Consider the following 57671-nt stretch of genomic DNA (forward strand, 5'->3'; position numbering starts at 1 on the left):
CAGCGCTTTTTCATACAAACTCAGATTGTTATAAGCCCGACCCATGCTGCTGATCATGTCGTAATCCCTGTCCGCTGGAGGAATCTTCATCAGAGTGTCTACGATCTGCTGGTGTTCATTATCTTCATGCCACTGCATGATCTGTGCGTGTAGCTCTTGTTCCATCGTTGCCGTATGCCTCCCAAGTGTGGAAATAGGATTTTCTCTATTTTACCAGAGGGAAGGCTGGGAATGGAAATGATTACCGTTATTGCGAAGTCTGCCTCGAGCGCAGAAGAGAACGCACCATTTAATTTGCTGCATTTTCGTAGACTTCGTCTGAAACAGGTTCCAGCCATTCCGGCGTGCCTGCCGTGATTGCAATGTGTTCAAACCAACTGTCTTTTGCGGCGCCATGCCAGTGTTTTACACCATCATGAGTAACAATAACATCGCCAGCTTTTAGGAATTGAGCAGGTTTCCCTTCTTCTTGGTACCAACCTTCGCCACCCGTTACTAACAAAAATTGAAATCCATCACGATGGATATGCCAGTTATTTCGGCAGCCCGGTTCAAAGGTCACATTCCCGACACCAACACTCACTTTAGGATCAGCAATCAATGATTTGAGATAACTTTGACCCACAAAAAATTGTGCATAGGCTTCATTTTTTTCTCCCACTGGAAAAATAACACCATTTTTTACTTCTTCATGTTTTGCCATGTTGATTTCCTCCAATATTTTAAACGATTTATTTAACTATTTAGTATGCTTAATCGTATGAAAGAGACGTAGATAAGTCACGATAAGCATTAATCTGCTTCTGAAGGTCATTCAACTTTTGCTCGATAGCAGTTACTGCATCTTCACCGGCAACCCAGCGTACTGGAGGCTGCTTCTCACTAGCAATGGTCAGTAGAGCATTAGCAAGTTTGGAGGGATCACCAGCTTGTTTACCGTTCATCTTTTCCCAAGCGGTACGCGTTTCTGCTGTACGATTCGCATAGTCTTCAATGCTCAACTCAGCCCAATTGGTTGACTCCGGCTCCAACAATTCGGTTCGGAAGAAGCCTGGCTCCACGATCGTGGTGTGAATTCCGAATGGAGCAACGTCCAAATGGAGAGACTCCATCCAGCCCTCAAGCCCAAACTTTGAAGCGGAATAGGCAACGCAAAAGTCTTGACCAACGAAGCCAGCGAGCGAAGAAATTGAAATAATATGACCGGAACGAGCTTTGCGCATGACAGGGAGTACAGCTCGGGTGACATTCATTGGCCCAATGAGGTTGGTGTCGATCTGTTTTTGGATTTGTAGCGGTGTTAGCTCTTCAAAGAAACCTGCATAGAAGCTCGCTGCATTATTGACCAGAACATCAATTGTTCCGAAATGGTCAACGGCTGCTTTGACTGCTGCTTCAGACTCCTGAAGACTGGTAATGTCTAGTTTCACAACTAACAGATTGTCAGTATTGCCGATTGCATTAGTTACTTTATCCGTATTGCGACCAGTAGCGATTACTTTATGACCTGCTGCCAAGGCTGCTTTTGCAATATCAACCCCCATGCCGCGGCCTGCTCCTGTAATAAACCAAACTTTTTGTTTAAACATATTGTTATCCTCCTGTAGTCAAGAAAATACATAGAAGTGCGATATCGCTCATTTGTGTATAATATAATCTAGCTACTGGCTGTCTGCAATGATCAAACAAACTCGATTTGCGCCTTATTGCACAAGGCCATAAAATTTGTGCGATACTTCTAAGAAAAGCAGGGTGATTACTAAAGTGGCAATCGTAGATAGAAGAATTCTAAAGTCTCAAGAAGCAATTAAACATGCTTTTATTAACCTAATGTCAGAGAAAAATTTCGACGAAATCACGATGCAGGATATTTCTGACAGTGCGAATGTCGGTCGCAGAACCATCTATCATCATTATTTGGACAAATATGACCTGCTGGATAAACTAATTGAAGAACATATCCATGAACTTAGGAAATTATGCGAATTAGCATCAGATATGGATTTTATAAAAAGCAATTTACTTTGGTTCGAATATTTTGAAAGTCACTATTCATTTTTTTCGGCAATGTTATCGAGTAAAGGTGCACCTTTTTTTCGGAGTCGTTTCCTGAATTTCGTCATTGAGGAGCTAGAAAAAGAAGTGAATATAACGGAAGGAAATAATACAGGTTTAAGTAAAGAAGTCATTTTAAAATTCTTCGGTACGGCTTTAGTCGGGATTGTTGAGTCTTATTTTAAAAAAGAAATACTTGATTCACCTCAAAGCATAGCAGAACAAGTAGGCATTCTTTTAGACAGGAATCTATAGGAGTTGATATTGCTCTCTTTTAGGATAGAACAGCACTACCTCGATGCGCTAATATCAGCAGACGAGCCTTTTTTCCTACGGATGAAGCGCCGATCGATGACAAAAGCGATGAGCAAGGACAGGACACCGAGCATAACTGGTACGCCAAACGCTTCAAAAGAAAAGGAGCTCCCTTCCAGCTTCAAGTGATCAGTGGCGCGATATTCGAGCCGCTTGGCGGCAAATTTCGCCGTCTGGATATCCTCCTGCCCTGCCAAATCCTCGAATGCGGGATCCATTGCAAACCGATCCGCCGCGTCGTGGTGCAGGAACAGCAGTTTCGCGCTGCTGCCGCTGCTTTTCCATTGGTTGATGTCTATGGCTGCTGCAGACTCGGCGTCGGCACCGACGATAATCATCTTCGCCAGCTTCAGCACGTTTGTTATCTGATAACGCGCGACTAGGGTCAGGCCGTGCTTCGTTAAGATCGGTTCGTTCGCGCTGGAGACGGTCAACGTCGTCGTCGTACCGGAAGCGGCGTATGTATCGAATGCAGCGGACAAATCCAGTTCATCGGCGCCGTTATATAGCAGCACGCCCGCCTTTACTTTGTTCCATTGATAAGCGTTGTTCAGTACGTACGTAATATGGCTCAACCCAGCAACGAACGGTTTCATCTGGGGGGGTGTCACGTAATCGTATGAGGGATAGTTCATCTCTTTCGCCACTTTTTTCGCCGCGGCCTCGCCCAACTGCTGGGAGATGACGTATAGCGTAGCATCAATCCCGGATGTGAGACCGGCAGAAGATACGATCTTGCCTTGCGGAACGTAGCGCTGACCTTTCACCCACTGGATTTCCGGATATTTTTTAATGAGCCGGCTGATGTCTCCCCAGTGCGTTGCGGCCGATTTCCCATTCAGCAAGCCGCTATCCGCCAAGTTTCAGCCCCGTTGCAAATGGAGATCAATGTTGTCTTGGAGCCCGAGTGCTTCCGAATCCATTCACGGACTGGCGCATATTTTTTCTCATCCAAAATCGGCATAAACGGAATGACGATAATGTCCGGGCTTTTGCCGAGCATCGCATCCATTTCGTCAAACGAGTAATGCGGGACAACATCAAGTCCGCTGGTTAGTGATTTAATTCCGTGATCGGGGGCAACACCGTATACATTGTAAGCTTCAGTCATCGCAAACATCTTGTACGGGACGAGAAAATCGAACACTTCCGTCACTTCGTTCGCCAGCAGCACAGCCACTGTCGGTTTGTTTACGTCATAGTTCGGTACCTTCACATCTGGTTGAAGCTGAAAATCATACTGGTATCCGTATCCGTCAATATCTAACAATGGGTAACAGGAAAGATGCAGCCCGATCGATAAGATCGGGCTGCTTTTGTATCAATTATTCGATAGAAGCTTATTAAGCTTGGGAATTGTATCGTTCTCGTTAGCCGGTATATTAATCGTGACTGTAAGGTGGGGAGAATCAGATACTAGAAAAGATATTTGATCAAATATAAGGAGCCCGGCTGACGGATGATGATTCATTTTCTTTCCTTCAGGTCCATTCAGGACATCGTGCTGGGGCCACCATGCCCTGAATTCCGCGCTAACTTGATTCAAATCCCCAATGAGTTCTAGCCACCAAGGATCACCGGCGAATTTACCGTAGTTGGCGCGAAAATTAGCTAAACGATGCCGGGCATGCGTTTCCCAGTTTCCTTGAAGCAATTCGCGTACGTATTGCGAAGTGAACGTCCGCCAAACCGTATTTCGTTCGCGCCTCGACATAGCCCCATAATCCCCATAAATCAAATTTGCAGCCTTGTTCCATGCAACAATATTTAGTCGCTGATCGGTAACATAGGCGGGGCTCGTCCCTTGCAGCTCAAGGAAGTTCTGAAGTGTCAAACTAATGGTGTTTTCGGCTGGCGTCAGATCGGCCGGCTGCTGCTGGAGGGCTAGCAAAAATAAATGCTTGCGCTCATTCGAATCCAGCTGGAGAGCCCGGGCAATGTTTTCTAGCACTTGAGCCGATACCTGAATATTTCGCGCTTGCTCCAGCCATGTGTACCAGTCCACACTGACGCCTGAGAGCTGCGCAACTTCTCCGCGTCTAAGTCCCGGCGTGCGCCGACGGCCTTCATTAGGCAATCCAGCTTGCTCGGGTGAAATGCGTGCGCGACGTGTCCTCAAAAACTGCGCCAACTCATCAAGCCGCGTGTTGTTTGATCGTTCCATAAGTTGCTCTTACGCTCCTTTTCAGACTCATATCGTAGGAGGTTTACTCCTATGATAAACGCTCATCTTATTCTAGTATAAAATTCATTATACACTTGAGAGAGACGAAACGACGAATACTTCATATTGAAACGGAAGGAGACTTACTTTGGAAAAAACAATGCAAATACCGTCCAGCAGTATCGGCAAGCCTCCCAAAGGGATGTTGCTTCTCGGACTTTCGCTCGGATACTTTATGGTGCTCTTGGATATGACGGTGGTGAGCGTCGCGCTGCCTGCGATTCACACCGAGTTGGGTGGGGGAATATCGGGCCTTCAATGGGTGGTCAACGCCTATACGATCGTGTTTGCCGGTTTATTGCTATCTATGGGGGCCTTTGCTGACAAGCTTGGGGCCAAACGTGTCTATACAGGCGGTCTGGCCCTTTTTCTCGCAGCATCGGCCATTTCGGCAACGGCTTCGACATTAGGCGAGCTTATCGCCCTACGTGCGATACTCGGTATAGGAGGCTCAGCTCTAATGCCAGCCTCGCTCACCCTGCTTGCTCATGCCTACCCTGGAACGGTAGAACGTGCCCGGGCTCTTGGCATTTGGGCAGCGGTTACAGGAGCGGCGATGGCGGCAGGACCTGTTGTCGGCGGGCTATTGGTGGACTCGCTGGGTTGGCGCAGCATTTTCCTTCTCAACGTGCCGCTTGCAGGCATTAGCTTAATCATGACTTTCCTGTACGTCCGTGAAACGGAGCGTAAGTCGCCGAAAAGCTTTGACTTTGGGGGGCAAATCACGGCCGTTGTCGCCCTAGCTGCATTATCGTTTGGACTGATGGAGGGGGAGACGTACGGATGGAACTCTCCTGTTATTTTCGCGGCATTTCTTCTAGCTCTGTTGGGCGCTATCCTATTTTTGATTGTTGAAGCGAAAGGCAAGGCACCGTTGCTTCCGCTGCGGCTATTTAGGAATACGACGGTATCGGCCGGAATGCTGGCTGGGATGGCGATTAACATCGGCCTGTCGGGAATTCTATTTGTGCTGCCATTATTTTTTCAACAAATGCGCGGATTACCGGCCCACATCGTGGGACTCGTGTTCCTTCCAATGATGATTCCACTGGCCTTTAATCCAATTCTAACGGGTCGCCTTGTTGGCAGAATTGGAGCGCGGATACCGATGACTCTTGGCTTTAGCCTTAGTGCAGTAGGTACACTGCTGCAAGTCAAGACGGATGTGAACACGAGCTATGTTATTACGATGATTGGATTACTGCTGATCGGTTTCGGAGTGTCCTTTACGATTCCCTCGCTGATGGCAGCCGTAATCTCTTCCGTCCCGAAGGAACAGACCGGCGCAGTTTCAGGCGCTCTCAATTCAAGCCGCCAACTTGGCTCGACGTTGGGGGTTGCCATCCTCGGCTCGATTCTGAGCGGCAGCAAATCGTTTATTGACGGAATGCATATGTCGCATATCGTTACCTTTGTTATTTTGTTCGGCGGCAGTTTGCTATCATTCGCATTTATCGGTAGAAAAAAATAACGAAGTATATTTAGTGTGTTCTTCCCCTGGTAAAAAACCAACCGCCAGCCACGAAAATAAAGAAAAGCACCAGATTAAATCCGACGCCGGCGAGCAGCGAGCTGTTGAATAACAAGGCTTCGAAAAAAGAAACAACATGAACGCGCAGCGAAGGAATCGCCGTTCCGGTCGGGATCGCGACAATGAACAGCGCCCACAATAGCCAACCGGCAAGGTGGTAGTAACCGGAGATCAGCATGCTTAGGAGCGCCATCGCCATCAAATAAAAAGCGGTTTGGTAGAGAAAAGAACCTGCCATGCCAAATTCATTCCAGTGAAACGCTTCAATAAGATTAACAGTGTTCTTGTGGAGCACAGTCACTTCAAGCATAGGCCATAAAGTATTGAATATAGCGAGGGCTGCTGCCCAGGCGATATGGACGAATTGAAGCCCCCAAAAATATTGTGCTCTGCTTGCACCTAAATGTACGATGCGTTTGTAATAGCTAAGAGGAAGTACGATTGCGAAAATGAGCAAAATGAGCAACAGCAGGTTGCCATCTGAAAGTACTGTGTTTTGACTGCTGTCTGTAAAGAGACCAACAATGAATTCCGCCAACCTGCCTAGGAGGATGAAAATAATGACCGCCCAGATGTAAATCCTCAACTGCAAATAGGTCGCCTTTAGATGAACGGCCAATGTACCCAATTTAGTGACCTCCTTCGATCAAATACGAAAAAAACTTTTGAAGCGTCAAATTTTCAATCGTAATGTTTAGTTGGCGCGCTTGCATCCTGTCCCCATCGTTCAACTTCTCGAAAATGGCGGCAAGCTTCCCGTGGCCGTAGGATTCCGTATGCAATACTCGCTTCCCTTCCGTAAACGAAGCCACGGCATCCGAATGTCCACGAATCAAATGAGCTGCCATACGTATCTGATTCATCTCGTCATGAAGCAGGAGGGAGCCCTCATCAATGATATAAATTCGCTCTGCGATTGGGGCGATTTCGTCAATCAAATGCGTAGAAAGTAAAATTGTACGGGGGTGATTGGCGTAATCCTCCAACAACTCCTTGTAAAACCTTTCCCGCATCAAGACATCAAGTCCAAGCACAGGCTCGTCGAATAATGTCAACGCAGCCCGGCTGGCCAGACCGATGATGTTTCCTACGAGCGATTCCGTGCCTCTTGAGAGCTGCTTAATTTTTTTGTTTGGATCGAGCCCAAACGTCTGAATCAGCTTATGAGCAAACGTCCAGTCCCAATTGGCATGAAAATTCGCAGCGAACTGCAATACCTCGATCAATCGCGCTCCTCCGAATAGTTTGTTTGTCTCCCCTACGAAACAGAAATCTTCCGGAAGTACTCCTTTGTCCAATTTTTTTCCTCTTACCTCAATGGTACCGTCGTCCGCAAAGATTCCGCCTGCAATTAGGTTAAGCAAGGTTGTTTTGCCAGCGCCGTTTCGCCCGATCAAGCCGTAAATAACGTTTTCCTCGAGTTGCATATCCAGATCCCGCAATGCGTAAGTTCGACCGTATTTTTTGTTTAATTTGTCGCAACTCAGTACGATGCTCATAGTTAATTTAGTCCTTCCTTAATTGCTTAATCATGTTAATGATATCTTCGGTTGTCAGCTCAAGTTTATCGGCTTCATTAAGTAGATTGGACAGCAGTTCCTTGTAGAAACGATCTCTTCGCTGATTCTTAATCTTCTGTTTGGCATCCGTCGAGACATACATGCCAAGCCCTCTTTTTTTATACAAAATAGCTTCGTTTACGAGCAGACTGATCCCCTTCACTACGGTCGCAGGATTAATTTGAAACAATTGAGAAAATTGAGCCACGGAAAGAATCTGTTCGTCCTCCCGGTAAGTTCCGTTCAGAATATCATTTTCAATTATATTAGCTACTTGTTGAAAAATTGGCTGCTTTTCGTCGAACGTGACGTTCATTGCCTCACCACTCAGCATCATAGTTTGTTACCCATCTAGCAGCAAACCATAACTTATGTGTAAACACTTGTCAATAACAAATCGCTCGAAGAGAATATGAGGGATGTTTTTGACATCGGTTCCGGTTATTGACAGTTTGTTGCCTATGAATTACAGTATACTACATAACTAACATACTGACATACTAAAAATTATAATTGGCCAAAAGGGGAGATAAAATGTATGAAATCATTAATCGAATTCATAGACGTAACGAAAGAATACAAAATAGGCGAAGTGCCGATCAAGGCGCTGAATGGTGTTGACTTTTCCATCAACGAGGGCGAATTCGTCGTTGTTCTGGGGGCAAGCGGTGCCGGCAAAAGCACGATCTTGAATATACTTGGCGGCATGGACACAGCTACGTCGGGTAAAGTGACTGTTGGCAATCAGGAAATTACTAGCTTGGGCGAGAAGAAGCTAACGGGATATCGCGCCGAGAAGGTAGGCTTTGTCTTTCAATTCTATAACTTAATCCCCAATCTGAACGCTTTGGAAAACGTTGAATTCGCCACGGAAGTATGCAAAAACCATCTGGATGCCAAAGAGATATTAAATAAAGTCGGGTTAAAGAACCAGATGAAGAACTTCCCGTCCCAGCTCTCCGGAGGAGAACAGCAGCGAGTCGCCATAGCTCGCGCTGTTGCCAAAAACCCTTCGCTATTACTCTGCGATGAGCCCACCGGCGCGTTGGATTATGTAACCGGCAAGTCCGTCTTGAAGCTTCTTCAGGATTTGAACAGAGAAACGAAAAAGTGCATTGTGCTGGTCACGCATAACTCTGCGATTGCGCCGATGGCAGATAAAATCATTCGGGTGAAAAGCGGGAAAATCGAAAGCGTAACGGTCAATGAGCACAAGCAAAGCGTTGAAGGGATTGAGTGGTGATGAAATTATTCAAGAAATTGTTAAGGGATATCAAGCAATCGATCGGCCAATTTCTTGCCTTTGTGTTGGTTATCGCTGTAGGCGCTTTTTTCTACACGGGGCTGGTTACGTTAAGCGATAATCTTAGCGCTTATACGAAAGACTATTTTCAAACGTATCATTTAAGCGACTTGAACGTCTATTATGATCAAATTTCTAAGCAGGACGTGGCGGAGCTCAGCAAAATCGAAGGGATTAACAAAGTCGAAGGACGGTACACCTTCGATGCGACGCAATCTTTTGACAATACGAAAGCGACCTTAAAGATCCATTCGATTCCTGCCAACAATACCATGAATAAGCCTATGATGATCGAGGGCAGCATTCCGTCTCGCAAGGATCAAATCTTGCTGGACTCCCATTACGCCAGGGTACATCAGTACAAAGTCGGGGAGCAAATAAAGTTAAGCGTCAATGAGAAGGATATGGCGTTCACCATTAGTGGCTTGGGCGAGAATGTGGAATATGCCAAAAAGAACGAAACCCAAGACCATAAGACGTCCGGATTCGCCTATGTGGCTGAGGCGGGAGCTGCTCAAGTCGCCGGCATCCTTTACTTTAATGAAGTTTTGATCGATGCGGATGAAGGGTACGATGTAGACCGATTAGGTCAAAACGTTGAAGCGCAATCCAAGAAACTATCCTATGTAAGCCAAATAAGCAAAGAACGGACATTCAATTATTCGCAGATCCAACAAACGATCCATAACAATAAGTTGATGAGCAAGGTTATTCCGTTGGTTCTCTTTATCATCGAAGCGATCATTCTCTTCCTTACCATGTCTCGGATCATCGATTCGCAAAGGAATCAAGTAGGCATTATGAAGGCATTAGGAGTTAAGAACAGCAGTATCATGCTCCATTATATGGGATTCCCGGTTCTGGTGAGTATCATAGGCTCCATTCTTGGTTGCGTCGTTGCGGTGAACCTATTCATTCCAATGATCGAGACGTCGAATGCCAGATCCTACTCGCTGCCGAACATTACCTTCTCCTTATCCTCTTTCTCGGTCATTTCGCCCATTTTGTTCTCGAGCGCATTCGGCATGCTGGCTTGTTACTTGAGCGGCATAGGCATTCTACGAGAACGCGCAGCGCAGGCAATGCGGCCTAAACCGCCGAAGAAGATGAAGAAGCTGCTCATCGAGCAGTTTCCAGGGGTCTGGAGACGCATTTCCTATAGCAACAAGCTCATTTTGAGAAACATCTTTCTTAATAAACAAAAGGCATTAGCGAGCTCCGTTGGCGTTGTGGTGAGCACTGTGCTATTGATCACTGCTTTTGGGACACAAACGTCCTTGCAAAGGGTAGCTGATCAGATCGAAAAGGTGAATACCTATGATCTGAAGGTTGAATATACGAGGGAAGACGAGCTTACGAAGCTGCCGCTGCCCTCCGGGATTGAAAGCAGTTATCATCTGGCTACCTTTCCTGTGGAATTCGTCAAAGGGGATGATAAAGAGAACGCCACATTGATTGTTACGGAGAAGGACAACGATCTCATTCATTTTTTTGGCGAGAACGACAACCCGGTCGTATTGGAGGACAACGGTGTGCTGGTACCCAAATCGTATGCAGACCACTATCAGATTGCGGTAGGGGATACGATCCGAATCCAATTCGCCAATCCGTCGTTTGCGAACAAAACGGTCGATATGAAGGTTGCGCAAATATCCAATCAGTATTCGAATCCGTCGTTCTATGGCACGATAGCGTATCTTGAGAGCTTTGGCATCGACTACAAACCAACCTCGCTTCTAGTGAAAGCAAGTAGCGCCGCAGGCCTTACTAACGTCCGCCAGTTCTTCGAACAAGACAAACAGCTGATAATCAAGGACAAGAATGATTTGAAAGAATCCGCACAATATATTCTGAAGCAAAATAGTTTTATCTTCATCATGTTTATTATTTGTGCCGTCATTCTTTCGTTTGGCGCCATCTACACGATATCCTCCATCAATATTTATGAAAGGAATCGCGAGTTGGCCACGCTTAAGGTATTGGGCTATCAAAAAAGCAAAATAAACCGGCTTATCTTCTTTGAGAACATGATACTCACCGCCTTTGCGGTCATTGTAGCGCTGCCGATCAGCGGCTACCTGTATGCCATTATTATAAAGGCGTTGTCGAGTACACATCAGCAAATACCAGATCAATTAAGTCTGTTTGTTATACTGGTATCTGTCATTCTTGCATTCTTGCTCACCACTCTCTCTAGCTTGATGCTTCGAAGAAAGGTGTCCCGAATCAACATGATTGAATCGTTAAAAAGCATAGAATAAATGGGGAAGGACGGGGCGGCAGCAGCCCCGTCCTTTGTGCTGTATAGGATGTTTTGTTTGGAGTTGTTTCCTTCAGAAATTCTTTAGTTTTATCCCCATAGATTCTTTATTATTTTCCTTTAATATAACTTTACTGACGTTAGGAGGTTGATTATACAGTGGAGAATAATTGGTTTCCTTCGCTGGTAGAATGGAGGTGGTAGTTATGAAAAGTAGTTATTGGCAAAGGCTGCATAACCATGAAAAGCGTATGTTTTTCTGGTGCAATCATGTAATAAGCCATACCTTTCTTGATCGTACTTTTGGTCTTCTTACTCATATGGGTGGCGCGATGTTTACAATCATTGGTTCGTTATCTATTGCGCTTCTTACGTCTGGCTTATGGAGATCTGCAGGCTGGCAGAGTTTCGCGGCCTTATCGGCCAGCCATGTAGTTGCAGCTCTAATTAAGAAAAAAGTTCAGAGAATTAGACCCTATTTGGCCTTGCCTCATACGAAAGTAGGTAGAAATCCATTGAAGGATCATTCTTTTCCTTCGGGGCATACGACGGCTATATTCGCAGTCATTACGCCATTCCTTTTTATTTCAGGATGGCTTTCATTAACTGTAATCCCGGTGGCATTAATGGTAGGCTTATCACGTATTTATCTGGGACTTCACTATCCTTCAGACTGTATAGCCGGATGCTTGCTTGGAACAGGAAGTGCATTATTCATCGTTATTTTGAGCAGGTAAGGCGATAGTAGAGTGCAGCTCTAGTAAAGGGGATGGCATACTAAGCCTACGCATCTTATGGAAATGGATGCGGATGCGGATTGAGTTGCCGGGCCGTGAGCGGCTTTTTCGCATATCCAAGCTCCGCCGGCACCCGAAGCACTCTCTTCAGTCCCGTCAAACGTTGCAAATGATGTCCGAACGTCATCGGCAGCATTCCCGGAATCAGAACTTTTACGCAATGCAGCCCGTTTCGCAATGTTTCCAGCGATGATTGATCCACTGCAATCACATCGAGGTTCAAGCGGCGAAACACCTCGATCGTGTCCTTCAGATCATCGGTCAGATCCGCATGATTTGCCTTACGCTTGAACTCCTCGTCAAACGTTCTGAGCGGACGCTGTCCGTCCAGCAAAAATTGCAGCCGTTCCTCTGCTTGCGGCAAACCGTACAGCATGGCATGATCCTCCATTTGCCATACGAGAAAAGGATCGTCGAGCATTTGCATAAAATGTTCCCGATCCGCCTCAAATTTCTCTTGCAGGAAGATCAGCCTGCCGGCCAGTTCGTGAATGGCGCTTTTCGCGGCCCGTACCGGATCCAAATGAGCTCCCGCCGCACAGATAAGATTCATCTTCCCGGGGCTAACGCTTTTCGCGAGCGCCCAAATGCTCGGAATCCCATTCTCCATTGTCATGTTAAATAAATGTATATCGTATCCGGCAACGGCGCGCAGCCTATCGACCATCAGCCCCAGTTCCTGATCGTTAGCGGAATAGGGGTCCAGGCGCGGGATAGGCAGCTGCGCGTACCAAGTCATCAGGAACGAGTCACGTTCCGCCACTTCCAAAATTCCGTACAAGATGGCTTCCTCCAAGCTTCCGCCTAACGCACACCCGTTGGAGCCTTCCTGGACAAAACCGCTACCGAATCCCGAACTGTAATAAGCGAGACTTTCCGGAACAAGGATCGGACACTTCTTCACTAGCGAATAGCCCCATATCCAATCAATCGGGAGGTTGCGATCAAACGGTTCGAATGTGAAATCAGGCTGCGCGTACTGTTTCTTCGAATATAACCCAACCTTGGTGGGGTCGAGCGCATGATCCGCAACACGGTTGTAGCTGTCGTAGATTACAGACCGTTTGCCGCGTGGGGTTATACCGCAGTGTCGCTCCAATCCTTCCAAGATTGCGGTCAATTCGCTTTCCGCATAAGAAAAGCTGCGGCCTCCCGTTATCTCATCTCCCATCAGAAACGACGGCAGATTGACCCCTACCCCGGCAAACGGCGACACGAGGTCAAGCATCTTGGCATTCAATACGCCGGTCCGGGAATCCATATAATCTTTGGCCAAATGTTGTTTCAGGTCGTCTATCGGACGGCAGCGGTAACTGTCGGCGCTTATCTTCGGTCTCGGCTTGAGCGAAATGTTGGCTGCCTCCGATGAATCGTCGGGCAAGCGGCCGCACACCGAACAAAGCGGGTCAGGCAGAATGAAGTGGAGTGAGCTATTCAAAGTTTTCAGGTTAACGATATACATATGTTCTTCCGTATGAGCTCGGCTGCCCCGCAGCACTCGCTGCGTCTCGGCAATCAGCAAGTGAGCTGTATGCCAAAGTCCTGCTGGCGAGGATCTTACGGCATTTTGCGTATCCGCAGGCGACGCCGTGAAACGCCGGTTATCTGCACACTCGGTGCATCCGGGCACACCTGGACGAACCAAAGGCCCGACTATGCCTTCATCCATTGAAATAAAGCCCCGCAGCCACGGGATACCAGTCTTCTGCAGCGCTTCTTCAGCCTCGGAGTATCCGGAAGAAGGCCATTCATCGTGCAGCACCACAACCAATTTCGCCGCTTTCGGTATGTCTGAAGTGAAATCTGTCTGTCGAACGACCTGATAACTATTCAATAGCTTTCTGCATACGATGTCGGCCAATAAACCTTCTCCGACAACTGATAGGATAGCATTCACGCAGATCACCTCTTCTCGCAGCGATGTGCTCCGCTCATTTCGGCGGTGAAATCTTTATGTTCGCTGCGGTCAATTTTCTCGTCATATTCTCCTTTATTTAAGATGCTTTCATTATATATTAGTGATGACTAATATATGTACGCATTGGACAAAGTGCTTACAATTTTCAAGACATGAGGGACAAATAGCTGGACATAAAATTACTTGTGAAGTTGGGGCAGATCGGGAATAACGGGGAGGTACTAATATGACAAATTTGAACCATTCGATGCGACCTAAGATGAACGAACAATTGCCGGAAGGGGTTCTCAAAGAGTATGCTTCTCAAATTGAATTTTTGGATAGTTTCGGTCATTCGGGTGCTTATCGGTTTCAGTCCTATCGTCAGGCCAAAGTATTGACGGTCGGCTCTGGTCCATTTTTGATCTCGGTCATTTCTGCGCTGCTTGTATCGGGAATACCCAAGCTTCACGTGCTAGTCTCTGGCTCAGAGCCGACTGATCGGCAACGAATGCTAGAACTGGCGGCACATACCCGTAAAACGGACCCCGAGGTGGCAATAGAGGAAGTTACCCTGCAGAAGGAAGGGCTTAGTAGTTGGCGGGAGGCTGTGAGGCCGTTTGATTCCATTTTGTTTGTGTCACAGGAGGGTGATATCGAGGAACTGCGGGTTCTTCACGCGGTTTGTAGAGAAGAGAAGAAGGTGTTTCTTCCCGCTGTGTGTTTACAGCAGGTGGGTCTGGCGGGTCCGCTAGTGCATCCGGACTTTGAGGGATGCTGGGAGTCAGTGTGGCGCAGGCTTCACGAATCTGCGATTTATAAAGCCCCTCAGCAGCTCAGCTTTTCTTCCACAGCGGGAGAACTGTTAGCGAATGTGATCGTATTTGAATTATTAAAAATGATTACGGGAGCGGACGATGTGGAACAAAGCAATCAATTCTTCCTGCTAAACCTGGAGACATTGGAAGGAAAATGGCATTCGTTCATCCCTCATCCGCTTGTGACCGGGCATACCGCAGCTGAATGGATTCACGATTTCGACCAGCAGCTCGAACGGAGATCAAGCAAAAGTGAGAACGGATTGCTTGCTTACTTCAGCCGGTTGACATCGGCTGAATCAGGGATTTTCCATCTGTGGGAGGAAGGAGACTTAAAGCAGCTGCCGCTCTCTCAGTGTCGTGTTCAGGCAGTCGATCCGCTATCGGAAGGGCCGGCTGTGCTTCTGCCAGACATTGTTTGCACAGATTTGATGCATGAGGGAGCGAGGCGGGAAGCGGGGCTGGTCGGGATTGAAGCGTATGTATCTCGAATGGCCAGTCTGCTCGCTTCGAAGCTTCCATCCTATCAGGAATCAGAGAACCGGATAGACCCGCAGGAATTTATCGGTGTTGGAGCGGGAGAAACGGTTGCAGAAGGCATTGGCCGAGGATTGAAAAAGAGTTTGGCGGAGGTACTGGGCAAGCGACAGGCATGTCAATTGCCTTCGGTCATTCGAGTACAGTTGTCTGCAATAGAAGATAAACACTGCCAGTTTTATTTGCAGGCTCTCACGACAATGAAGGGAGAACCAATGATTGGTTTGGGTGAGGAAGTATCGGGATTCCCTGTGATGTGGGTCGGTACAAGTGATTGTTGGTATGGCGGTGTAGGCTTGAATGTGACCTTGGCGCTGCGGGATGCTTTGCAACAGGCTTTGTTGGAGGCACAAAACCAACAGGCTTGTCTCTCATTGCAAGTGTTGGCGGTATCGTCCGTGCATCTAGCTGAACAGTTGCCGCTAATCTTTGAGATTCCTTCACGTGAAGTGACGTTACAACCGGATGTTTTGCAGTCCGCCTTGCAGGTCTTGGAACGGAACCATAAGAGGCTCTTGGTCTTGGATCTGGCTGTAGAACCGTTTATGAAAGAGGAAATGGCAGGAGTGTTTGGCGTGTTGCTGCGAGAGAAGGAATCCCGGTGAGAGCGGGCACTCAACAAAGAGTGCCCCGCCAGCATTGAAACCAAGAAAAAACCAACCCGTATTCGAAGCTATTTCAGCGATAGGGACCGTTTTTTCTCATTGTGTTGGATTAAGCAATTACCATACGAAAGCGGATGTGATGATAACCAAAAGAATAAAAAGAACCAAAATAGCTGCTGCACTGTTACCATAACCTGCACAACTTCCACCATAACCTACTGCTCCCATGTTTACTCATTCCCTTCTGGTGTTTTGTCACTACGGTATAAACTATGTTCGTTACATAGTAATTGATTGGACGTTTGACTAGATTGAGTGTTGGAATAGCCCGTATTCATAAATAAAATTCGGCTTGTGAATTTGAAAAAACGGCCGTTTATTTTACGCGGCCGTTTTTTCTTGTTGTTCATTGTGTTGGATTAAGCAATTACCATACGAAAGCGGATGTGATGATAACCAAAAGAATAAAAAGAACCAAAATAGCTGCTGCACTGTTACCATAACCTGCACAACTTCCACCATAACCTACTGCTCCCATGTTTACTCATTCCCTTCTGGTGTTTTGTCACTACGCTATAAACTATGTTCGTTAAACAGTAATTGATTGGACGAATGACCAGATTGAGTGTAGGAATAGGCGGCATTCGCAAAGAAATTATGAAGCAGTACATTCGATTGACATTTAGTTACATTTAATCTAAAATAAAAAAATGCAAGTAAGTACTTGCATGTAGAGGAGGAGATTCATGAGCGCCAATCCAACTACGGGCGAAAAAATATTGCTGGCAACCATCAACCTCATGGCCGACAAAGGATATGACAGTACAACGACCAAAGAAATCGCATTAGCAGCCGGAGTGAACGAAGTCACCATATTTCGGCATTTTGGAACCAAAGAGAAGCTGCTTGAGGCGGCTTTCAACCGGTTTCACTATGGCAATGAGATGACAAAGCTTTTTAACGAAGGTTTTACAGGAAATCTGCATGAGGATCTTCTTACACTTAGCAGAACGTACCATAACATTATGAATAGGAATAGAAAACTAATTTCGATCTCACTAAAAGGAAGCAGTACTCTTCCTGAGTCTGTTCTTCAAGAGGCATCCAACAACCCTAAGCATTTGAAAAATCTGCTCGCACAATATTTAACTACCATGTCATCACAAGGCAAAGTTATCACTTCAAATCCTGAAATTCAAGCATTATCGTTCATGTGGATGAATTTTGGAGCTTTTATCAGCAGCCTAAATGCGAAAGAAGCGGTTTCGGAAGAGACGCTGAACGAATTTATTGACGAAAGCGTACGTTTATTTACTAAGGCGCTAAGTCCCTAATCATAGTTATGGTTCTCTTTGACAGCTCCGATCGGGGCTTTTCTTAAACAATTAATGTAAGTGTTCACTTGCATTCATTTCGAAGATGAAAGGTGAGATGTTGAATGATTAGTTCGTCTTTTCCATACGAAAAGAAGCGTCAGCGGGTGTTTGGTCTAGATATGGCCTATGTGGAGGTAGGAAGCGGCGATCCGATTGTCTTCCTGCATGGCAACCCTACTTCTTCTTATCTCTGGCGGAACATTCTTCCTTATGCGCAGAATCTCGGTCGCTGCATTGTTCCTGATCTTATTGGCATGGGAGATTCCGAGAAACTTCCCCATAGTGGACCCGATTCTTACACCTTTGTCGAGAATCGTCGCTATCTTGATGCCCTGTTGGATCTGCTTAGCGTTCACCAACGAGTTACCTTTGTTGTGCACGATTGGGGGTCGGCACTGGGATTTGATTGGGCGTATCGCCATCCGGAGGCCGTGAAAGCAATCGCCTACATGGAGGGAATCATACAACCTCGCAGCTGGAGCGAGATCCCTGAATCGGGACGGAAAATTTTCCAGGCATTGCGATCCCAGGAAGGTGAACAGATGGTTTTAGAACAAAACTCTTTCATTGAGACTAACCTTCCAATTGGCATTCTGCGTAAGTTGACGGAGGAAGAGATGGCAGAATATCGTCGGCCATTCTCGCAGCCCGGCGAAGGACGACGTCCTACACTAACCTGGCCGCGACAACTTCCGTTTGATGGCGATCCAGCGGATGTGACTGACATTGTCACCACTTACGGCGAGTGGTTGGTACAGTGCTCGATTCCAAAGCTATTCGTCAAATGTGATCCAGGCACGATGCCGTCCACACAGGTAGATTTCTGCCGTACCTGGCCAGCGCAAACCGAGATCACCGTTCGTGGACGTCATTATCCCCAAGAAGACTCGCCTGATGAGATTGGGGTAGCCCTTGCAGCCTGGTTGAAGAAAATAACAGTATAGCGTTAAAGTTAGTGCATTCACCTTCTTGGGTGAGTTCTTTTTTGGTTTTGGTGCCAGGGTTTTGAAAAAGTTGCTTTGTCAAAGTTTCAGAAAATTTAATTTTCCCTCTAGATTAATTAAGAAATATCTGCTAAGATAAAAAACGAAATAACTTGTATGACATGTCATAACTAAACGGTGTATGAATTGCGTATCAAAACTATCGAAAAGCAAAATATCGTAGACGAGGTCTATGATCAGATGAAAACGAATATTGTATCTGGTTCCTGGAAGCCAGGGGACAAGATTCCTTCAGAGAATCAGCTGTGTCAAATGTTTAATGTGAGTCGAGTGAGCGTGAGAAGTGCGATTCAAAAGTTAAGAGCTATTGGCATAATTCAAACACGCCAAGGCCAAGGATCTTTTGTATCCCAATCGATCAACGATAATATGGTCGACAATTTCATTCCCAAAATGAATTTGAGCGAGAAAGAGATTCTCGATATGTCGGAATTTCGTGAGACGATTGAATTCAAATGCATTGAGCTCGCTGTGCAAAGAGCGGATGAAGAAGATATGCTTCAGATTGAGAACGCTCTCAACAAAATGATTGCAAACAAAGATGATTACAAGAAGTACTCAGAGGCCGACTTTGAGTTTCATCTTGCCATTGCGAAGGCTTCCAAGAATGATATTCTCTTTATGGTGATGAAAAACACCAAGGATGTATTTTATCATTACTTGGAGGAATTGAACCGAGTCTTGGGAGTTAATGAAGATAGTCTGCAAGGACATATTGAGCAATTTCAGGCGCTGCGCAATAAAGATAGTGCAAGAGTCAAAGCCAACATTAAACAGGGTATGGATGAGAATATGCTTAAAATCCGGGAAAGAATGGGCCGTTAAAAGCACTTTTTTCTCGATGTAACATGTATGACATGTTACAAGATGTCCGTCCATTGCTTAATTCTGAATACATAACGATGAAGAGAATGCCGCATTACTATTGTGTTTGTTGGATGCAGGACTAAAACCTATTGTTCTGCATTAGCAATATATGTAATTTTTATTCCAAAACGGAGGGTTGAAGAAATGAAAAGTAAACGTATGATTTGGACTAGCTCTATCTTGGCGCTAACGCTTGGTATTACCGCGTGTAGTGGACAAAAATCAGAAACACCATCAGCTGGAGCCAGCACCACAGACAAAGGGAAAGGTGTAATAACGCTCAAAATCATGTCAGCTACACAAACAGAAACACCAGGGGGACCAGCTGAAAAGTCGATTGCAGATAAATATATGGAACAGCACCCCAATGTCAAAATTGAGTTTGTTGGTGTTCCAATGAATGAAATGTACAAAAAAATATCGGTGCTTGCTGCAGCAGCAGATCTTCCCGATGCTTTTACGAGCACACCTGAGTTTATGCGGACTGCTTACGGAATGAACATTACGGAAGACCTCACGAAGCTGTTTGGGGCGGACTATTTAAAAGAGTTCTATCCCAATATGATTCAAGAATCAAGCATTGATGGCAAATTGCAGCTGCTTCCTTGGACAGCGACTCCTCAAGCTTTGATTTACCGCGGGGATTGGTTTGAGAAAGAAGGACTTAAAGCACCGGAAACATGGGATGATTTCCTTGAGGCGGCTAAAAAGCTTACGAAGGATACGAAGGGCAGCGGAAAGACGGATCAATGGGGGTTTGCGCTCATTGGTACACGTAACACCTCTGGAGGGACTCGTTTCTTGCCTGTACTGCGTTCCTTTGGAGCGGAAGAAATCCGTAAAGATGCAAGCGGCAAATGGATCACCGATCTAGATACGCCTAAAGCCAAAGAAGCACTGCAATTCTACGTAGATCTAAACAATAAGTACCATGTTGTTCCACCAGGAGTAACGGAAACAGGCTTTCCCGAAGCAGCGAGTTTGATGGCGACAGGTAAAGCAGCGATGATCATTAGCGGCCCGAACGCGATCGGTACGATTTTGTCTCAAAACCCAGATCTGAAAGGGAAACTCTATAGTGCTCCTATTCCGAAAAAGGAAGAGCATAAAGCAACATTTGGTTTGCTTGGCTATTCCGTATCCGCTCAAAGCAAAAATAAGGAAGCGGTTGCAGATTATTTGAAATTTCTAGTTAGTCAAGAAAATGCCTTGAAAATGAATGATGTAACGGGAACCTTGCCTACGAAGATCGAAGCGGGTAAGAGCCAGCAAATGTCTACACCGGATAAGGCAGGCTTTGTGAAGGCATTAGAGTTTGCCTATTCAACTCCTACATTTTCTGCCTATTCACAATTTTATGATATTGTAGCCGAGGAATATCAAACCCTGTTAGCTACCGATTCTAAAATGACTGTGGATTCAGTAGCTAAAAAGGCGGCAGACCGTGCAAATGATCTGATCGGCAAGGAAGGTAAGTAAGCAGTACCAGAATCAGCTAGAGGGGGGCTCCCCCCCTTCTATTTCTAGGGAGGACAACGTGAAGCATACCGTATCGAAAGAGCAGTGGGCTGCTTATGGATTTGTATCTCCAGCGGCTATCATTTTGCTGTTGTTGGTCACTTATCCATTGATCTATGGCGCATATATCAGTTTTTTTAACACGAATCTTGTGAACAAATGGGATTTTGTCGGCATTCATCAATATATCGATATTTTCTCTAATTGGGAATTTGTCGGGAAAATCTTTTTAACACTCAAGTATACGTTTTTTACCGTTGTTGGACATTTTGTCCTCGGTATCATTCTTGCTTTGGTCTTAAATATGGACCTGCGAGGGCGCACTTTTTTCAGAGCGATTCTGATTCTCCCTTGGCTTCTTCCAGAAGTCGTTGTAGGTTTGCTTTGGAAATGGTTGTTCAACCCGATGTACGGTTTGTTCAATTATATTTTGATGGATCTTCATCTCATTTCTGATCCGGTTTCTTGGTTGGGAGACACTTACTTTGCTTTTATCGCGGTTACGATTGTTTGCATCTGGAAAGGCTATCCAATGGTCATGCTTCTGGTGCTGGCAGGTCTTCAATCCATTTCGCAGGATACCTATGAAGCGGCCAAAATCGATGGATGCAATCGAATGCAATCTTTCCGCTATGTGACTGTTCCAGGGCTAATGCCAGTGCTGTTAGTAACATTGATTCTGGACACAGTGTGGTGGTTCAAACATTTCACGATGATATGGATTTTGACAGAAGGCGGTCCAGGAGACGCTACGAATGTAGTCAGTATCGATATCTTTAAGCAAGCGTTCCAATATTTTGATTTTGGTAAAGCAGCAGCGATGGCTGTCATCGTTTTCTTCGTATGCTTCTTGATTGGATATGTTTATAGGAGGGTGTTCAGCAGTGCCAACGAGTAGAGGGAAAAAATTGTTGTTCAACTCTTCCATGTACGCCATTTTGATCATTGCTTCACTGCTTGTTTTGATTCCTGTCTTATGGATGCTGTCTACCGCGTTAAAACCAGCACAGGAAGTTATGGTGACTCCACCTCAGTGGATTCCGGAGCATATTTCATTCGAAGCATTCTCAAGAATCTGGAAGGATTATCCTTTCGGCACGTACTTTATGAACAGCACGTATATCGTGCTTGTCTCAACCGGTGTTTCTTTAGTGTTCTCCGCCTTGGCGGGATATGGGGCATCACGGTTCAACTTTCGGGGGAAAGGGTCATTTCTAACATTTTTGCTCATTACTCAGATGTTCCCATCGATTATGTTGTTGATTCCTTTCTATAAAGTACTGCAGAAGTTAGGTTTGATTGACTCGCACTTGGGCTTAATTGTCGTGTACATTTCTTTTTCTATCCCATTTTGTACGTGGATGATGTTAGGATTTTTCCAAGGGATACCCAAAGAACTGGATGAAGCAGCGAAAATTGACGGCTGCGGCAAGATTCGTACGTTTGTGCAAATTATTTTGCCATTGTCTTTACCGGGATTGGCTGCAACGGCTATTTATTCGCTTATCGTCGGATGGAATGAGTATATGTTTGCCTTCATTCTCACGACCTCTGATAACATGAAGACCTTGCCGGTAGGAATCGGGCAGTTGAACGGATTTTATAAAATTGTTTGGAATGATTTAATGGCAGCATCGATTGTTTCCAGTTTGCCTTTGATAATTTTGTTCCTATTCTTGCAAAAGTATTTTATTAGCAGTCTGACAGCAGGAGCTGTAAAACAATAGAGATAGATATACGGATAAGGGAGAGAATTATATGATTATGATCCGCGATGTTAAAGCAATACTGACCGCTCCAGAGGGGATTAATTTGGTTGTGGTGAAAATTGAAACCTCAGAGCCCGGCTTGTATGGCCTCGGCTGCGCAACATTTACACAGCGTTATTTGACCGTAGCTTCAGCTATAGAAGACCACTTGAAGCCGTTCTTGATTGGCAAGGATGTGCAGCGAATTGAAGATATATGGCAAACGGCCATGGTCAGCGGCTACTGGAGAAATGGACCGGAATTCAATAATGCCTTGTCCGGAGTAGATATGGCCTTGTGGGATATAAAAGGGAAAATCGCGGGGCTGCCGGTGTATCAGCTGCTTGGCGGGAAGTGCCGAGAAGGGGCTGCCATATATAAACATGCCGATGGCGGCAACAAAGAGGAAGTAGAGAAAAACGTGCGCGCCTGCTTGGAAGAAGGCTATCGTTATGTCCGCTGCCAAATGGGCTTGTATGGTGGACGTGATCACAAAATCGTGAAGCCGGATAACGCGTTGGACGGTGTTTACTATGATCCAAAGGTATATATGAGAGGCATTGTTGACATGTTCGAACATCTGCGCAGCACAATAGGCTGGGAAGCAGAGCTGATTCATGATATTCATGAACGATTGACACCGATCGATGCGGTAGGTTTTGCCAAACAGCTTGAGAAATTCCAGTTGTTCTATCTGGAGGATGCACTGCCTCCGGAGCAAATCGAATGGTTTAAACTCATTCGCCAACACACGACAACGCCTATCGCGATGGGGGAATTGTTTAATAATCCGAACGAATGGATGCCATTGATCTCAGGACGCTTGATTGATTATATTCGTATCCATGTAAGTCAAATTGGCGGAATCACACCAGCCAAAAAGATGATTTCACTTTGCGAGGCTTATGGCATTCGCACAGCATGGCACGGTCCTGGCGATGTTTCTCCAGTCGGGCATGCGGCTAATGTTCATTTGGATGTCAGCAGCATCAATTTCGGCATTCAGGAATGGAACGGTTTTAAAGACGAAATTCACGAGGTTTTCTCGGGTATACCTGTTGCCAGAAACGGATACGTGTACCCGAATGAGAAACCAGGCCTAGGTATTGACATCGATGAGAAAATGGCTGCCAAGTTTCCTTGTGAGAACGTTGTTCCGGCTTGGACGCTGGCTCGTCTGCCAGATGGCACTTCCGCCCGTCCTTAATCGCGAAAGATTATTGTTCAGAAACAACCCATCTTCAATAAAAACTGCTAGTGCCTTCGCGATGAGGCTTAGCAGTTTTTTGTTGTATTTGGATATGACGTATAGGGTGGATTGCAACGCAGCCGTCCGTTCCTCTCTGTCGAACCTTTATTTTGTTTTGCCATATTGGCGTAACATAGCGATTGTATGATTGTTCGTAAAGCGTTATTGATGCAATTTTAACAATTAATGAGTTCATGGGAGGAACGAACATTGAAAAACAAAACGATATTAGTTACCGGAGGAACAGGGTCTTGGGGAAGAGAGCTTGTAAAGAGGCTATTGGAAAAAGAACCTAAGGAAATTCGTGTGTTTTCCCGGAATGAGGCCCTTCAAGTAGAAATGAAACAGGAATTTCATCATCATCCAAAATTAACTTTTATCATTGGAGATATTCGCGATAAAGATGAGATTATGCAGGCTTGTCAGCATGTGGATTATATTTATCACTTAGCTGCTTTAAAGCATGTGCCAATCTGTGAAGAGCAGCCGGACAGTGCGATGAAAACGAATGTAATGGGGACCCAACATGTCATTCAAGCGGCTATTAAAAATGAGGTTGAAAAAGTGATTTATGTGTCCACGGATAAAGCCTCCCATCCATCTAGTACATATGGAATGACAAAAGCACTCGGAGAGAAGCTGATTGTTCATGCCAATTTAAGAGACAGCAAAACTCAATTTATATGCGTGCGAAGTGGAAATGTCCTAGGGTCGGCGGGCAGTGTAGTTCCAATCTTTAAACAACGAATTGAAAAGGGAGTTGAAATTAATTTAACCGATTCGAGAATGACTCGATTTTTTATAACGTTGGAAGATGCTATTGCACTGCTGTTTAAAGCGACAATAGAAAGTAGAGGAGGGGAAGTTTATGTTTTGAAAATGCCAGCTTGCAGCATTAAGGATCTTGCACAAGTACTAATTGAAGATTTATCAACGGCAGAAATCCCCATCCATGTAACAGGGGCTCGTCCTGGTGAGAGTCTGAATGAAACGCTTATTTCCGAGTTCGAAAGCAGCAATTCCATCAGCCTTGATGATCACTACTATGTGATTCTACCCCCTTTTCTTATAGAAGGATTACAAGAATCCTATGCTACAAGCATTCCCGTGGAATTTCATAGTTACCATTCTGATCATTCATTGATGAGTAAGCAAGAAATAAGAGGAATGTTGCAAAAAGGTGGTTTCTTGGCATGAAACAAACGATCGTATTCACCGGAGGCGGCTCGGCAGGCCATGTATCAGGAAATCTTGTACTGATTCCCAAGTGTGCAGAAGAGAAGTGGGACATCCATTATATAGGATCTGAACAGGGAATTGAGAGAATGCTTGTGTCCGACTGCCAAGAAGTGAAGTACCATGCTATTTCTACAGGCAAGCTGAGACGGTATTTCTCTTGGAAAAATGGGATAGACATATTTAAAGTCATGCGAGGCATTTGTCAATCTTACCGACTCATCAAAAAATTGAAGCCGAATGTCATTTTCTCAAAAGGCGGTTTTGTTGCTGTACCCGTTGTGCTCGGGGCGAGACTCAATAAAGTGCCTATTATTATTTATGAACCAGATCTTAATTTGGGGCTTGCTAATAAAATTTCCCTGCCATTTGCCACATATATGTGTACCGCATTTCACGAAACAGCAAAGAAACCCCATTATCGGAAAGCGATTTATGTGGGGCCTATCATCAAAGAAGCGCATAAATCTGGTAACACTGTACGCGGATTAGCCGCCTGTGGTTTTACTTCCGAGAAGCCAGTTCTTCTTATTATGGGAGGCAGCCAGGGGGCGCATAGCATTAACCAAATGGTGAAAAGTGTACTCAATCAACTTGTAGACCATTTCCAAGTTATTCATATCTGCGGGAAAGGTAAAGTAGATGATTCTCTCTCTATTCCCGGTTATAAGTCTTATGAATTTGTGAGAGAAGAGCTGCCTGATTTATTGGCTGCGGCAGCTATCATCGTTTCCCGTGCAGGTTCCAACTCCATTATGGAGCTGCTCGCTTTACAGAAACCTATGTTGTTAATTCCACATACGAATGGTGGAAGCCGATCAGGACAACTTGTCAATGCTCAGTATTTTCAACAGGCAGGTTATGCTGATATGCTGCTTGAAGAACAAATGACAGCTCAAAGCTTTATGAAGGCGATTAAGCAGCTGTATGAGAATCGGTTCGAATACATTGCCAAAATGAAAAAACATGATCATGGCGGTGGAGCTGCTGTGGTCATGGATTTGATCAGGGGAGGACGAAGCGGGCTAGGCGATTAAGTGAGGTTAGACAGCTGAGAAAAGGAGCCGGACTCTATAAGGAGGACCGGTTTCTTGTGATGATATGTTTCTTTTGCATACCCTACAAAAAAAATGCTACACAGCACGAATAGACTTTATTATAATGTAACTATATGAATCAATTTTTTGTAAATAAAGTCAAAGGAGGATTTTTGGAAGCGCATTCTAACGGGTAAATTGAACGATGTTCAAATTCTATTTACAACATGTGAATTCGATGTTAGAATATGTTACATCATTAGTGATCTGACTTCTGGCGGTCGTAGGGAGACCGAAACTCTTCCCACATCCCGCTCGAAAATCGAACAGAGTACTAATAGGAGAGTGGCCGTTTGTTATACGACAAAGACACGATTTATATTATCGGCGACGCGCAAGCTTCCGTGAACAATCCGATTACCCAGCAGTACAACGCATTTTTCATTGGACTTGTTGTAGATACGACAAGCCATAAAATTGTTGATGCAGGATGTTCATCCACCATTCCGCTCACATCGGATTTTGTCCGTTCCATCTTCATTGGGCATAATATGCTTCTCCTTGATGTGGTGTCGGAGGAAATCCGCCAGAGATACCATGGATCATCCCAGAAGGCTCTGGTCGTAGCGTATAAAGACGCACAAAAAAAATACAAATTAGCACTTAACGGCCGGGAAGATCAGGGCTTTCAATCTTCCGGTACAGTGTAAGCTGCTTTATTTATCCGTATGGCAACATACCCGTAAATAAAACCCAGCAAATGGTTTCTTGGGATGAATGCTCCCGAGGCTGTTTGCTGGGTTTTTGCTACCTTACAATATGGGAGGACAACCTATGAAACTTTATATTTCCATTGATATGGAAGGGATAACGGGACTTGTTGATAACACGTTCATCGATTCCAGACAGTACAATTACACACGCGGGCAGCACATCATGACGGATGAAGCCAATCATGTCATAGGAACTGCTTTTGAAGAAGGCTGCAAGGAAGTTATCGTGAATGACAGTCACTCCAAAATGAACAATCTGTTAATCGAGAAGCTGCATCCCGAAACCCAGCTGATCTCAGGTGACGTGAAGCCTTTTTCCATGGTACAGGGACTGGATAGCTCCTTCGCAGGAGCGGCTTTTCTAGGCTACCATACTAGAGCAGCCACCAAAGGTGTGCTTAGCCATACGATGATTTTTGGTGTTCGTAATATGTACATAAATGACAGAGTCATTGGCGAGCTCGGTTTTAATGCTTATGTTGCCGGTCATTTTGGCGTTCCTGTGCTATTAGTGGCTGGGGACGATGAAACCGCGATTGAAGCGGAAGAGCTTATTCCGGGTATTACGACAGCGATTGTGAAAAAGCGGATATCGCGAACGTCGGCTGTGTGCTTAACCCCCGAAAAAAGCGGGCAGCTGCTCCGCCATAAAACGAAGGAGGCGCTGGCTAACCGCAGCAGAGTAAAGCCGCTTGTACCGCCGGATCATCCGGTGTTGAAGATTGAATTTGCCAACTATGGCCAAGCGGAGTGGGCTCACCTGATGCCGGGTACGTCTATAGATGATAACAGCCCTACGGTTACTTTTCAGGCTAAAAATATGTTGGAAGCCTACCAAGCCATGTTGGTTATGACGGAATTGGCGATGAGAACGGCATTTTGTTAAAAAGCGGGAGCAGGTGATAGCGTGACACAATATATTGTTCGCAGGTTTATCTCCATGATTGTCACACTGTGGCTAATTATTACGGTTACTTTTGCACTGATGCACGCTGTTCCGGGGTCGCCTTTCGAAAAAGACGGCAAGAATTCGAATCCGACGGCGGTTCAGAACATGATGGAATTTTACCATTTGGACCAACCCATTACGACGCAGTACCTGCTTTATTTAAAATCGCTGCTTTCCTTGGACCTCGGACCTTCCATTGGCCACTTTCCCGATACGGTGAATGCCATGATCAGCCGTGGATTCCCAGTTTCATTTAAACTCGGTACGGTGTCCATTCTTATTTCTATCGTCACCGGTATCGCGCTCGGAACGGTCGCCGCACTCCGGCAGAACCGAATGATCGATTACCTCGCCATGATTTTTGCGGTTATCGGCATTGCGGTACCTAACTTCATTGTAGCGACCTTGCTGATCAAATATGTGGCTGTCGAGTGGAAGCTCCTTCCGGTAGCCACTTGGGGGACCTGGAAGCATGTTGTCCTTCCCGCACTTGCCTTGTCAACTGGCCCCCTTGCGATTATTGCCAGATTGACAAGAGCAAGCATGTTGGAGGTGCTGACCGCCGACTACATCGAAACGGCAAGGGCCAAAGGGCTGTCCCCTGCTACGATCGTCATCAAGCATGCGCTCCGCAATGCGGTGCTTCCGGTCGTTACCTTGCTCGGCGCGTTGGTAGCCAACGTTCTTACGGGGAGTTTTGTGATTGAAAAGATTTTCGCCATTCCGGGAATGGGCAAATATTTCGTCGATGGCATTAATAATCGCGATTACTCGCTCATTATGGGGACGACTGTATTCTATAGCGCTCTATTAGTCATTATGATGTTCCTGGTGGATATTACCTATGGGCTCATTGACCCTCGCATCAAGCTGCACAGGAAGGAGGGTTAACCGATGAATGTTCCGGATTCTTTATTTGTCCCTATGTCTAAGAGCGCAGGGACAGCGGAAGCTATTGTTCGCATACGGCTGTCGTTCTGGCAGGAAGCTTGGATCAGACTGCGTGCAAACAAATTGGCCATGGCGGGGCTGATCATCGTTGTATTGATGTCGCTGCTCGCCATAGTTGGGCCGCTCCTTACGGACCAAAGCTATTCGAAGCAGGTGCTGCTGGATGCCAATCAAATACCATCGGCAGCCCACTGGTTCGGCACGGATGAGCTTGGGCGCGACGTATATGCCCGTATCCTCTACGGAGCACGCATCTCACTATTTATCGGCCTCATGGCTGCTTTGATCGACTTCGTCATCGGCATTATATATGGCGGCATCGCCGGTTATTTCGGAGGACGAATCGATAATATCATGATGCGGTTTGTTGATCTTTTGTACGGGATTCCGTATCTGCTCGTTGTCATCTTGTTGATGGTCGTAATGGGGCCCGGTTTGCTAACGATCATCGTGGCCTTAAGCGCTACGGGCTGGATCGGGATGGCACGGATTGTACGCGGACAAGTGCTTAGTTTGAAATCGTCCGAGTACGTGCTCGCGGCAAGAACGTTAGGCGGAGGCGCAGGCTACATTATCCGGAAGCATTTGCTGCCTAATGCGATAGGTGTCATTATCGTGCAAGTGACGTTCTCGGTACCTTCCGCTATTTTTGCAGAAGCGTTCTTAAGCTTTCTTGGCCTAGGGATTCAGCCACCTTTGGCGAGCTGGGGCGTTATGGCCAACGACGGTCTGTCGACCATTTTGTCAGGTCAGTGGTGGCGGTTATTTTATCCGGCATTTTTCATATCGATCACGATGCTTGCCTTTAACCTGGTTGGGGATGGCTTGCAGGATGCTTTTAATCCGAAAAGGAGGAGGTAGCCGAGGTGAAAGCAACGAACTCGTCCGATGTTATTTTGGAAGTGGACAATCTCCATGTCTCGTTCACCACGCATGGTGGAGAAGTGAAGGCGGTTCGCGGAGTCAGCTTTACGTTAAGGAAGGGAGAGACTTTGGCTATCGTAGGCGAATCCGGCTGCGGCAAAAGTGTCACAGCACGCAGCATGACGCGTCTTCTTCCTGAGCATAGCTCGAAGATCAGCCAAGGTAGCATCCGCTATAAGGGCAGGGAACTGACCACACTTAGGGAAAAGCAGCTGCGAGAGCTGCGTGGCTCAGAAATTTCAATGATTTTCCAAGATGCCATGACGGCGCTGAATCCCACCATCTCCATTGGTGAGCAAATTATGGAAGGGATCATTCGCCATCAGAAAATATCGCGTGCGGAGGCACGCAAGCAAGCAGCGGAAATGCTAGGGCTGGTTGGCATTTCCAATCCAGAGATGCGATTGAAGCAATATTTGCACGAATTTAGCGGAGGCATGAGACAACGGATTATGATTGCCATCGCAGCGGTGTGCAACCCTTCGGTCCTTATTGCCGATGAGCCGACGACGGCGCTGGATGTCACTATACAAGCGCAAATCATTGAATTGTTCAAAATGCTGCAGAAGAAAACCGGTGTTTCCATTATTATCATTACGCATGATCTTGGTGTTGTGGCGAATATGGCCGATCGAGTCAATGTGATGTATGCCGGTAAAGTCGTTGAAGCAGGGACTGTTGATGAGCTGTTCCACAATTCGCAGCATCCGTACACCAAGGGTCTGCTTGCTTCCATGCCGCGTTTGGACACAGACAAGTCGCTACCGCTTACACCGATTGCGGGGACACCGCCGGATCTGTTTGCTCCGCCAGAAGGCTGTGCTTTTGCAGCGCGCTGCAGCTATGCCATGGAAGTATGCGGTGCCTATCAGCCGGAGCAGACGGCAGTATCGAGCAGCCATTCGGCAGCTTGCTGGCTTCAGGATCCGCGAGCTCAACTTGTATTCCAGCCGCCGATCAAGAGAACATCATGACGGCTCTAGGATAAATAAGACATTGAACAAAGGGGAGAAGTGCTTATGAAAAAAGTTTCAGCATTGCTAATCAGCTCCGTATTGGTCATCGGTACGTTACTAGCCGGGTGCAGTAAAGATCCAGGCGCCGGAACTCCAGAGTCTGGAGCCAAGCAGACAGAAGCAGCCAAAGAAGCGAAATCCAAAATCCTCCTGTACAACAATTTAAAAGAACCAACCTCCCTCGATCCTCCGAAAGGATTTGACCAAGTTTCTTACGACGTCGTCAACAATGCGTTTGAGGGATTGACGCGTCTTAGCAAGAACCAGACGCCAGAGCCAGCTATGGCCAAAGAGTGGAAAGTCACACCTGATGGGAAAAAATACACGTTTACGCTGCGAGATGGCATCAAGTGGTCCAATGGAGATCCGGTAAAAGCGGCCGACTTCGAGTATGCCTGGAAGCGTCTGCTGGATCCAAAAACAGCTTCTGATGCGGCTTTCCTCGCATATCCTATTGAAGGAGCGGAAGCTTTCAACTCCGGCAAGGGGACGGCGGACGCTGTGAAAATTAAGGCTTTGGACGACAAGACACTAGAGGTTAGTTTGATCCAGCCTGCTTCTTGGCTAGTCGGCATGGTTTCCAGCCCGGCCTTCTTCCCAGTGCATAAGGCGACTGTGGAAGGTAATGCCAAATGGGCAGGCGAAGCATCCACGATTGTAAGCAACGGGCCGTTCAAAATTACGGAGTGGAAGCATGACAGCGAGCTGAAAATGGTGAAAAACGATCAGTACTGGGATGCCGCCAACGTAAAACTGACGGGCGTTACGTTCAAAATGATCAATGATACCAACACCGCGTATCAGCTCTTCACTACGGGTGAGCTTCATACAACGGGTTCCATTCCGGCTGACATGAGTGATAAATTGTTTGCCGAAAATAAAGTGAAAGTGGAAGATGCCGCGGGAACTGCGTTCTACCGCTTTAATGTGAAAATGGCACCCTTCAATAATGTTAACATTCGTAAAGCTTTTGTTGCGGCAGTAGACAGACAGAAACTTGTAGATTTGGTATTAAAGCAAAAGCAGAAACCGGCAGACGGTTATGTATCGCCTGGACTTAAGGACCCTGCGGGTGGAGACTTCCGCCAGGTTGGCGGCAGCCTGATCAAGTTTGATGCTGCCGAAGCGAAGAAGCTTTTGCAAAAAGGGATGCAAGAAGCCGGATACACAACACTGCCTGAAGTTACTATGACTTATAACACGAATGATGTCTCTCAACGCATTGCTCAAACGCTTCAAGCGATGCTCAAAGACAATTTAGGCATCGATGTGAAACTGGCAAACAAAGAAGGCAAAGTGCTGACTACCGAGCAAAAGGCACTGCAATTGCAATTGTCCCGTTCTTCGTTCCTTCCGGACTTTGCCGATCCGATCAACTTCCTAGACGGCTTCCAATCGACGAATCCGTTCAGCCGTACAGGTTGGGTTAATGCTTCTTACGATAAATTGATCAAAGACGCCTATGTCGAATCGGATGAGTCCAAACGCTACAAAATGATGCATGATGCGGAGAAGATTCTGATGGACGAAGCGCCGGTTCTGCCGCTTTACTTCTATAACTCCACGTACCTGCAAAGCGACAAATTAGAGGGTGTCGTTAGACACGCTTTCGGTTTCCTAGACTTCAAGTGGGCAGATTTGAAATAAAAGGATATTGGAGGGATGCACCTGTCAGGGGTGCTTCTCCCTTTTTTCAGGCGGGAAAGGAGAACCCCAATTATGACTGAGCTTATTAAGCCTCGGCGGTTAAGCCCTGGCGACACGGTGGCTATTACAGCCCCGGCAAGTTGGGTAGATACGGAGCAGATGAAAGCGGCTTCACTCTACTTGGAGAAAATAGGCCTGCACGTTCAGCTCGGAGATACTTTATCCATGCAGTACGGCTATCTTGCCGGAACGGATGAGGCCCGGGCAGGAGAGTTGAACGCCATGTTCGCCGACCCTACAATTAAAGCTATCATTTGTGCGCGCGGCGGGTATGGTACCGGGAGAATAGCAGATCTTCTGGACTATGACCTTATTCGCGCGAATCCGAAAATTTTCTGGGGCTATAGCGATATTACTTTTCTGCATGCCGCGATCGGGCGATTCGCGGGTTTGGTTACTTTTCATGGACCAATGTTGATTGATCTGGGAAAAGATGAGGTGCATCCGCTGACGGTTCAAAATTATGAAACGCTCCTTCATCCTTCCATACTCCGTTACACAGAGGCGATTTCCCCACTGCAAACGTTAGTGGAAGGGGAAGCTTTTGGGCCTATTGTTGGAGGGAACCTCTCTTTAATCGTAAGTACGCTTGGAACGCCTTATGAGCTGGATACGAAGGGGAAACTGCTTTTTATTGAAGATATCGACGAAGAGCCTTATAGATTGGATCGAATGCTAAATCAGCTTAAGCTCGCTGGGAAATTGGCCGATGCGGCTGGAATCCTGATCGGTGATTTTACTAATTGCGTGCCGAATAAACGTAAAGTGTCGCTGACTTTGGAGGAGATTTTTAACGATCATATCGTTTCCGCGGGGAAGCCGACACTCTCAGGATTTAAAATCGGCCACTGCTCTCCGCATATTGCGGTTCCAATGGGGATAAGAGCAAGAATGAGCACTTACGAGAAGGTGCTGGCATGTACGGAACCCGGTGTAGAGGCATAAGCTTAAAGCTCAGGAGGCAATACCTATGAATATTATTCAAAGTGTTGAAGTCATGCGGCAGTCGACCCCACTCATAAAGCCGTTTAAAACAGCGCTGCGTACTGTCTATAAAACGGAGTCTATTATTGTTCGGATTCAGACGAAAGATGGCAGAGTTGGTTGGGGAGAAGCTCCGGCGACCATCGTCATCACAGGTGACAGCCTGGATAGTATCCATTCGGCTATCGTCAATACGTTCACCCCCTTATTAATTGGTAAAAGCTTGCTGGCTTACGAACGCATTCTGCACGAGATTCATCAATCGATGATCGGGAGCAGCAGTGCGAAAGCGGCAGTGGATATGGCTGTCTACGATCTTGTCGCACAGAACTGTGGTCTGCCGTTGTACCAGTTCCTAGGAGGATATAGGGATCAAATTGAAACAGATTTCACGGTCAGCGTGAATTCGCCTAAGGAAATGGGAGAAGACGCGATTCGTTATGTCCAAGAAGGCTTTAATGTACTGAAGATTAAAGTTGGGAAGGATAATCTCCAAGAGGATATCGAAAGAATGCAGGAAATCCGCAGATGCGTAGGCAGCAGCGTCAAAATTCGTATAGATGCCAATCAGGGATGGCAGGTGAAGGATGCCATTCGCACGATCCGCCGTATGGAGGATTTAGGACTTGATATCGAACTGGTTGAGCAGCCAGTGAAAGCCGGGGACATCGAAGGGTTGAAAATGGTTACGGATCACGTGGAAACTCCCATTATGGCGGATGAGAGCGTGTTTACTCCCATTCAAGCTTTTGAGGTGCTGAAAAACCGCGCAGCCGACCTGATTAATATCAAACTGATGAAATCTGGCGGTATATACAAAGCACAGATCATTAATCATATCGCGGAAGAATTCGGTGTCGAATGCATGGTGGGCAGTATGATCGAATCCCGCGTGGCCGTAACAGCGGCAGCTCATCTTGCTGCCAGTAAGAAAAATATTACGCGCTGCGATTTCGATGCGCCACTCATGATGCTTCAAGATATTGTGGTTGGTGGCGTGCAGTATGACGGAAGGATCATGACCTTCCCCAAAGCAGCGGGGCTTGGCATTGTGGACGTGATCCACAGCCACCAAAGTGTCGTAGGATCATGAGCATACTTAAACGAATGATGGTCGCTGTTTCTGTGGCAACGGTATGGACGAAGCCGGAATCTCCAAGACCTATGGATGAGCTTGCATTGAAATATCCGGCCGAAATAAGAGAATGGCTGGGGCACATGACGCTTGAAGATAAGCTGGATCTATGTCTGGAGAACCGGGTGCAAACACAGATTCTTTATGGTTCATGCGTTCTTGTCGTGGAAGAAATGGTGAGAGAAGGCAAAGGTTGGAGCAAGGTGCTTATCCCACAGCAGGAAACACGCAAAGATGACTTAGGTTATCCAGGCTGGGTACCTAGCTGCCAGTTAGTTGGAGAAGCGAAAGCTCTTGTCGATACGAAAAGAGCAGAAGTGATCTCTGATAAAGCATGGTTGTATAAGAATTCGACCGAAAGGTTGATCGAGTTGAGCTATTTGACCTCTCTTCCAGTGCTAGGGGAAACGAAAGAATGGGTGAAAGTACTGACTCCGGAGGGGGAAGGGTATCTAAAAGCGGATGACATTCGCTTGATTGATGGCCCCTTAGCTCCTAAAGATGGAGAAACCCACACTGGACGTGGGATCGTGGAGCAAGGGAGGAGGTTCCTCAACCTGCCTTATCTATGGGGAGGAATGTCCTCTTTTGGCTATGATTGCTCCGGCTTTGCTTATGCCTTGCACAGATATTTTGGCATTTTGATTCCAAGGGACGCCTCTGACCAAGCGAAGCAGGGAACTCTCGTTGACAAGGAACAGCTGGAACCGGGGGATTTGCTCTTTTTCGCTCATGAAGATGGGAAGGGAGCTATTCACCATGTAGGGATTTACGCCGGAGACAATCAAATGATACATTCCCCTGAAACTATAAAATGTATAGAAATTGTTGACTTGAGCACATTTAAGCTGGCTAAAGAGCATTGCGTATCTAGAAGATATTGGGAATAAATGGAAATAGAGGAGATGAGCCGCAAGCAGCGGTTTATCTCCTCTATTTATTCACGCAATGGAAGCATTTAACTGGCGGACGCTGTCGCATCTTCCGCTTGAAGAGGCTGACGAACAATTTTCACATCATAGAAGGATATTTTGTTCGAGATGATATACGAGGGAGTCTCTCGATGGGCATGGGATTCACGGAAAGCCTCGCTTTTGGTCCACGCGTTGAAATCTTCTTTGGACCGCCAACGGGTTACCACACTCACTTCATCATACTCTTTGATATTTTCCGTCAAATGGACCTCCAGTCCGAGAAAACCTTCCATATATTCGACTTTACCGATTTTATCGAAACGCTCGATCAGTTTGTGGGCGTCGCCTTTCGTGATGTGCGAAGTGTTTTCGGCTTATTATGCGACGACGGATTTTAACTATATCGAGCCGGATTTTGCCGATGATGAGGCATTCCGCCGTTTTTTGGAGGAAATTCAGGAGAAATCTCTATTTGCCAGCGACATGACATTGACTTCGCAAGTCCGCATTCTGACATTGTCAACTTGTGACTATCTTCTGGATCCGGTGAACGGCCGTTTTGTCATCCATGCCCGTTTGAAGCGATTGGACTGAATGGCATATGGGAGACGAATAGTGTGTTTATGACGAAGGAATTGTGAATCCCAGTCATAGGGAATGAGGCTGTCCCGTAAGCCAAATTTAGGATATAAGCGTCGATAGATGATGGGGTTTATAATTCCATGTGGAATGAAGGGGCTTCCAGATCAGATAAGATCTGATCAATTCAGTTCAGTTCGCCTGAGCGTAAAAACCTGCGAAAATACAGGGATTTCCGGGCGAATTCGGTTAAAAAGTGGAAATGCCTGCGATTGTGCAGGCATTTTTATCTTTTTCAGCCGCTCATCCAGAAAAAGCCTCAAAAGCCTGCACAAACGCAGGAATTTAACAGTTTCGGCTGTTCCAAGAGCAAAAAAGATGCATAATTGCAGGTTTAGAGAAAGCAACTGGAGCTAGAGGTCAGAGAAAGTAGAATGCTCGTCAAGAGATTATCAGAACCTGTAACCGCTATAGTGAAATATTTCCTGCACACTCTGCAAAGATCTCCTGCCTCGCCTAAAAGTATGAAACGTATGAAGAAATTTTAGGGAGTCGAGCATGTTTGGAAAAGAGAAAGAGAGCAGGAACATTGGTGATTAAGCAAGCAAACTTGGGTGAACAGCTCTTTCTACATTTCCAGCGGGACAATCGGGAGTTTTAAAATGTGACAAACTGTAGGTGCGACTTCCGGAAAGGAAACAACTGCAAAACGCCGATTCAACCGGTGTTAGCTGTGGTTAATGACATATGACACTTTGGAAAGGGGAATGATGACGTAATGCAACTTGTTGGTATGACAAGTTCCTTGCCATACTTGGATTTAGCCAGACGTTATGAGGGCTAAATACGATTCAAGGAGAAATCATTCATGAAGAAAACGATTTGCACCACCAGTCTTGCGGTTCTACTATTATCTACCACAGTCGTTACCGCCTGTACCGCACCCAGTGGCGTATCCCCGACACCTGTTGCAACTGAGAAGACCAGCTTGGAAGGACCGCGAGATGCCAAGGAAGTAGAGACATTCGCAGATGGCGTTTTTGCGGATAAGATGAAGAAGTTTAATACCGTTGGTTCTAATTTTGTCGTCGTCACGGATGGGAAAGTGGTGCTTAGCAAAGGTTACGGTTATGCGGATAGGGAAAAGAAAATTCCAGTTGATAAAGATACTGTTTTCCAAATTGGCTCTGTGACAAAGTCATTCACGGCATTGGCCGCCATGCAGTTGGTCGATAAGGGGAAAATGGATTTAAAACACGATATCCAAGAGTACTTGGGAGGAATGAAGGTTCCGAATATAACGGGGAAAAAACTGACGATGTTTGATCTGCTCACTTATTCAAGCGGCGTTGACTTGCCGGATATCGTCACGGATATGTCTACAGAATATGTGAATAAAGATATTTCAATGAAGGAATACCTCGCTTCGCATATGCCAACTGTGGTCAGACCTCCGGGAGAAGCGTACACGTATGACAATTTTGGCTTCTTGCTAGCGGGATATGCCGTAGAGAACGTAATGGGGATGCCATATTCTCAGTACATGGAGAAAAATATTTTCAAACCGTTGGGCATGACCTCGACGAATGTACGTTTTACCCCTGAACTACTAGGCAGAATGTCTGCTCACTATGGACCCAAAGGAGAGCTGCTTCCCCTGGAGGGGTTTGCTCCAACAGAATGGCCTCAAGGCAGTATGGTCTCGACAGCAGATGACATGGCGAAATACCTCATTATGCATCTGAGCAAAGGAAAGTATGATGGCAAAGAAATAGTGAGCCAGAAGAGCATACAGCAAATGCAAACCTACCAGTTGTTTGCTGATAAGACGATTCCGATCACAACCATTGGATTTGAAGGTTATTTCCAAGAAAAGATGAACGATCAGCATGTCATTTTAAAAGGAGGGAATGTTCCAGGGCATTCTTCCTTGGTTGCTATTCTACCAGAGAAGAATACAGCATTGTACATGTCCTACAGCAACGACTCCATGATGAGTCTTGACGTGTATGAGGAATTTATGAATCATTATTATCCGAGAAAAGTAGAAGCTCCAAAGCCAACCTACGCGACAATCAGTGAGCAGCAAGCCAAAGACTACGTTGGATTATATCAAAACACGCGTCTTGCTGCCATAAGGACTCAAGTTTCATATTCGGATGGGAAATTACTTTTGGAGACTGGAACTACTGGCAAGCATACGTTGAAAATGATCCACCCTTTATTATTTGAAGATGAGTCAGGGATTAAATTGACGTTTAATAAAGATGAAGCGGGTCATATTGCGTATTTGTACTACATGCATCCCGCAATAGACATCGTAGCTTATGCGCAAAAAGTAAACATTAGTTCACCATTTTCTGATGTACCTGCGGATAGCAAATATAAGTCATTTATTAATAATCTTCATGCTTTGAAAGTCATGAGCGGAAAATCAGCCAGCCTCTTCGATCCCGAAGGAACGATGACACAGAAAGAATTCTCAGAAGTGCTGCTGCGCGCTCAAGGGTGGCAAAACATGCCCTATGCGGTTGAGCCGAATAAGAAGCTGATGATGACAGGAGTGCCTGATTATCAGCCGAATTCGCCTATCTCTAGACAAATGGCGGCGGTCATGATCCAAAACTTGAAACATGCTGCGCCTGGAACTAACGTTAAATTGAGTGGCGAAACGGATGCTTGGGCAATTGAAGCCATCACGGCTCTTGTTTCCCAAGGTATCATAGATCCGGATACGAAGATTAAAACAGATGCTTCCATAGACTTCCGTTCCAAGCAGCTTTTGAAGCGTCAAGAAGCCAGTGCGTTATTGGATCAAGCTTTTGATTACTATTCCTTGCCAATCCTCCATTAATTAAAAAAATAAGTTCATGGTCATTGAGAACAATTATCGATAGAATATTTTGTGCTTCGCATTCTTTTTTCGCGAGGCTCTTTCTTTTTATAGCAATCGGATTTATAGTAATTGTGTTCTCTGTGCAGAAAATGGATACTTGCAATAAGCTTTAAGGAGACATGAGCCGATGATTCGTGTAATGCTTGTTGATGATGAAGAAGATTCGCTGGATTTGTTGGAAATTTTGCTCGGACAAATTGGAAACATTCAGGTAGTAGGAAGGTATAGCAATCCGATTCAAGCGATTAAAGCTTTGGGCAATTCACATGTAGATGCCGTGTTCCTGGATATCCATATGCCGGGAATGAAGGGCACGGAAGCTGCCAGAAAAATCAGAAGCATGATCCCTCAAATGCCGATCATATTCACAACAGCATATGCGGAATACGCGATTGAAGCGTTTGAAATTCAATCGACTGACTACCTGCTGAAGCCATTTACGAGAGACAGGTTGCAGAACACGATTGAGCGTATTAAATCGTTATCGGATCCCATCATTCAGGCACGTCAGCGCGCAAGCATCACCCCGACCGTCTACTGTTTGGGAGGCTTCCATATTGGATTGCCAGGTGACGAGAGCAAGGTGCTGACATGGAAAACGAAAAAGGAAAAGGAGCTTTGCGCGTTTCTGATCCACTATGCAGGAAAATCGGTGAATACGGCATCGATTATTGAGGCGTTATGGCCGGGGTACGATCTGAACAAGGCGAAAACGTATTTGTATACATGCCTGTCTTATTTAAGGAAAAGCTTGGCGGAACATCGTATTCCGATCTATATACGCAAAGCGGATCAAGGGTTCGTCGCTGTATTGGACGGGCCCACGGTCGATGCAGCCGACTTTGAGCAGCTGCTGAGCAGCACCTTGGCTGAAGAGAAAATGGTCGAAAGGTCTTACGACACAATGAACCAGAAGTACACAGGTGAATATATGGAAGCTTGCGATTTCAGTTGGGCTACCGCCAGACAGTTGGAGATTAAAGCCTCGTATGTTCGCGCGCTCCGTAAATGGTACGCGTATTTTCGAAGTCAGGGCAACCGTACGCTTGCGGTGGACAGCATGCAAAAGCTATTGTTGCTTGCCCCTGATTCCGAGATCGACGGACGCGAGTTGATCAAGCTGCATCAGAAGATGGGCAATCGTAATGAGGCGTATCGAGTCTGCTTGCAATTGGAACAAGCGGTGCGCGTTCAATTGGGAGCGGAACTGGAGGAAGAGACAATGCGGCTATTCCAACAAACGAAAGAGCAAGCCCAATGAGAAAAAAAGTTGCGGCAGCGCTTATCACGTTATCTCTGTTGATTGCAACCTATGGGCTGTTGTTGAGCTACTTCTCTATCCATAAAAAGCCAATGCCTGCAGCGGTGAATGGGGCTATGGACTTAACCGCTTGGAAATTCGAGGAGGATGGAGTCGTTCGGCTGGATGGGCAGTGGGAGCTTTATCCGGATCAACTGCTTACTCACCAGCCTTCTCTCTCTTCTGCTGCAACAGGGGGATTAACGCCTGAAATGATTCAGGTCCCCGGATCATGGTTAAAACAGCTGGATACGATTGACATGGCGACCTACCGATTACAGATCCAGATCGGTGATGCAAGCGCGGTCTATGGATTGAAAACAGCATCTGTCCTGATTTCCAATCGGCTTATCGTCAATGGTCAAATCGTCGGATCAAGCGGGAATCCGGCAGATAAGCAGCATTACTACGCGCTTAACAAACCGTATGTCAGCTACTTCACGTTGCAGCCGGGCTGGAATGAAATTCTGGTTCAGGTGGCCAACTATGAATTTCGTGTAGGCAGCGGGATTGGCGAATCGCTTCTCTTGGGCAAGGCCGAGCAAATTGCTGTGCTTCGCGATCGAGCGACAGCTCATGATTGGATCGCGTTAACCGCCTTCCTGATCATGGGATTATATTTTATCGGATTGTTTTCCCAACGTAGAAACGATGTTTCACTTGCGGTATTTGGCATCGTTTGCTTATGTATTGCTGCATTTACAAGCGTCAGTGGTGAGAGAGTACTTTTCGATGCGGTCGGTCCGTTTCCGTTCTGGCTTTATTTCCGAATCCAGATGGTTTCGACAGTTGGCGTAGGCGTTGGATTTTTCCTCTATATATATACCGCTTTCCGGCCTTACTGCTTTACATGGCTCACTCGAGGCGGGCTGGCCGCAGGGGGGATACTTGCCCTGCTGCATATTGGCTTCGCCTCCCAGCTTACAACAGGGCCGCTTCGTCAATTGACGTCGTTTTACGTTACTTTCGCGTTGCTGTATGCAACATATGTATTCGTATATACGGCCCTGCACAATGTAGCGGGCAGCGGGTATTTGGCCGTAGCGGCAATGGCGTTGAATGCGATGGTGCTGAACCAGAATATGAACGTTTACTTCGGCGTGCCGATCTATTCGCTTGCGCCGGTTGAACCTTTTCTTGTTCTGCTGATGCTTGCGCTCTTGATGTCGCTCCGGTTCTCGAACGCTTTTCAGAAGATTGAGGAGCTGTCCGGGCAATTGATTCAAGCGGACAAGTTAAAGGACGATTTTCTCGCCAGAACTTCGCATGAATTCAAGACCCCGCTTCACGGTGTGATGAATATTTCCCGGTCCATGCTGGACGATGCCATTCATCCGCCAACTGCCGAACAGCGGGAAAAGATTCAATTGATTACGGACATTACGAGGAAGCTTTCGCAGCTCGTGTACGACATCTTGGACTTATCCAAGCTGAAGCTGGGCGAACTGAGAATCGTTCCGGCGCCGATCGATGTTCGTTCGGTCGCGGAGGTGCAAGTGCGCTTCTATTCCTATCTGTGCACGGAAAACCATATTCAACTGGTCAACCATGTGCCTGCACAGCTATCTTCGGCTTATGCCGATGAAATCCGTGTGAGCCAGGTTATCGGAAATTTGCTGGACAATGCGATCAAGCATACGGAGAGTGGAATGATCGTCATTACCGGGAGGGAGCATGAAGGCAGGCTCGAAATTGCGGTGCACGATACAGGCAAAGGCATCGAACCTCAAGACATTCCATTCATTTTTGAACCATTCAAATCATTCGAGGGAGATCAGCAGCGCGGCTTCGGATTAGGGCTGCCGATCGCGAAGCAACTAGTCGAACTGCAAAAGGGTACGCTTTGGGTTGCTTCCACGCCTGGAGTCGGTTCTACCTTTACATTCACGCTTCCGATCGCCGATCAGCGAAGAGATGCGTCATCGCCTTTGTCCTATTCAAGTCCTCAGGTCATGCCAAGGGAAACTGAATATTCCTTCGTTACGCCTTATCACACCAATCAGAGCGGCAAGCTTACGGTTCTGATCGTCGACGATCAGTACGTGAACTTGAAAGTTTTATTGGACACGCTTCGAGTCCTCGACTATCGCGTGATTGCAGTCAAAAACGGGTACGAGGCGCTGGAGCAGATCGATCAATCGGGCAGAATTGATCTCGTCATTCTCGATCTGATGATGCCGGGCATGTCTGGCTATGAAGTGTGTCAGGAGATTCGCAAACGATACTCGCTGCTGGAACTGCCTGTTCTGATGGTGACGGCAGCCATTCAACCCCAAGATAAGGTGGCAGCATTCCAAGCGGGGGCGAACGATTACTTGCCCAAACCGTTCGATCTGGAGGAGCTTAAAGCAAGGATCGGCAGCTTGCTCGCGATGAAGGAATCGCTTGGTCGAGCGGTCCACATGGAAGTGGCGTTTTTGCAATCGCAGATCAAACCTCATTTTTTGTATAACGTGCTGAACAGTATTGTGGCATCAAGCTATAAGGATGTGGAGCGAGCAAGGAAGATGATCACTGATCTCGCGGATTACTTGCGAGGAAGCTTTCGGTTCAGCAACGCGGAGGAACGTATTGGGTTTGCAGAAGAATTCAGCCTCATTCGAACGTATGTTGAGATTGAGCGAGCCCGATTCAAAGATCGTATTCGCTTCGAATATGATATCGCAGAAGCTGCCTATGGATTGCACATGCCGCCGCTTCTGTTGCAGCCGCTTGTAGAAAATGCGATCCGTCACGGGATCGGTGATCGCATTGAAGGCGGCACGGTAACGTTGACGGCGGAAGAGTCCGATGGGAAATGGCGGTTCGTCGTAGCCGACGACGGCGTCGGGATCGCACCTGAACGAGTGAAGACGCTGCTTGAACGAGCCGGCACAGATGAGCCGCAGGGGGTCGGCTTGCGGAATATTAACAAGCGGCTGAAATACGAATATGGCATTTCGCTGGAGTTGGAAAGCGAACCAGGACGCGGTACGAGAGTCACTATATGCATCCCTGCTTCGTCGGTTTAACAGCACTATGCCGATTGACCTAACAGGTTCTCATCGATTTCAGATGAGGCCTGTTTGATTTTGGTGAAAATTGTCGATTTTTAAGGTTTCTTTAAGGTGCAGTCGGATATGCTGAGCTAGAAAATGTGGTATTTGAGAAAGAACGACGATCAGGAGAGGAAGATGCGTTTTGATCCCAGCAATGAGAAGCAGTAAGAAAAACGATAGAATACGAAAAACGGCACATCTTTTGCTCGCCGTTATACTTTTGATACCGCTTCTATTAAGCAGCGGCGCGGCTTCGGCAGCAGCCGGTTGGTCGATGATAGACGGCGGCGGAGTCAATGGATTGAACGTTAATCCTGCAAGTAGAGCAGAACTTCCTGTATTAGCCGTATTTAGAAACGAAGTTTATATGGCGTGGCAAGAAAAAAACGGAACGATCAGTCAAATCAGAGTCAAGAAATATAACGGCACGGGCTGGGTTAGCGTCGACGGCAACGGTCCGAACGGATTGAACGTGAATACTGGCAAAGCGGGAACAACACCAACTCTAACCGTGTTCAAGGATGCTTTGTATATCGCGTGGGTAGAAGTGAGCGTAGCGAATAATACTCAAATTCGGGTCAAAAAGTATGACGGCGAAAGCTGGACGAGCGCCGAGGACGTAAGTCTGAGCGGAATAAACGTAGATTCTACACTGAATGCTCTCGGTCCTACACTGGCTGTATACAACGGCGCTCTGTATGCATCATGGTCTGAAGTTTATAAAATCCGGGTCAAGATGTATAACGGTACCTTGTGGACGAACGTCGACGGAGGTACGAACGGATTAAATATAGATTCATCCAAACTCGCGGCTTTTCCTGCTTTGGCCGTATTGGGGAATGATTTAATCGCGGTCTGGTCCGAAGTATCCGGGTCCATTTATCAACTGCGAGCGAAAAAGTATAACGGGGCAAGCTGGACGATAATAGACGGAGGAACGACCGGGTTAAATATGGTTAGCGGGAAAAGCGCGATCTACCCGTCGGTAGCCGCGATTGACGGCGCTTTGTACTTAGCTTGGAATGAACCGGTCGATTCGACGACGGACGACCAAATTCGGGTGAAGAAATACGACGGCAACACTTGGTCAAGTATTGACGGCGGCGGGAAATATGGAATCAACGCGGATCCCGCATTTCGAGCCAATTATGTGAAAATAACGACGTTTAATCATGATGTATATGCGGTATGGCAAGAATATTCCGGAAATGTAGGATCAACTGCCGTATTTAAAATTCGCGCAAAGAAGTATGACGGTACGGCCTGGATGAGCGCCGAAGCCGGCAGCAACGGTCTGATCGTGGATCCTTCGAAAGTTGCCAATTTTCCTGCCGTGACCGCGCTAAGCAACGTTTTATTCGTTGCGTGGCAGGAGAGAAACAGTACGATTGAGCAACTTCGGGCGGCTAACTATGCGGTACCCGTACCTCCAGCGGTCAACGGCGTTACCGTCACTCCCGGCACGGCGAGCGTCGCGCAAGGTAGAAGCAGACAGCTGACGGTTGCGGTGGACGCAGTGGGAGGAGCGGTGACGACGGTCACATGGACGAGTAGCGACGCTAGTAACAAGGTGGCAGTCAGCGGAGCGGGGAACGTCACCGTTGCGGCTGATGCCGCGCTAGGAGATTATACAATCACTGCGACCTCGACGGTGGATAATAGCAAAAAAGGAACAGCGACGATAACCGTTACGGCTATGCCGCCGGCTGTCAACAGCGTAACCGTCAGTCCAAGCACAGCAAGCGTGGTGCAAGGAGGAAGCAAGCAGCTTACAGCTTCGGTAGATGCGGTAGGCGGAGCGGCGACGACGGTCGCGTGGACAAGCAGCGACGCCAGCAATAAGGTGGCGGCGGATAGCGCAGGGAACGTGACCGTGGCGGCGGACGCCACGCCTGGAAATTATACGATCACGGCAACCTCGACGGTGGATAACAGCAAAAAAGGAACGGCGACGATAACGGTCACCGCAGCGCCTGCTATCAGCAGCGTCACCGTGAGCCCAAGCACCGCAAGCGTGGTGCAGGGCGGAAGCAAGCAGCTTACAGCTTCGGTAGATGCGGTAGGCGGAGCGGCGACGACGGTCGCGTGGACGAGCAGCGATGCTAAGGTGGCGGTGGACAGCGCTGGAAAAGTGACCGTAGCGGCGGACACTGCGCTTGGCGATTATACGATCACGGCCACCTCGACGGTGGATAACAGCAAAAAAGGAACGGCGACGATAACGGTCACCACAGCGCCTGCTATCAGCAGCGTAACCGTGAGCCCAAGCACAGCAAGCGTGGTGCAGGGAGGAAGCAAGCAGCTCACAGCTTCGGTAGATGCGGTTGGCGGAGCGGCAACGACGGTCACGTGGACGAGCAGCGACGCTAAGGTGGCGGTGGATAGCGCAGGGAACGTGAGCGTAGCGGCTGACACTGTGCTTGACGATTATACGATCACGGCCACCTCGACGGTGGATAACAGCAAAAAAGGAACGGCGACGATAACGGTCATCGCAGCGCCTGCTATCAGCAGCGTAACCGTCAGCCCAAGCACCGCAAGCGTGGTGCAGGGAGGGAGCAAGCAGCTCACAGCTTCGGTAGATGCGATTGGTGGAGCGGCAACGACGGTCACATGGACGAGCAGCGACGCTAAGGTGGCGGTGGACAGCGCAGGGAACGTGAGCGTGGCGGCTGACACTGCGCTGGGCGATTATACGATCACGGCCACCTCGACGGTGGATAACAGTAAAAAAGGAACGGCGACGATTACCGTAACCGCAGCGCCTGCTATCAGCAGCGTCACCGTGAGCCCAAGCACCGCAAGCGTGGTGCAGGGAGGAAGCAAGCAGCTCACAGCTTCGGTAGATGCGGTTGGCGGAGCGGCAACGACGGTCGCGTGGACGAGCAGCAACGCTAAGGTGGCGGTGGATAGCGCAGGGAACGTGAGCGTGGCGGCTGACACTGTGCTTGGCGATTATACGATCACGGCCACCTCGACGGTGGATAACAGCAAAAAAGGAACGGCGACGATAACGGTCACCGCAGCGCCTGCGGTCAACAGCGTAACCGTGAGCCCAAGCACCGCAAGCATCGAGCAAGGAGGAAGCAGGCAGTTTACGGCTTCCGTAGATGCGGCAGGAGGAGCGGTGACGACAGTAACATGGAAGAGCAACGACGCCAAAGTGGCGGTGGACAGCGCGGGGAACGTGAGCGTGGCGGCTGACACTGCGCTGGGCGATTATACAGTCACAGCCACCTCGACGGTGGATAACAGCAAAAAAGGATCAGCGACGATAACGGTTACGGCAGCGCCTGCTATCAGCAGCGTAACCGTGAGCCCAAGCACCGCAAGCATCGAGCAAGGAGGAAGCAGGCAGTTCACGGCTTCCGTAGATGCGGCGGGAGGAGCGGTGACGACAGTAACATGGAAGAGCAACGACGCCAAAGTGGCGGTGGACAGCGCGGGGAACGTGACCGTGGCGGCGGACACTACGCTGGGCGACTATACGGTCACGGCATCCTCGACAGTGGATAACAGCAAAAAAGGATCAGCGACGATAACGGTTACGGCAGCGTCTTCCTATAAGATCGCTGCAATCACTAATCAAACGTTAACGGCGCTTACTCAGGGATATGAATCAGGTAACCAAGAGACTAGAAGCATTGCCGTCACGAATATCGGCACAGGTAATTTGACGCACCTGTCGGTAACGCTTAGCGGCGCAAACGCTAACGAGTTTGTCATGACACAGCCGGATTCTACTTTAGCTGGCAGTGCATCAACAAGCTTTGACATCCATGCCAAAGACAATTTGCCAGCAGGTACCTACACGGCAATGGTCACCGTATCTGCGGATCATATGACGCCTGTAACGTTTATCGTTACGCAAGTGGTGAACTTGCCGAACGCTCCCGCCAATCCGCAAAATCTTGCGGCTGACGTCGGCGACCGTCAAATTAATCTGAGCTGGAGCACAGGATCGGATGCGACGCAGTACCATATTTATATGGCAACGGATGCAGATCTAACTAACATCGTTGAAATTGCGACAGTCACTTCTTCTACCTACAACATACAAAACCTGGTCAACGGAACCCGCTATTACTTTGTGGTCAAATCAGAAAACTCAGGGGGCTTGAGCGCGGCATCAAATCAAGTAAGCGCGACTCCGGCAACTATACCAGGAGCGCCAGCCAATGTGACGGCGGTTGCAGGTAACGGACAAGCCGTCGTTACGTTTACGGCTCCAGCGGATAACGGCGGAAGTGCGATTACTGGATATGAAGTGACTGCTTCACCGGGGAATGTGGTCGTAATCGCAGACGCGAGTCCGATTACGCTCACAGGATTGACGAATGGAACGAGCTATACATTTACGGTAAAAGCGATCAATAGCGCAGGGAGAAGCGAAGTCTCTGCACAATCGAATACAGTGATTCCGAGAGCATCAGATAAGGATACGGATACGCCATCTCAACCTTCCGCTCCAACGACAACGGGTTCTACGAACACTCCAAACACAGGTGTGGATATCCTAGTTAACGGGAAAGTCGAGAATGCGGGCACTGCCACAATTACAAAACGAAACAATCAAACCGAAATGACTGTAGTTGTGGATCAGAAAAAACTGGATGAAAGGCTCGCAGCGGAAGGGCAACATGCCGTAGTCACGATTCCGATCAACCAAACATTCGATATCGTCATTGGCGAACTGAACGGTCAAATGGTGAAGAACATGGAGGACAAGCAAGCCGTTCTGGAGTTCAAAACCGATCATGCGACGTACACGCTTCCAGCGCGACAAATCAATATCGGCGCTATATCTCAGCAAGTCGGTGAATTAATAAACTTGCAGGACATTAAAGTGCGGATTGAAATCGCCGTCCCAGCAACGGATACGTTGAAGGTTGTGGAAAGCGCAGCAGCCAAGGGACAATTCACGCTTGCTGCCCAGCCGCTGAACTTTACGGTGAGAGCCGCTTATGGAGAAAAAAACGTCGAAGTAACGAAGTTCGACGCCTATGTGGAAAGAACAATCGCGATTCCGGATGAGGTTGATCCAGGCAAGATTACAACAGGAGTTGTAGTTGAGCAGGATGGGGCAGTACGTCATGTACCGACTAAGGTCCGAAATATTAACGGAAAGTATGAGGCCCAAATCAACAGCTTGACCAACAGCACGTATGCGGTCGTCTGGCATCCGCTCGAATTCAGCGATGCGGCGAATCATTGGGCAAAAAATGCCGTTAACGACATGGGATCCCGGATGGTCGTCAACGGAACGGGGAATGGCATGTTCAGTCCTGACCAAGAAATCACCCGTGCCGAATTTGCAGCTATCATGGTTCGCGGATTAGGCTTCAAGCTGGAGAATGGAGCAACGCCATTCTCAGATGTGAAGTCGGAAGATTGGTACAGCGGCGCGGTCAGTACGGCTTATTCACATCGGCTTATCAGCGGCATGGAAGACGGTACGTTCCGACCGAATGACAAGATTACGAGAGAACAGGCAATGGTTATTCTATCCAAAGCGATGGCGATAACCGGTCTGAAAGACAAGATCCTAGAACAATCAGCAGACTCTGCACTTCGTCCATTTGAAGATGCGGCCGGAGTGTCCTCATGGGCGCAAGGCAGCGCTGCGGACAATGTGAAGGCTGGCATTGTAGTTGGAAGAAACGGGGCTTTACTTGCGCCGAAGGGTTACATGACCCGTGCTGAGGTTGCAACTATCATACAGAGATTATTGCAAAAATCAGGTCTGATTTAATCGAAAAAGCGGAATGCAGGCTGACGAAGCCGGGCGTTCCGCTTTTTTGTCCATTCCTATTTATTTTCCTGCGGTTGCTCATCTTTTGATGACTTTGAAGCAACTGAGGATCAAATTCCTGCAAATCTGCATCTTTTTTGCTCAGAGTCTACCTATAGATCCTAAATTCCTGCGAATCTACATCTTTTGATGAAGATTTTCAAGTTTTAGGAAGAATAATTAATAAATCCCTGTATAATTGCAGGTATTTTCATTTTTTAAGCGATTTTGTTGAAAAAGCCTGCACTTTTGCAGTTTTTACTCGGATAACACAGGCGTAATTCCGGTGGAATTTGGCAACAGGTTGGGGTTGCAGTTGCAGTTGCAGTTGCAGTTGCAGTTGCAGTTGCAGTTGCAGTTGCAGTTTGCAGTTGCAGTTTGCAGTTGCAGTTGCAGTTGGTGTTGCAGTTGGTGTTGCAGTTGGTGTTGCAGTTGCAGTTGCAGTTTGCAGTTGCAGTTGGTGTTGCAGTTAGGGTTAGGCGTACCAGTTGGAGCCTCTAAAACAGAAGAGACAGCCTCGAAGTCATATTCGACTTTTTGAGACAGCCTCATCTCATTCAAAATCTATAGTGCGGGTGAATACTGCTTCTCAAATGATTCACCCTCCGTCCCCAATATGTTAATTTCAATCTAGCATTTTACTATGGCTCTGTAAACCTCAGCTTCAAATCATCTCTGCGGTGTTTACATAATATTTACCTATGGTAAACATGTAGTTGACATTCTATTGCTACAATTAGGTCCTTAATGACTGCAAGAGTGTTAAATACATCTACAAAGGAGATTAAGATGAACATCGTTAACAAAAGAGCGTTATCAGTTTTGCTATCTTTTGCCTTATTGATTGGGATGTTTGGCGTATCTGCTCCGGCATCCGTAAAGGCTGAGTCGACAGATCCGGTTATTTTGCTGCAAGGAAATTCGGAGTGGAAATATTACGACAAAGGTATGGATCAAGGTACAGTATGGCAATCCACTTATAATGATACGACATGGAGTTCTGGCAGTGCCCCGTTTGGATATAAGGATAATGGAAGTGGAGTGACAACTGGTCTGTTTGGCCCGTTGAAAACGACTGTAGATTACGGTTCAAACAAAAGCAAAAAATATTCAACTACTTATTTCCGTAAGGTATTGAATGTAGATAAAAGCAAGATTGATGCGTATGGTCAAATACTCGGTACTTTTGCAATCGATGATGGTGCCGTTATCTATGTGAATGGAACGGAAATTACTCGTTTCGGTATGCCGGATGGTGAAATTACATATACAACGAAGGCAACTTCCGGCAAAGATCTTCCTGTCATTTACGATGCTGTGGATCTTACAGCAGCGTTAAAAACGAATCTCCACGATGGCAATAATGAGCTTGCGATTGAGGTTCATCAGCAAAGTGACGGCAGTTCTGATCTCTATTTCGATATGAAACTTGTTGCTGTTGCTGTTGCTCCAGTTGTGGCTAATGTGAGCAAGGTAACGGTAACGTTCAATGGAGATCCGACCAGCTCGAAGGGTTTCACTTGGTATACATCGCTTGATTCAAATGATAGCGACTTGCAAGTCGTAGAAAAAACAGGCAGTACGCCTGATTTTACAAAAGCAACGGCATTTACAGGTCGTTCAACTAAAGCAACGAATTCTGCGCAAGAAAATGTACATAAAGCCGAAGCAACAGGCTTAAAAGCGAATACGACCTATTTCTTCCGGGTCGGCGATAAGAAGTTGAATTCTTGGAGCGCCACAGGCACATTCCTGACCGCACCGAAAAGCGGAGCATTTTCCTTCATTGATATGACGGATACGCAAGCGCAAGATGAAGAAGAGGCAGCCATTTCCGCTGCGACGCTGTCCAAGGCATTGGCAACCGTGCCGAATGCGAAATTCGTTCTTCATAATGGTGATGTTGTAGAACACGGCACGACGGAGCAGGAATGGAACTGGCTGCTTGGGCATTCGCAGCAGAGCCTGCTGAACACGACGATTGTACCGGCAGCGGGTAATCATGAAGAATCAGGCAATGCTTTCTTTGAACATTTTGACATTAAGCAGCAGGAAAACTCAGACATTTCAACGGGTGCTTACTACTCGTACGATTATAGCAACGCTCATGTAATTGTACTGAACTCGAATGAGAAAAAGAAATCAACGATCTACGATAATTTTTCTGACGCTCAGGTTGAATGGATGAAACAAGATGTGCAAGCAGCCAAAGCGGCAGGCGCACAATGGATTCTAGTTAATATCCACAAAGGTCCGTATACAACCGCCAATCATGCGACAGACAGCGATATTAGCGGAGCGAATGGCGAGAGAAACAAAATTGCCCCGCTGATGAATGAGCTGGGAATCGATTTCGTATTCCAAGGACATGACCACATCTATGCGCGCACAAAACCGATCATGAAAGACGGCAGTGCAGAAGCAGTTGAGAAAATAACAGAAACGTTAAACGGTCAAACAATTGAATATGCGGTAAAACCAGATGGCACCGTTTATTTAATTCCAGCGGCAGCTGGCGCAAAGGTTTATTTTAAAAATACCAAACTAGATGCAGCTTATCTGAATCTTTTCGAGAGAGCCGAAGAGAATCATGCGAAGAAGTACGGGGATACAACGACTATTGCTCGTGGACAAGTCCAAAATTTCGTCAGTGTTACCATCGATAAAAACAAAATGACTGCTGTAAGCTATGAAATTGATAAGAACATCAATAATGGCGTTCCGTTTATTATTGATCAGTTCGGTATTGTGAAAGAAGAGGTAGCCGAGCCAGATCCTGTTGTGGAAGTAAGCAAGGTAACGGTAACGTTCAATGGAGACCCGACCAGTTCGAAAGGCTTCACTTGGTATACATCGTTTGATTCAACAAATAGCGACCTGCAAGTCGTAGAAAAGAAAGGTACTACGCCTGATTTTACAAAAGCAACGGCATTCACAGGTCGTTCGTCCAAAGCGACGAATTCTGCGCAAGAAAATGTGCATAAAGCTGAAGCCGCAGGCTTAAAAGCGAACACTACGTATTTCTTCCGTGTTGGGGATGCGAAGTTGAATTCCTGGAGCGAGACAGGCACATTCCTGACTGCACCGACAAGCGGAGCATTTTCCTTCATTGATATGACGGATACGCAAGCACAAGATGAAGAAGAGGCAGCCATTTCCGCTGCGACGCTTTCCAAGGCATTGGCAACCGTGCCGAATGCGAAGTTCGTTCTTCACAATGGTGATGTCGTAGAACACGGCACGACGGAGCAAGAATGGAACTGGCTGCTGGGGCATTCGCAGCCGAGCTTGCTGAACACGACGATTGTACCGGCAGCGGGTAATCATGAAGAATCAGGCAATGCCTTCTTTGAACATTTTGACATTAAGAAAGCTGAGAACTCCGATACTTCAACAGGAGCGTACTACTCGTACGACTACAGCAACGCTCATGTGATTGTGTTGAACTCGAATGAGAAAAATAAATCAACGGTATACGATAATTTCTCTGACGCTCAGGTTGAATGGATGAAACAAGATGTGCAAGCTGCCAAAGCGGCAGGCGCACAATGGATTCTTGTTAATATCCACAAAGGACCATACACAACCGCAAACCATGCAACAGATAGCGATATTAGCGGAACGAAGGGTGAGAGAAACAAAATTGCCCCGCTAATGAATGAACTGGGAATCGATTTTGTTTTCCAAGGACATGACCACATCTATGCGCGTACAAAGCCGATTATGAAAGACGGTAAAGCGGAAACAGTTGAGAAAATAACTGAAGTGTTAAACGGTCAAACGATTGAATACGCCGTAAAACCAGATGGCACCATTTATTTAATCCCAGCCGCAGCTGGGGCAAAGGTTTACTTTAAGAATACCAAATTGGACGAAACTTATTTGAATCTATTCGAGAGAGCGGAAGAGAACCATGCGAAGAAGTATGGGGATACAACGACTAAAGCTCGTGGACAAGTACAGAATTTCGTCGGTGTTACGATCGATGGCAACAAGATGACAGCTGTAAGTTATGAAATCGATAAGAACATTAATAATGGCGTTCCGTTTATTATCGATCAGTTCGGTATCGTGAAGAATGAGGAAACGTATGGATATAGCATTAGCACACCGCAAGTTTCAGTAACGGGGCTTTCTGCGACGGTTTCAGCAACTATTCAAGATCTGAAGAATGTATCTGAAAAAGCGACAGTTATCTTCCAGTTGATGGATGGAAATACGCCGATTCAGCTTGTGTCCATAAAAAATGATATCCAAGACGCGCAAGAAGTTACGGCACAATTCAATCTGCCATCATTCAAAAATTACACAGTCAAAGTATTGCTCTGGGATGATCTTCAAAATCAAGTAGCTAAAGCACAACCACAAGATGCCGCTATTGCACCATCAACTACTAAATAGTGATCATTCATAGAGGGGCTCTGCGAGCTCCTCTATGAAATCTATGAAGATTGGTTAAGAAATACAAAAAGACTGGAGAATTCATTTTGAAAAATAAACTGCTTGGCCTACTTTTGACGCTAACGTTAGTATTCGCACTTATTCCGGTGTACGCTAATGCGGACAACTACCAGGTAGTTGTCTCTGTAAACAGCAATCAGGTGACCGTTACAGGAGGGAATGCCTCTTATGCAGGAAAGGCTCTTACATTACGCGTAGTTGATAGCTACAGCCGTAATATTTTAGCTGATCAAGTTAAAGCTGCTGCGAACGGCAAGTATTCATTTGGTCCATACACCTTGGAAAATGGAAATTATACGGCTTGGGTTGGCGGTATGGATGTGGCAGAATCCAAGGCGTTCTCCGTATCTCAATCACCGGCAGAAGGTACAAATGCCAACCTGAAATCTTTACAACTGAGCTCAGCTCCTATCGAGTTCTCAGCTGATCAAACAGATTATACGGCAAGTGTTGCAAACAGGGTTAGCCGTGTAACCGTTACGGCAAATGCCGACGATGTTCAGGCCATTGTGAGAATTAATAATGAAGAAATGGCAACCAAGGACATTGATTTAAAAGAAGGCGTTAATGCGGTTTCCATTGAAGTAACCGCTCAAGATGGGGTTACGAAAAAGAAATACAATCTAACGATCAAAAGAGCAATTGCGATAACAGCGGCTTCAGGTGAAGCGATTCAAGTAAGCACTGAACCTGTAAGCATTACAGTTCCAAGTGATGCATCCAATGTTTCAATCAAAGTGGAAGCAAGCACGGTGGGTAGTACGAAACAAGCGCTGCTGCCTTTGATTGATGTGCAAGCCGTCACCTCTCTAGGTGCGGTTGATGTGTCTATTCCTCAGGGTACCCAAATTACAGCTCCCGATAGCTGGGATGGTACGATTAAGCTGCCGGAAGTACTGAGCAACAGCAGCGTATCTATTAGCGATGGCAGCGTGAGCGCCGTCATTGAAGTAGGCTTGCCGGATGTAACGCTAACTTTCGACAAAGCAGTACGTTTACTCCTGCCGAACCAGGGGGATAAGTCTGTCGGCTACGTGAGAAATGGCGCTTTTACACCAATTACGGGCTCCATTTCGGAAGATAGTCAAACCGTGGCAAATCGCACAATCACTGCAGGTGGAGACGCAAAAATAAAGGTTGGCAGCGATCTTGTGGTTTGGACAAAGCACTTTACCAAATTTGCCAGCTATACGCCTGTGACTAGAAATGATAATGGAAGCAGTGGAAGTGGAAGCAGCGGAGGCGGAACGCCATCCAACGCAGGAACAATGACGGCTGAGGGTGGAACGTTAACTTTAAATGGCGCGAAAATCGATGTGCCGGCTGGAGCATTGGCTAACAGTATTAAGGTAAGCGTAGATAAAGTAAGCGATACCTCCATGCTGCCCGTTGACTTGTCTCTTAAATTAATAAGCGGTGTCTATGAAATCATAAAAGATCAAGAAGGCGATTTTAACAAGTCTGTTGTGATCACATTGCCTTTCGACAAGACGGCCGTGGACTTTACGAAGTCACTGGTAGGTGTATATTGGCTCAATGAACAAACCCATACATGGGTGCAATTGGACGATCTGCAAGTAGACCAAGTCAATGCGACGGCTTCTGGATCTGTTAAGCATTTCACAAAGTTCGCTGTACTTGCTTCCGATAAAAAAGCTGTTAATCCAGCTGGAACTAGTCTTATCGATATCAAGGGACATTGGGCCGAAGCTAACATTCGTGAGTTAGTTAAACAAGGTGCGATCAACGGATATTCGGACAACTCCTTTAAGCCAGACAACAAAATAACGCGAGCTGAATTCGTTACCGTTATCGTCAAGGCTTTGAATCTTAAAGCTCAGGATGGGAAAAGTTTCGAAGACACGTCAACTCATTGGGCAAAAGGTGCGATTGCAATTGCCGCAGCGCTTGGTGTTGTTAACGGCTATACGGAACAGTCTTTTGGTCCTGACGATTTCATAACAAGGGAGCAAATGGCGGCAATCATCATTCGTGCTGCTCAGATGGATCCGATTGCCAAGAACATCGATTTTTCGGATAGTTCATCTGTATCCGACTGGGCTCGTTCGGCTTTTGCGACCGCGATTGCCAAAGATTTGGTTAATGGATATGAAGACCATACGGTGAAGCCGCAGGCGAACACGACCCGCGCGGAAGCCGTAACCGTCATTCTAAGAGCATTGGCATTAAAAAAATAAACGTATGCTGATAAAGCTGCTGCTCAGTAGATTAACTACTGAGCAGCAGCTTTTTTATTGTTTTTGAAACAACAAAAACGGAGCCGCGCGGGTTTGCGGGCTCCGTTTTCTGATTATGGATGGGATATCACATTGTATGACTGAAACAAGGTTATTTGCTATTCCACGCACTTTGAAAAGCAGGTCCTGCTGGCCCAGTGGAGATATCGGTTTCACCAATTTCCCCCCACAAGCCTGCATAGTTAATGAACGCTTGTCCATTCAACGGATGGGACAGTTCGCCTACATTGACTACGTTGTAGTAGGTATTGAAGCTGTCGCCAGCGCCGGTGTAGTCGCTTGGCAGTACGCCGCGAGATTGCTGCCCGGCGGTTGGGTAGCTGGCATGTGTTCCGACTGCGGAGTAGACAACTGGATGTTTGTAATCGCTGGTCAGCTTCTGGCTGTCAGTGGCAATCGCGCCATCCTTCGTTGCGAATTGCAGTTGGGCGGAAGTGTAGTCTTTGCCTTCGCCATTATGGGCGGAATAATAGGCGGAAACAAATTGCTGACTGCTGTTCACGGTTACTGTGACATGCTCCCAGTCGCCTTCATGATTAAAGTCCAGACCTGCAACGGACGGGGAATCGTTATAAGGGTAAAAGAACCAATATTGCAGGTCGTAGCCACCTGCTAGTACGCTGCTCGGTTTGACATGGGCGTAAGTTCTCCAATCACTGCTCGCTGATCCCAGATATACGGTTTTGTCAAAGCCGTTATCATTAGGAGGCTGCAGGAAAAACCCTTCGTCAGCCCTTGTATTGCGGGCTTGGCTGGAGAGGATATTGCTTCCGGAGTGCGAACATATCAAATTCTTGGTTTGGTGAGCTTGCTGGGACAAGTTCGTCTGCGTGACAGCATTAAATGCAATGATTTGATCGTCGCTGCACCCGCCATCATGATGGAAACGCATCGTTACACGCTGCAGATACCAATCTACACTGGAAAGTTTATTGTCTTCACTAGGATGCAGATACAGCTTGGGGGCGTATTGTGCGAGCAGCGTTTGCTCCACAGCATCATCAATTCCGTCTTGATCCGCGTCTGTTGCGGCGAAGGTAACACTTGAAGTAAGCAACGATCCGAACATGATTGAAGCAAAAGCAGCAGTGACCATCACATTGTGGCGCCATCTTGTAAGCCTTACAGGTTTCATTAGAATAGTAGCCTCCTTGGTTTTGGCGCATCCTGTTTCGTTATTAGGCAGGTGCTGCCGTGATAGATGTCTAGACACCATCTATAGCAATCATAGGCCTTATTTGTTTACTGGATGTTATTTCCATGTAAATAAATTGTAATTATATGTAGGATGATCGGTTGCCTTTTCTCATGGATGAAACTGTAATCTGCATAATTATGTGCTTGTCTTGAAATAATGAACTCATGGAATATAAAATCTGGAAAATGAGTTGATATGTCATGAAATCAGTTCCTCAGATTTGGAAAGAACTTAATGAATCGTTGGATTTTGTTTGTTACGAACATAAGACCAAATCCGAACCTTATTTTATTGGCTATTTAAATTCGCTTGTTGACTCACAAGTCTTACACCGAGATATCCTCGGACACCTGACTGAGGATTCGAATATTTCATTGGAAGATTTGTATCATCTGATTCCGGTTGCGGAAAAAGAAATTTCGTCTGATTCGAAGACAATTCAAGGTAATTTATTACAAGGATATGTAGCCGTACAACATGGTCTTCAGGATCATTCTACTATTTTGGTTAAAGCTTCACTGTCTAAGGGGCGCCAGGTGACGGAACCCCAAGTCGAATTCACCGTAGAAGGATCGAAAGAAGCCTTTGTTGAATCATTGGACATCAATCTGAACCTGATTCGAAAGCGAGTTCCCGTTCCCGAACTACGTGTAAAAGAGATCACTCTAGGTACTGCTTCCAAGGCTAAAGTGGCGGTTTGTTACATAGAAGGAACAACGAATGAACAATATGTAAATACATGTATACAGCGTATAGAGGATGTAGAATTTGATGTCTTTTCGGATATCACTTTGCTTCAACAAATGATCGAAGATAATTCCAACTCCATTTTTCCGCAAACAGTTGGAACCGAGAGGCCGG

44 protein-coding genes and 1 pseudogene (2 of these 45 only partly in view) are annotated in these 57671 nt (G+C 46.7%); 32 read left to right on the forward strand and 13 right to left on the reverse strand.

All coding sequences use genetic code 11. The annotated features are described in order from the left end of the window. The 3 genes from HQN90_RS09630 to HQN90_RS09640 all read right to left on the reverse strand — a co-directional run. On the reverse strand, positions 1-165 hold the 5' portion of the coding sequence (locus HQN90_RS09630) for an Imm51 family immunity protein (protein ID WP_173217625.1). 1572 nt of this gene lie to the left of the window's left edge; the window shows 165 of its 1737 coding nt (coding positions 1-165); it begins with the start codon at positions 163-165; its stop codon lies beyond the left edge, outside the window. Positions 166-289: 124 nt separating this feature from the next. Continuing rightward, entirely contained in the window at positions 290-703 is a 414-nt protein-coding gene (locus HQN90_RS09635; protein ID WP_173217627.1) for a cupin domain-containing protein, read from the reverse strand. Positions 704-752: 49 nt separating this feature from the next. Next, positions 753-1589, reverse strand: a complete 837-nt coding sequence (locus HQN90_RS09640; RefSeq protein WP_173217629.1) for an SDR family NAD(P)-dependent oxidoreductase — start codon at positions 1587-1589, stop codon at positions 753-755. Positions 1590-1764: 175 nt separating this feature from the next. Between HQN90_RS09640 and HQN90_RS09645 the strand changes: the two genes are divergently transcribed. Beyond that, the gene (locus tag HQN90_RS09645; RefSeq protein ID WP_173217631.1) at positions 1765-2310 is read left to right on the forward strand and encodes a TetR/AcrR family transcriptional regulator; all 546 of its coding nucleotides are present in this window, start codon (positions 1765-1767) and stop codon (positions 2308-2310) included. A 35-nt stretch (positions 2311-2345) separates the two neighbouring features. On the opposite strand, the pseudogene HQN90_RS09650 reads toward HQN90_RS09645, so the two are convergent. Together HQN90_RS09650 and HQN90_RS09655 are read right to left on the reverse strand one after the other, a co-directional pair. Beyond that, positions 2346-3589: pseudogene (locus tag HQN90_RS09650) on the reverse strand (DJ-1/PfpI family protein); the annotation flags it as partial. Positions 3590-3691: 102 nt separating this feature from the next. Beyond that, positions 3692-4534 carry a helix-turn-helix transcriptional regulator gene (locus HQN90_RS09655; protein WP_173217633.1) on the reverse strand — a complete coding sequence of 281 codons (843 nt, stop codon included), beginning with the start codon at positions 4532-4534 and terminating at the stop codon, positions 3692-3694. Positions 4535-4682: 148 nt separating this feature from the next. Here HQN90_RS09655 and HQN90_RS09660 point away from each other — a divergent pair, with 148 nt between their 5' ends. Continuing rightward, positions 4683-6065, forward strand: a complete 1383-nt coding sequence (locus tag HQN90_RS09660; protein WP_246362187.1) for an MFS transporter — start codon at positions 4683-4685, stop codon at positions 6063-6065. Between the two features lie 10 nt (positions 6066-6075). Here the strand turns inward: HQN90_RS09660 and HQN90_RS09665 are convergent, their stop codons facing one another. The 3 genes from HQN90_RS09665 to HQN90_RS09675 are packed head-to-tail and all read right to left on the reverse strand — an operon-like array spanning position 6076 to position 8018. Then, positions 6076-6753: a hypothetical protein gene (locus HQN90_RS09665; protein ID WP_173217635.1), complete on the reverse strand. Its 678-nt coding sequence runs from the start codon at positions 6751-6753 to the stop codon at positions 6076-6078. Between the two features lies 1 nt (position 6754). Continuing rightward, the gene (locus tag HQN90_RS09670) at positions 6755-7624 is read right to left on the reverse strand and encodes an ATP-binding cassette domain-containing protein (protein ID WP_173217637.1); all 870 of its coding nucleotides are present in this window, start codon (positions 7622-7624) and stop codon (positions 6755-6757) included. A 7-nt stretch (positions 7625-7631) separates the two neighbouring features. Then, positions 7632-8018, reverse strand: a complete 387-nt coding sequence (locus tag HQN90_RS09675; RefSeq protein WP_173217875.1) for a GntR family transcriptional regulator — start codon at positions 8016-8018, stop codon at positions 7632-7634. Positions 8019-8222: 204 nt separating this feature from the next. On the opposite strand from HQN90_RS09675, the gene HQN90_RS09680 reads away from it, so the two are divergent. From HQN90_RS09680 to HQN90_RS09690, 3 genes are all read left to right on the forward strand, one after another. After that, positions 8223-8927, forward strand: coding sequence for an ABC transporter ATP-binding protein (locus HQN90_RS09680; protein WP_173217639.1), 705 nt, complete (start codon positions 8223-8225; stop codon positions 8925-8927). After that, a complete protein-coding gene (locus HQN90_RS09685) occupies positions 8927-11248 on the forward strand; it encodes an ABC transporter permease (RefSeq protein WP_173217641.1) in 2322 nt (773 codons plus the stop codon). Before HQN90_RS09680 ends, HQN90_RS09685 begins: the two co-directional genes overlap by 1 nt. 205 nt (positions 11249-11453) lie before the next feature. Further along, positions 11454-11984: a phosphatase PAP2 family protein gene (locus HQN90_RS09690; RefSeq protein ID WP_173217643.1), complete on the forward strand. Its 531-nt coding sequence runs from the start codon at positions 11454-11456 to the stop codon at positions 11982-11984. 55 nt (positions 11985-12039) lie between these two features. Here HQN90_RS09690 and HQN90_RS09695 read toward each other — a convergent pair whose 3' ends face one another. Next, positions 12040-13941, reverse strand: a complete 1902-nt coding sequence (locus tag HQN90_RS09695) for a TOMM precursor leader peptide-binding protein (protein WP_173217645.1) — start codon at positions 13939-13941, stop codon at positions 12040-12042. Positions 13942-14188: 247 nt separating this feature from the next. Between HQN90_RS09695 and HQN90_RS09700 the strand changes: the two genes are divergently transcribed. Further along, positions 14189-15901: a putative thiazole-containing bacteriocin maturation protein gene (locus tag HQN90_RS09700; RefSeq protein ID WP_173217647.1), complete on the forward strand. Its 1713-nt coding sequence runs from the start codon at positions 14189-14191 to the stop codon at positions 15899-15901. A 117-nt stretch (positions 15902-16018) separates the two neighbouring features. Here the strand turns inward: HQN90_RS09700 and HQN90_RS09705 are convergent, their stop codons facing one another. After that, positions 16019-16129 (reverse strand): YjcZ family sporulation protein, encoded by a 111-nt coding sequence (locus HQN90_RS09705; protein ID WP_079412561.1) that lies wholly within the window; start codon positions 16127-16129, stop codon positions 16019-16021. Between the two features lie 199 nt (positions 16130-16328). Further along, positions 16329-16439 carry a YjcZ family sporulation protein gene (locus tag HQN90_RS09710; RefSeq protein ID WP_079412561.1) on the reverse strand — a complete coding sequence of 37 codons (111 nt, stop codon included), beginning with the start codon at positions 16437-16439 and terminating at the stop codon, positions 16329-16331. A 208-nt stretch (positions 16440-16647) separates the two neighbouring features. Here HQN90_RS09710 and HQN90_RS09715 point away from each other — a divergent pair, with 208 nt between their 5' ends. From HQN90_RS09715 to HQN90_RS09800, 18 genes are all read left to right on the forward strand, one after another. Then, positions 16648-17235 (forward strand): TetR/AcrR family transcriptional regulator, encoded by a 588-nt coding sequence (locus HQN90_RS09715; RefSeq protein ID WP_173217649.1) that lies wholly within the window; start codon positions 16648-16650, stop codon positions 17233-17235. A 104-nt stretch (positions 17236-17339) separates the two neighbouring features. Further along, a complete protein-coding gene (locus HQN90_RS09720; RefSeq protein ID WP_173217651.1) occupies positions 17340-18221 on the forward strand; it encodes a haloalkane dehalogenase in 882 nt (293 codons plus the stop codon). Between the two features lie 186 nt (positions 18222-18407). Beyond that, a complete protein-coding gene (locus tag HQN90_RS09725) occupies positions 18408-19106 on the forward strand; it encodes a FadR/GntR family transcriptional regulator (RefSeq protein ID WP_173217653.1) in 699 nt (232 codons plus the stop codon). Positions 19107-19292: 186 nt separating this feature from the next. Continuing rightward, positions 19293-20627 (forward strand): ABC transporter substrate-binding protein, encoded by a 1335-nt coding sequence (locus HQN90_RS09730; protein WP_173217655.1) that lies wholly within the window; start codon positions 19293-19295, stop codon positions 20625-20627. 58 nt (positions 20628-20685) lie between these two features. Beyond that, positions 20686-21564, forward strand: coding sequence for a carbohydrate ABC transporter permease (locus HQN90_RS09735; RefSeq protein WP_173217657.1), 879 nt, complete (start codon positions 20686-20688; stop codon positions 21562-21564). Then, complete coding sequence (locus HQN90_RS09740; protein WP_216855269.1) at positions 21551-22393, forward strand: carbohydrate ABC transporter permease; 843 nt, start codon at positions 21551-21553, stop codon at positions 22391-22393. Before HQN90_RS09735 ends, HQN90_RS09740 begins: the two co-directional genes overlap by 14 nt. A gap of 31 nt (positions 22394-22424) precedes the next feature. After that, positions 22425-23621, forward strand: a complete 1197-nt coding sequence (locus HQN90_RS09745; protein ID WP_173217659.1) for an enolase C-terminal domain-like protein — start codon at positions 22425-22427, stop codon at positions 23619-23621. Positions 23622-23873: 252 nt separating this feature from the next. After that, on the forward strand, positions 23874-24860 hold the full coding sequence (locus HQN90_RS09750) for an SDR family NAD(P)-dependent oxidoreductase (RefSeq protein ID WP_173217661.1): 987 nt from the start codon (positions 23874-23876) through the stop codon (positions 24858-24860). Continuing rightward, a complete protein-coding gene (locus HQN90_RS09755) occupies positions 24857-25936 on the forward strand; it encodes an undecaprenyldiphospho-muramoylpentapeptide beta-N-acetylglucosaminyltransferase (RefSeq protein ID WP_173217663.1) in 1080 nt (359 codons plus the stop codon). The genes HQN90_RS09750 and HQN90_RS09755 overlap by 4 nt, the downstream gene beginning before the upstream one ends. A 353-nt stretch (positions 25937-26289) precedes the next feature. After that, positions 26290-26646, forward strand: coding sequence for a DUF3870 domain-containing protein (locus tag HQN90_RS09760; RefSeq protein WP_173217666.1), 357 nt, complete (start codon positions 26290-26292; stop codon positions 26644-26646). Between the two features lie 124 nt (positions 26647-26770). After that, on the forward strand, positions 26771-27595 hold the full coding sequence (locus HQN90_RS09765) for a M55 family metallopeptidase (RefSeq protein ID WP_173217668.1): 825 nt from the start codon (positions 26771-26773) through the stop codon (positions 27593-27595). A 21-nt stretch (positions 27596-27616) separates the two neighbouring features. Then, positions 27617-28549, forward strand: a complete 933-nt coding sequence (locus HQN90_RS09770; RefSeq protein ID WP_173217670.1) for an ABC transporter permease — start codon at positions 27617-27619, stop codon at positions 28547-28549. A 3-nt stretch (positions 28550-28552) separates the two neighbouring features. After that, positions 28553-29470, forward strand: coding sequence for an ABC transporter permease (locus tag HQN90_RS09775; RefSeq protein WP_173217672.1), 918 nt, complete (start codon positions 28553-28555; stop codon positions 29468-29470). 5 nt (positions 29471-29475) lie between these two features. Then, on the forward strand, positions 29476-30507 hold the full coding sequence (locus tag HQN90_RS09780) for an oligopeptide/dipeptide ABC transporter ATP-binding protein (protein WP_173217674.1): 1032 nt from the start codon (positions 29476-29478) through the stop codon (positions 30505-30507). Positions 30508-30552: 45 nt separating this feature from the next. Beyond that, entirely contained in the window at positions 30553-32196 is a 1644-nt protein-coding gene (locus HQN90_RS09785) for a peptide ABC transporter substrate-binding protein (RefSeq protein ID WP_173217677.1), read from the forward strand. A gap of 72 nt (positions 32197-32268) precedes the next feature. Beyond that, a complete protein-coding gene (locus HQN90_RS09790; RefSeq protein WP_173217679.1) occupies positions 32269-33201 on the forward strand; it encodes a S66 peptidase family protein in 933 nt (310 codons plus the stop codon). Between the two features lie 25 nt (positions 33202-33226). Next, positions 33227-34333: a dipeptide epimerase gene (locus HQN90_RS09795; RefSeq protein ID WP_173217681.1), complete on the forward strand. Its 1107-nt coding sequence runs from the start codon at positions 33227-33229 to the stop codon at positions 34331-34333. Then, entirely contained in the window at positions 34330-35265 is a 936-nt protein-coding gene (locus HQN90_RS09800; protein WP_173217683.1) for a C40 family peptidase, read from the forward strand. The genes HQN90_RS09795 and HQN90_RS09800 overlap by 4 nt, the downstream gene beginning before the upstream one ends. A gap of 68 nt (positions 35266-35333) precedes the next feature. Here the strand turns inward: HQN90_RS09800 and isdG are convergent, their stop codons facing one another. Beyond that, positions 35334-35645 (reverse strand): heme oxygenase, encoded by a 312-nt coding sequence (gene isdG / locus HQN90_RS09805; RefSeq protein WP_173217879.1) that lies wholly within the window; start codon positions 35643-35645, stop codon positions 35334-35336. Here isdG and HQN90_RS09810 point away from each other — a divergent pair. The 7 genes from HQN90_RS09810 to HQN90_RS09840 all read left to right on the forward strand — a co-directional run bounded on the left by HQN90_RS09810 (position 35641) and on the right by HQN90_RS09840 (position 55552). Next, complete coding sequence (locus HQN90_RS09810) at positions 35641-35883, forward strand: class B sortase (RefSeq protein WP_173217685.1); 243 nt, start codon at positions 35641-35643, stop codon at positions 35881-35883. The genes isdG and HQN90_RS09810 overlap by 5 nt on opposite strands. An 853-nt stretch (positions 35884-36736) precedes the next feature. Next, complete coding sequence (locus HQN90_RS09815) at positions 36737-38722, forward strand: serine hydrolase domain-containing protein (protein WP_173217687.1); 1986 nt, start codon at positions 36737-36739, stop codon at positions 38720-38722. 169 nt (positions 38723-38891) lie between these two features. After that, on the forward strand, positions 38892-40025 hold the full coding sequence (locus HQN90_RS09820) for a response regulator (protein WP_173217689.1): 1134 nt from the start codon (positions 38892-38894) through the stop codon (positions 40023-40025). Continuing rightward, complete coding sequence (locus tag HQN90_RS09825; RefSeq protein WP_173217692.1) at positions 40022-43075, forward strand: ATP-binding protein; 3054 nt, start codon at positions 40022-40024, stop codon at positions 43073-43075. Before HQN90_RS09820 ends, HQN90_RS09825 begins: the two co-directional genes overlap by 4 nt. 169 nt (positions 43076-43244) lie before the next feature. Continuing rightward, complete coding sequence (locus tag HQN90_RS09830) at positions 43245-48854, forward strand: Ig-like domain-containing protein (RefSeq protein ID WP_173217694.1); 5610 nt, start codon at positions 43245-43247, stop codon at positions 48852-48854. Positions 48855-49682: 828 nt separating this feature from the next. Then, positions 49683-53294 (forward strand): metallophosphoesterase, encoded by a 3612-nt coding sequence (locus HQN90_RS09835; RefSeq protein WP_246362188.1) that lies wholly within the window; start codon positions 49683-49685, stop codon positions 53292-53294. 86 nt (positions 53295-53380) lie between these two features. Continuing rightward, positions 53381-55552: an S-layer homology domain-containing protein gene (locus tag HQN90_RS09840; RefSeq protein WP_173217696.1), complete on the forward strand. Its 2172-nt coding sequence runs from the start codon at positions 53381-53383 to the stop codon at positions 55550-55552. Between the two features lie 151 nt (positions 55553-55703). Here the strand turns inward: HQN90_RS09840 and HQN90_RS09845 are convergent, their stop codons facing one another. Then, complete coding sequence (locus HQN90_RS09845) at positions 55704-56747, reverse strand: Vps62-related protein (protein ID WP_216855270.1); 1044 nt, start codon at positions 56745-56747, stop codon at positions 55704-55706. A 263-nt stretch (positions 56748-57010) separates the two neighbouring features. Here HQN90_RS09845 and HQN90_RS09850 point away from each other — a divergent pair, with 263 nt between their 5' ends. Then, a protein-coding gene (locus tag HQN90_RS09850; protein ID WP_173217698.1) for a spore germination protein crosses the window boundary here: on the forward strand, positions 57011-57671 show its start. The gene runs 791 nt beyond the window's last position; 661 of the gene's 1452 nt are visible here — the first part of the coding sequence; it begins with the start codon at positions 57011-57013; its stop codon lies beyond the right edge, outside the window.

The sequence above is a fragment of the Paenibacillus alba genome (assembly GCF_013204855.1).
GTDB lineage: Bacteria > Bacillota > Bacilli > Paenibacillales > NBRC-103111 > Paenibacillus_E > Paenibacillus_E alba.

What these genes read in the sequence shown, in the direction of transcription:
- HQN90_RS09845 (WP_216855270.1), bottom strand. Translation starts at nt 56,747, where the DNA reads ATGAAACCTGTAAGGCTTACAAGATGGCGCCACAATGTGATGGTCACT.
- HQN90_RS09835 (WP_246362188.1), top strand. Translation starts at nt 49,683, where the DNA reads ATGAACATCGTTAACAAAAGAGCGTTATCAGTTTTGCTATCTTTTGCC.
- HQN90_RS09715 (WP_173217649.1), top strand. Translation starts at nt 16,648, where the DNA reads ATGAGCGCCAATCCAACTACGGGCGAAAAAATATTGCTGGCAACCATC.
- HQN90_RS09745 (WP_173217659.1), top strand. Translation starts at nt 22,425, where the DNA reads ATGATTATGATCCGCGATGTTAAAGCAATACTGACCGCTCCAGAGGGG.
- HQN90_RS09755 (WP_173217663.1), top strand. Translation starts at nt 24,857, where the DNA reads ATGAAACAAACGATCGTATTCACCGGAGGCGGCTCGGCAGGCCATGTA.
- HQN90_RS09720 (WP_173217651.1), top strand. Translation starts at nt 17,340, where the DNA reads ATGATTAGTTCGTCTTTTCCATACGAAAAGAAGCGTCAGCGGGTGTTT.
- HQN90_RS09800 (WP_173217683.1), top strand. Translation starts at nt 34,330, where the DNA reads ATGAGCATACTTAAACGAATGATGGTCGCTGTTTCTGTGGCAACGGTA.
- HQN90_RS09795 (WP_173217681.1), top strand. Translation starts at nt 33,227, where the DNA reads ATGAATATTATTCAAAGTGTTGAAGTCATGCGGCAGTCGACCCCACTC.
- HQN90_RS09655 (WP_173217633.1), bottom strand. Translation starts at nt 4,534, where the DNA reads ATGGAACGATCAAACAACACGCGGCTTGATGAGTTGGCGCAGTTTTTG.
- HQN90_RS09730 (WP_173217655.1), top strand. Translation starts at nt 19,293, where the DNA reads ATGAAAAGTAAACGTATGATTTGGACTAGCTCTATCTTGGCGCTAACG.
- HQN90_RS09790 (WP_173217679.1), top strand. Translation starts at nt 32,269, where the DNA reads ATGACTGAGCTTATTAAGCCTCGGCGGTTAAGCCCTGGCGACACGGTG.
- HQN90_RS09765 (WP_173217668.1), top strand. Translation starts at nt 26,771, where the DNA reads ATGAAACTTTATATTTCCATTGATATGGAAGGGATAACGGGACTTGTT.
- HQN90_RS09815 (WP_173217687.1), top strand. Translation starts at nt 36,737, where the DNA reads ATGAAGAAAACGATTTGCACCACCAGTCTTGCGGTTCTACTATTATCT.
- HQN90_RS09710 (WP_079412561.1), bottom strand. Translation starts at nt 16,439, where the DNA reads ATGGGAGCAGTAGGTTATGGTGGAAGTTGTGCAGGTTATGGTAACAGT.
- HQN90_RS09820 (WP_173217689.1), top strand. Translation starts at nt 38,892, where the DNA reads ATGATTCGTGTAATGCTTGTTGATGATGAAGAAGATTCGCTGGATTTG.
- HQN90_RS09700 (WP_173217647.1), top strand. Translation starts at nt 14,189, where the DNA reads ATGACAAATTTGAACCATTCGATGCGACCTAAGATGAACGAACAATTG.
- HQN90_RS09670 (WP_173217637.1), bottom strand. Translation starts at nt 7,624, where the DNA reads ATGAGCATCGTACTGAGTTGCGACAAATTAAACAAAAAATACGGTCGA.
- HQN90_RS09640 (WP_173217629.1), bottom strand. Translation starts at nt 1,589, where the DNA reads ATGTTTAAACAAAAAGTTTGGTTTATTACAGGAGCAGGCCGCGGCATG.
- HQN90_RS09775 (WP_173217672.1), top strand. Translation starts at nt 28,553, where the DNA reads ATGAATGTTCCGGATTCTTTATTTGTCCCTATGTCTAAGAGCGCAGGG.
- HQN90_RS09685 (WP_173217641.1), top strand. Translation starts at nt 8,927, where the DNA reads ATGAAATTATTCAAGAAATTGTTAAGGGATATCAAGCAATCGATCGGC.
- HQN90_RS09680 (WP_173217639.1), top strand. Translation starts at nt 8,223, where the DNA reads ATGAAATCATTAATCGAATTCATAGACGTAACGAAAGAATACAAAATA.
- HQN90_RS09690 (WP_173217643.1), top strand. Translation starts at nt 11,454, where the DNA reads ATGAAAAGTAGTTATTGGCAAAGGCTGCATAACCATGAAAAGCGTATG.
- HQN90_RS09675 (WP_173217875.1), bottom strand. Translation starts at nt 8,018, where the DNA reads ATGCTGAGTGGTGAGGCAATGAACGTCACGTTCGACGAAAAGCAGCCA.
- HQN90_RS09705 (WP_079412561.1), bottom strand. Translation starts at nt 16,129, where the DNA reads ATGGGAGCAGTAGGTTATGGTGGAAGTTGTGCAGGTTATGGTAACAGT.
- HQN90_RS09635 (WP_173217627.1), bottom strand. Translation starts at nt 703, where the DNA reads ATGGCAAAACATGAAGAAGTAAAAAATGGTGTTATTTTTCCAGTGGGA.
- HQN90_RS09825 (WP_173217692.1), top strand. Translation starts at nt 40,022, where the DNA reads ATGAGAAAAAAAGTTGCGGCAGCGCTTATCACGTTATCTCTGTTGATT.
- HQN90_RS09785 (WP_173217677.1), top strand. Translation starts at nt 30,553, where the DNA reads ATGAAAAAAGTTTCAGCATTGCTAATCAGCTCCGTATTGGTCATCGGT.